48 protein-coding genes, 1 tRNA gene and 1 pseudogene (2 of these 50 only partly in view) are annotated in these 57671 nt (G+C 70.1%); 31 read left to right on the forward strand and 19 right to left on the reverse strand.

Annotated features, from left to right (window positions below; translation table 11 throughout):
• Positions 1–779, reverse strand: the 5' portion of a protein-coding gene (locus ASF21_RS08125; protein ID WP_055769542.1) for an amino acid ABC transporter substrate-binding protein. The gene continues 43 nt to the left of window position 1, outside the view; the window shows 779 of its 822 coding nt (coding positions 1–779); the start codon lies at positions 777–779; its stop codon lies beyond the left edge, outside the window.
• A 218-nt stretch (positions 780–997) separates the two neighbouring features.
• Here ASF21_RS08125 and ASF21_RS08130 point away from each other — a divergent pair, with 218 nt between their 5' ends.
• A complete protein-coding gene (locus tag ASF21_RS08130) occupies positions 998–2905 on the forward strand; it encodes an ABC transporter ATP-binding protein (RefSeq protein ID WP_055769544.1) in 1908 nt (635 codons plus the stop codon).
• A 3-nt stretch (positions 2906–2908) separates the two neighbouring features.
• Here the strand turns inward: ASF21_RS08130 and ASF21_RS08135 are convergent, their stop codons facing one another.
• The 3 genes from ASF21_RS08135 to ASF21_RS08145 form a co-directional block, all read right to left on the reverse strand.
• Positions 2909–3313, reverse strand: a complete 405-nt coding sequence (locus ASF21_RS08135; protein WP_055770663.1) for an NUDIX hydrolase — start codon at positions 3311–3313, stop codon at positions 2909–2911.
• Between the two features lie 66 nt (positions 3314–3379).
• A tRNA-Arg gene (locus ASF21_RS08140) sits at positions 3380–3456 on the reverse strand.
• Between the two features lie 36 nt (positions 3457–3492).
• Positions 3493–4116, reverse strand: coding sequence for a hypothetical protein (locus ASF21_RS08145; RefSeq protein ID WP_055769546.1), 624 nt, complete (start codon positions 4114–4116; stop codon positions 3493–3495).
• A gap of 139 nt (positions 4117–4255) precedes the next feature.
• Between ASF21_RS08145 and ASF21_RS08150 the strand changes: the two genes are divergently transcribed.
• The 7 genes from ASF21_RS08150 to ASF21_RS08180 all read left to right on the forward strand — a co-directional run bounded on the left by ASF21_RS08150 (position 4256) and on the right by ASF21_RS08180 (position 14157).
• On the forward strand, positions 4256–5821 hold the full coding sequence (locus ASF21_RS08150) for an alanine/glycine:cation symporter family protein (protein WP_055769547.1): 1566 nt from the start codon (positions 4256–4258) through the stop codon (positions 5819–5821).
• 117 nt (positions 5822–5938) lie between these two features.
• Positions 5939–8428, forward strand: a complete 2490-nt coding sequence (pcrA, locus tag ASF21_RS08155) for a DNA helicase PcrA (RefSeq protein ID WP_055769549.1) — start codon at positions 5939–5941, stop codon at positions 8426–8428.
• Positions 8429–8593: 165 nt separating this feature from the next.
• Positions 8594–9760 carry an ADP-forming succinate--CoA ligase subunit beta gene (sucC, locus tag ASF21_RS08160; protein ID WP_055769551.1) on the forward strand — a complete coding sequence of 389 codons (1167 nt, stop codon included), beginning with the start codon at positions 8594–8596 and terminating at the stop codon, positions 9758–9760.
• Positions 9761–9770: 10 nt separating this feature from the next.
• Positions 9771–10673, forward strand: a complete 903-nt coding sequence (gene sucD, locus ASF21_RS08165; protein WP_055769554.1) for a succinate--CoA ligase subunit alpha — start codon at positions 9771–9773, stop codon at positions 10671–10673.
• Between the two features lie 336 nt (positions 10674–11009).
• Complete coding sequence (locus ASF21_RS08170; RefSeq protein WP_055769556.1) at positions 11010–12437, forward strand: sugar porter family MFS transporter; 1428 nt, start codon at positions 11010–11012, stop codon at positions 12435–12437.
• Between the two features lie 75 nt (positions 12438–12512).
• On the forward strand, positions 12513–13568 hold the full coding sequence (locus tag ASF21_RS08175) for a zinc-dependent alcohol dehydrogenase family protein (RefSeq protein WP_055769558.1): 1056 nt from the start codon (positions 12513–12515) through the stop codon (positions 13566–13568).
• Between the two features lie 133 nt (positions 13569–13701).
• Entirely contained in the window at positions 13702–14157 is a 456-nt protein-coding gene (locus tag ASF21_RS08180) for an SRPBCC family protein (RefSeq protein WP_055770666.1), read from the forward strand.
• Positions 14158–14202: 45 nt separating this feature from the next.
• Here the strand turns inward: ASF21_RS08180 and ASF21_RS08185 are convergent, their stop codons facing one another.
• Positions 14203–15300: a VIT1/CCC1 transporter family protein gene (locus ASF21_RS08185; protein WP_055769559.1), complete on the reverse strand. Its 1098-nt coding sequence runs from the start codon at positions 15298–15300 to the stop codon at positions 14203–14205.
• Positions 15301–15716: 416 nt separating this feature from the next.
• Here ASF21_RS08185 and ASF21_RS08190 point away from each other — a divergent pair, with 416 nt between their 5' ends.
• On the forward strand, positions 15717–17444 hold the full coding sequence (locus ASF21_RS08190; RefSeq protein WP_055769561.1) for a long-chain-fatty-acid--CoA ligase: 1728 nt from the start codon (positions 15717–15719) through the stop codon (positions 17442–17444).
• Positions 17441–18970 (forward strand): AI-2E family transporter, encoded by a 1530-nt coding sequence (locus ASF21_RS08195; protein ID WP_414826618.1) that lies wholly within the window; start codon positions 17441–17443, stop codon positions 18968–18970. The genes ASF21_RS08190 and ASF21_RS08195 overlap by 4 nt, the downstream gene beginning before the upstream one ends.
• A 172-nt stretch (positions 18971–19142) precedes the next feature.
• Here ASF21_RS08195 and ASF21_RS08200 read toward each other — a convergent pair whose 3' ends face one another.
• Positions 19143–20654, reverse strand: a complete 1512-nt coding sequence (locus ASF21_RS08200; RefSeq protein ID WP_055769563.1) for a sodium:solute symporter — start codon at positions 20652–20654, stop codon at positions 19143–19145.
• 165 nt (positions 20655–20819) lie between these two features.
• On the opposite strand from ASF21_RS08200, the gene ASF21_RS08205 reads away from it, so the two are divergent.
• The gene (locus ASF21_RS08205) at positions 20820–21398 is read left to right on the forward strand and encodes a cupin domain-containing protein (protein WP_055770669.1); all 579 of its coding nucleotides are present in this window, start codon (positions 20820–20822) and stop codon (positions 21396–21398) included.
• A 5-nt stretch (positions 21399–21403) separates the two neighbouring features.
• Here the strand turns inward: ASF21_RS08205 and ASF21_RS08210 are convergent, their stop codons facing one another.
• A complete protein-coding gene (locus ASF21_RS08210) occupies positions 21404–23212 on the reverse strand; it encodes an APC family permease (protein WP_055770672.1) in 1809 nt (602 codons plus the stop codon).
• A gap of 397 nt (positions 23213–23609) precedes the next feature.
• Between ASF21_RS08210 and ASF21_RS16770 the strand changes: the two genes are divergently transcribed.
• The 4 genes from ASF21_RS16770 (at position 23610) to ASF21_RS08235 (ending at position 27562) form a co-directional block, all read left to right on the forward strand.
• A complete protein-coding gene (locus ASF21_RS16770; RefSeq protein ID WP_157365814.1) occupies positions 23610–24455 on the forward strand; it encodes a hypothetical protein in 846 nt (281 codons plus the stop codon).
• A 138-nt stretch (positions 24456–24593) separates the two neighbouring features.
• Positions 24594–25595 carry an agmatinase gene (gene speB, locus ASF21_RS08225; RefSeq protein WP_055769570.1) on the forward strand — a complete coding sequence of 334 codons (1002 nt, stop codon included), beginning with the start codon at positions 24594–24596 and terminating at the stop codon, positions 25593–25595.
• Complete coding sequence (locus tag ASF21_RS08230; RefSeq protein WP_235498723.1) at positions 25595–27286, forward strand: thiamine pyrophosphate-binding protein; 1692 nt, start codon at positions 25595–25597, stop codon at positions 27284–27286. The genes speB and ASF21_RS08230 overlap by 1 nt, the downstream gene beginning before the upstream one ends.
• 72 nt (positions 27287–27358) lie before the next feature.
• Positions 27359–27562 (forward strand): DUF2945 domain-containing protein, encoded by a 204-nt coding sequence (locus ASF21_RS08235; protein WP_055769574.1) that lies wholly within the window; start codon positions 27359–27361, stop codon positions 27560–27562.
• 52 nt (positions 27563–27614) lie between these two features.
• Here the strand turns inward: ASF21_RS08235 and ASF21_RS08240 are convergent, their stop codons facing one another.
• A complete protein-coding gene (locus tag ASF21_RS08240; protein WP_055769577.1) occupies positions 27615–27959 on the reverse strand; it encodes a DUF3140 domain-containing protein in 345 nt (114 codons plus the stop codon).
• 137 nt (positions 27960–28096) lie between these two features.
• Here ASF21_RS08240 and ASF21_RS08245 point away from each other — a divergent pair, with 137 nt between their 5' ends.
• The gene (locus tag ASF21_RS08245) at positions 28097–28636 is read left to right on the forward strand and encodes a hypothetical protein (RefSeq protein WP_055769579.1); all 540 of its coding nucleotides are present in this window, start codon (positions 28097–28099) and stop codon (positions 28634–28636) included.
• Between the two features lie 112 nt (positions 28637–28748).
• On the opposite strand, the gene ASF21_RS08250 is transcribed toward ASF21_RS08245, so the two are convergent.
• The 3 genes from ASF21_RS08250 to ASF21_RS08260 are packed head-to-tail and all read right to left on the reverse strand — an operon-like array spanning position 28749 to position 31880.
• Positions 28749–29885, reverse strand: coding sequence for an FAD-dependent oxidoreductase (locus ASF21_RS08250; RefSeq protein ID WP_055769581.1), 1137 nt, complete (start codon positions 29883–29885; stop codon positions 28749–28751).
• Positions 29878–30609 carry a class I SAM-dependent methyltransferase gene (locus ASF21_RS08255; RefSeq protein WP_055769584.1) on the reverse strand — a complete coding sequence of 244 codons (732 nt, stop codon included), beginning with the start codon at positions 30607–30609 and terminating at the stop codon, positions 29878–29880. Before ASF21_RS08255 ends, ASF21_RS08250 begins: the two co-directional genes overlap by 8 nt.
• The gene (locus ASF21_RS08260; protein WP_268753680.1) at positions 30606–31880 is read right to left on the reverse strand and encodes a type III polyketide synthase; all 1275 of its coding nucleotides are present in this window, start codon (positions 31878–31880) and stop codon (positions 30606–30608) included. The genes ASF21_RS08255 and ASF21_RS08260 overlap by 4 nt, the downstream gene beginning before the upstream one ends.
• A 5-nt stretch (positions 31881–31885) precedes the next feature.
• Between ASF21_RS08260 and ASF21_RS08265 the strand changes: the two genes are divergently transcribed.
• Together ASF21_RS08265 and ASF21_RS08270 are read left to right on the forward strand one after the other, a co-directional pair.
• Positions 31886–32833, forward strand: a complete 948-nt coding sequence (locus ASF21_RS08265; protein ID WP_235498724.1) for an SDR family oxidoreductase — start codon at positions 31886–31888, stop codon at positions 32831–32833.
• A gap of 122 nt (positions 32834–32955) precedes the next feature.
• Positions 32956–33630: a hypothetical protein gene (locus ASF21_RS08270; protein WP_055769588.1), complete on the forward strand. Its 675-nt coding sequence runs from the start codon at positions 32956–32958 to the stop codon at positions 33628–33630.
• Between the two features lie 107 nt (positions 33631–33737).
• Here ASF21_RS08270 and ASF21_RS08275 read toward each other — a convergent pair whose 3' ends face one another.
• Positions 33738–34445 (reverse strand): transglycosylase family protein, encoded by a 708-nt coding sequence (locus tag ASF21_RS08275; protein ID WP_055769590.1) that lies wholly within the window; start codon positions 34443–34445, stop codon positions 33738–33740.
• Between the two features lie 398 nt (positions 34446–34843).
• Entirely contained in the window at positions 34844–36061 is a 1218-nt protein-coding gene (gene fdhA / locus ASF21_RS08280; RefSeq protein ID WP_055769592.1) for a formaldehyde dehydrogenase, glutathione-independent, read from the reverse strand.
• A gap of 207 nt (positions 36062–36268) precedes the next feature.
• On the opposite strand from fdhA, the gene ASF21_RS08285 reads away from it, so the two are divergent.
• Positions 36269–37060, forward strand: coding sequence for an SDR family NAD(P)-dependent oxidoreductase (locus ASF21_RS08285; RefSeq protein WP_055769594.1), 792 nt, complete (start codon positions 36269–36271; stop codon positions 37058–37060).
• Between the two features lie 17 nt (positions 37061–37077).
• Here ASF21_RS08285 and ASF21_RS08290 read toward each other — a convergent pair whose 3' ends face one another.
• The gene (locus tag ASF21_RS08290) at positions 37078–37578 is read right to left on the reverse strand and encodes a hypothetical protein (protein WP_055769597.1); all 501 of its coding nucleotides are present in this window, start codon (positions 37576–37578) and stop codon (positions 37078–37080) included.
• A gap of 225 nt (positions 37579–37803) precedes the next feature.
• On the opposite strand from ASF21_RS08290, the gene ASF21_RS08295 reads away from it, so the two are divergent.
• The 8 genes from ASF21_RS08295 (at position 37804) to ASF21_RS08330 (ending at position 47118) form a co-directional block, all read left to right on the forward strand.
• Entirely contained in the window at positions 37804–38067 is a 264-nt protein-coding gene (locus ASF21_RS08295; protein WP_235498725.1) for a YegP family protein, read from the forward strand.
• A gap of 152 nt (positions 38068–38219) precedes the next feature.
• Positions 38220–41060 carry an aconitate hydratase gene (locus ASF21_RS08300; RefSeq protein WP_055769599.1) on the forward strand — a complete coding sequence of 947 codons (2841 nt, stop codon included), beginning with the start codon at positions 38220–38222 and terminating at the stop codon, positions 41058–41060.
• Between the two features lie 113 nt (positions 41061–41173).
• Positions 41174–41839, forward strand: coding sequence for a GntR family transcriptional regulator (locus ASF21_RS08305; protein WP_055769601.1), 666 nt, complete (start codon positions 41174–41176; stop codon positions 41837–41839).
• A gap of 2 nt (positions 41840–41841) precedes the next feature.
• On the forward strand, positions 41842–42885 hold the full coding sequence (locus tag ASF21_RS08310; RefSeq protein WP_082471372.1) for a nucleoside hydrolase: 1044 nt from the start codon (positions 41842–41844) through the stop codon (positions 42883–42885).
• 173 nt (positions 42886–43058) lie between these two features.
• Positions 43059–43898, forward strand: a complete 840-nt coding sequence (locus ASF21_RS08315; RefSeq protein WP_321166890.1) for an ECF transporter S component — start codon at positions 43059–43061, stop codon at positions 43896–43898.
• A 2-nt stretch (positions 43899–43900) separates the two neighbouring features.
• The gene (locus ASF21_RS17025) at positions 43901–44656 is read left to right on the forward strand and encodes an energy-coupling factor transporter transmembrane component T (protein ID WP_055769605.1); all 756 of its coding nucleotides are present in this window, start codon (positions 43901–43903) and stop codon (positions 44654–44656) included.
• On the forward strand, positions 44653–46203 hold the full coding sequence (locus tag ASF21_RS16775) for an ABC transporter ATP-binding protein (RefSeq protein WP_055769608.1): 1551 nt from the start codon (positions 44653–44655) through the stop codon (positions 46201–46203). Before ASF21_RS17025 ends, ASF21_RS16775 begins: the two co-directional genes overlap by 4 nt.
• Before the next feature lie 54 nt (positions 46204–46257).
• On the forward strand, positions 46258–47118 hold the full coding sequence (locus ASF21_RS08330) for an alpha/beta fold hydrolase (RefSeq protein WP_055769610.1): 861 nt from the start codon (positions 46258–46260) through the stop codon (positions 47116–47118).
• Positions 47119–47136: 18 nt separating this feature from the next.
• Here ASF21_RS08330 and ASF21_RS08335 read toward each other — a convergent pair whose 3' ends face one another.
• A complete protein-coding gene (locus tag ASF21_RS08335; RefSeq protein ID WP_082471373.1) occupies positions 47137–50436 on the reverse strand; it encodes an SNF2-related protein in 3300 nt (1099 codons plus the stop codon).
• A gap of 161 nt (positions 50437–50597) precedes the next feature.
• Here ASF21_RS08335 and ASF21_RS08340 point away from each other — a divergent pair, with 161 nt between their 5' ends.
• Entirely contained in the window at positions 50598–51899 is a 1302-nt protein-coding gene (locus ASF21_RS08340; protein ID WP_055769614.1) for a cation:proton antiporter, read from the forward strand.
• 1 nt (position 51900) lies between these two features.
• On the opposite strand, the gene ASF21_RS08345 is transcribed toward ASF21_RS08340, so the two are convergent.
• Complete coding sequence (locus tag ASF21_RS08345; protein WP_055769616.1) at positions 51901–53091, reverse strand: benzoate/H(+) symporter BenE family transporter; 1191 nt, start codon at positions 53089–53091, stop codon at positions 51901–51903.
• 85 nt (positions 53092–53176) lie between these two features.
• Between ASF21_RS08345 and ASF21_RS08350 the strand changes: the two genes are divergently transcribed.
• Complete coding sequence (locus ASF21_RS08350) at positions 53177–53728, forward strand: helix-turn-helix domain-containing protein (protein WP_055769618.1); 552 nt, start codon at positions 53177–53179, stop codon at positions 53726–53728.
• Positions 53729–53773: 45 nt separating this feature from the next.
• On the opposite strand, the gene ASF21_RS17305 is transcribed toward ASF21_RS08350, so the two are convergent.
• Together ASF21_RS17305 and ASF21_RS17310 are read right to left on the reverse strand one after the other, a co-directional pair.
• Entirely contained in the window at positions 53774–53950 is a 177-nt protein-coding gene (locus ASF21_RS17305; RefSeq protein ID WP_235498926.1) for a hypothetical protein, read from the reverse strand.
• A 57-nt stretch (positions 53951–54007) separates the two neighbouring features.
• Positions 54008–54330 (reverse strand): annotated as a pseudogene (locus tag ASF21_RS17310) (SDR family oxidoreductase); the annotation flags it as partial.
• Between the two features lie 270 nt (positions 54331–54600).
• Here ASF21_RS17310 and ASF21_RS08360 point away from each other — a divergent pair.
• Positions 54601–55590 (forward strand): LLM class flavin-dependent oxidoreductase, encoded by a 990-nt coding sequence (locus ASF21_RS08360; RefSeq protein ID WP_055769620.1) that lies wholly within the window; start codon positions 54601–54603, stop codon positions 55588–55590.
• 222 nt (positions 55591–55812) lie between these two features.
• A complete protein-coding gene (locus tag ASF21_RS08365; RefSeq protein WP_026533290.1) occupies positions 55813–56016 on the forward strand; it encodes a cold-shock protein in 204 nt (67 codons plus the stop codon).
• A 103-nt stretch (positions 56017–56119) separates the two neighbouring features.
• Here the strand turns inward: ASF21_RS08365 and ASF21_RS08370 are convergent, their stop codons facing one another.
• Positions 56120–57671: the 3' end of a TM0106 family RecB-like putative nuclease gene (locus tag ASF21_RS08370; protein ID WP_055769627.1), read on the reverse strand. 2078 nt of this gene lie beyond the right edge of the window; 1552 of the gene's 3630 nt are visible here — the last part of the coding sequence; its start codon lies off the right edge, out of view — the gene reads right to left on this strand; it ends in the stop codon at positions 56120–56122.

Below are 57671 nucleotides of genomic sequence, written 5' to 3' on the forward strand. Positions count from 1 at the left end.
GCGAGCGTGCCGTCGGCGCGCAGCTCCTCGAGCGCGGTATCGATCGCGTCCACGAGCTCGGTGCTGCCCTTGCGGACGGCTACGGCGCTCTCCGAGGTCTCCTCGGTGGTGGCCGCGATCTTGATGTTCTCGTTGCTGTCGGTCTTCTGGTAGTCCAGGTAGGTCAGCTCGTCGTTGATGGTCGCATCCACGCGGCCCTGCTCGAGGAGCGTGATGGACTGCGCCCAGCCTTCGACGGGCTCCACGTTCGCGCCGCTCTCCTTCGCCAGGTCGTTCCAGTTGCTCGTCAGGGACTGCGCGGTGGTCTTCCCGGCCAGGTCCTCGAAGGAGGAGATGTCGCCGTTGTCCGCGGTCGTGACGATCACGCCGGCGCTCACCGTGTAGGGCTCGGAGAAGTCGTAGGTCTCCTTGCGCTCGTCCGTGATGGAGACCTGGTTGGCGATGACGTCGAAGCGACCCGCCTCGAGGCCCGCGAAGATCGCGTCCCACTGGGTCTCCTGGAATTCGGCCTCCACACCCATCTTCTCCGCGACGGCGGTGATGACCTCGACGTCGTATCCCGTGAGGTCGCCGCTGCCGCCCTCATGGAAGCTGAAGGGCCGGTAGGTCCCCTCGGTCCCGACGGTGAGGACGCCGGAGTCCTGGATCTCCTGCAGCGAGGAGGGCGCGGCGGGCTCGCTCGCCCCGCCGTCGGATGCAGGGGTCGACGACGAGCCGCATCCTGCGAGGGCGAGGGTGAGCGCTGCAGTGGCGCCGAGGACGGACAGGCGGTTCTTCATGGGATTCCTTCGATCTGGTGAGGCGATCACGGCGGTAGGGAATGGTGGGGACCGACGAAGGCTTGAACCCTACGTACGTCCGCTCCACCCGGCCGGGACCGGAGTCGAACACTACTGGGGTCAACACCGGGGCACGCACTTATTGTTCCGAAGTATTGCGGCGGGGGTCCAGGAACCGTGGACCGGAGCCGGGACTGGCATCCTTGGAAGGAATGGCTATGAGCATGGAAGGCGCGGCCTGGAGCTCGCTCTACAAGATCTCCACGGCGAAGGACGGCCGGCACGGATTCTCGAAAGAGTCGGTCCGCCGCATCCTGACATTCGCCGTGCCCTACCGCTCGAAGCTGATCATCTTCATCGTCCTGTCGGTCGCCGGGGCGTTCCTCGCCGTCGCGACGCCGGTGCTCGCCGGGCAGGTGGTGGACGTCATCGTCGCGCAGGGTGAGGTAGGCACCGTGGTGTGGCTCGCCGTCGTCATCGCGATCGTCGCCGTGGCGGATGCCGCCGTCTCGCTCGTCACCCGCTGGTACTCGTCGCGGATCGGGGAGGGCGTCATCCTGGATCTCCGCACAGCCGTGTTCAACCATGTGCAGAAGATGCCGATCGCCTTCTTCACGCGCACCCGCACCGGTGCCCTCGTGAGCCGCCTGAACAACGACGTGATCGGCGCGCAGCAGGCGTTCAGCGGGACCCTGTCGGGTGTGGTGACGAACCTCGTGGCCCTGATCCTCACGCTCGCGGTGATGCTGAGCACGTCCTGGCTCGTCACGGTGCTCGCCGTCGTCATGCTGCCCATCTTCCTCGTCCCTGCCCGTCGCATGGGCAGCCGCCTCGCAGCCCTCCGGCGCGAGGCCGCGGACCACAACTCGGCCATGAGCACGCAGATGACGGAGCGCTTCTCCGCCCCCGGTGCCACGCTGGTGAAGCTGTTCGGCAGGCCGGACGAGGAGGCCGAGGAGTTCCGCGTCCGCGCGGCCCGCGTGCGGGACATCGGCGTGCGGACCGCGATGCTGCAGTTCGTGTTCTTCACGGCCCTCATGCTGGTGTCCGCCCTGGCGCTCGCGCTCGTCTACGGTCTGGGCGGCTTCCTGGCCCTCCAGGGGCAGCTCGACACCGGTGAAGTCGTCACGCTCGCGCTCCTGCTGACGCGCCTCTACGCGCCGCTCACCAGTCTGGCGAACGCCCGCGTGGAGATTATGAGCGCCATCGTCAGCTTCGAGCGCGTGTTCGAGGTCCTCGACCTCGAGCCGCTGATCCAGGAGAAGCCCGACGCCATCGGCGTGCCCGCCGGTCCGGTCGCCGTCGAGTTCGATGACGTCCGCTTCGCCTACCCGTCCGCGGACAAGGTGTCGCTGGCCTCGCTCGAGGAGGTCTCGACGCTCGATACCCGCGGCGGGGAGGAGGTGCTCCACGGGATCTCCTTCCGTATCGAGCCCGGCCAGACGGTCGCGCTCGTGGGCACCTCGGGAGCCGGGAAGTCGACCATCGCGCAGCTCCTGTCCCGCCTGTACGACGTTGACAGCGGTGCCGTGCGGCTCGGCGGCACGGACGTGCGCGACGTGACGTTCGCGTCCATGCGGCACACGCTCGGCATGGTGACGCAGGACGGGCACCTCTTCCACGAGACCATCCTGTCCAACCTCCGCCTGGCACGCCCCGAGGCCACGGAGGGCGAGGTGTGGGACGCCGTCCGCCGCGCCCGCCTCGAACCGCTCATCCGATCGCTGCCCGACCGGCTGGACACGATGGTGGGGGAGCGCGGCTACCGGCTGTCCGGCGGTGAGCGCCAGCGCATGACCATCGCCCGCCTGCTCCTCGCCCATCCGCGCGTCGTCATCCTCGACGAGGCGACGGCGGCTCTCGACTCGACGTCGGAGGCGGCAGTGCAGGCTGCCCTCAGCGAGGCCCTCGAGGGGCGCACCGCGATGGTGATCGCGCACCGGCTCTCGACGATCCGCAGTGCGGACCTGATCCTCGTGGTCGAGGACGGCACGATCGTGGAGCGGGGCTCGCACGACGAACTGCTGGCGCAGGGAGGCCGGTACGAGGAGCTGCACCGGACGCAGTTCGCCGTGCAGAAGAACGTGGCGGCAGAGGAGGAGCCCGAGGCTCTCACCGGCGTCTGACGGTCATCCCCGCAGTGACAGCAGGGCGGGGACCACGTAGTCGGTGAGCAGCGGGGCGAGGTCGCCCCGGAGTCCCGCTGCACCGAGGTCGAGCCAGTTCAGCTCCTCGATCTCGGCCGCAGGCCGCGGCTCGCCGGCCAGAGGGCACAGGAAGACCGTGGCGACCAGGCGGGTGTCCGCCTCGTTGGCGGCGGGCCCCGACCAGGTCCCGAGGAGTGTCAGCTCCTCCGGGCGCACGGTCAGTCCCAGTTCCTCCTGCAGTTCACGGGAGCCCGTCCGGGCGGGCGTCTCGTCCGGCTCGGGCTTCCCGCCCGGCTGCATGAACACGGACGTCCCACGCTTGCGGACCAGCAGCAGGCGCCCGTGGGCGTCCAGGAGGCAGAGGGCCGTGACCGTGATGACGGGCATGACGTGCACCGCGGGTCCCTTCGACGCAGAGCGAGGACGGGCAGGGAAGCCCGTCCTCGGTCGTGGTGGTGCCCCTGGCCGGAATCGAACCGACGACCTTCCCTTTAGGAGAGGGACGCTCTATCCTACTGAGCTACAGAGGCGCGGGATCGGTGGAGCACCGATCCGGCGGTCCCAGCTTACCCGGTCCGCGCGGTCGTGTCCGCGCCGGGGACACCCCGCAGCCGCCGCGGCAGGAACACCGCAGCCGCCCCCGCCATGAGGCTGAGGGCCAGCAGGATCCACCGGGACACCGTCAGCACCGAGGCCAGCGCGACGGCGCCGGGTTCGGGGACGGCCTGGGCCAGCACCGTGTCGATCGCGACGTTCTCCCAGAGGTCGGCCACGGTGAACAGGATCACGGGCGACCACAGCAGCCACCGGAGCCACCGCCGCCCGACATTGAGCTGGACGAGCAGGAGCCAGGCGAACGCGAAGATCAGGGGGAAGAGCGTGCCGGCCGTCCTGTGCAGGTAGCTCAGCTGGCCTCGGGCGTCGTCGTCCATCGCCCCGCGCAGGCGCTCCACGTAGCCCGCGTCGTACCCACCCACGAGCATGTCCGGCATGGTGAGGCCGTCGGAGAGCTGCGTCATCTGGCCCAGCGTGAGCAGGTGGAGGTACCAGAAGAGGAACAGGGAGGCCACGGCGGCTGCGACGAGGACGAGCGAGCCGTTGTTCTTCCGGCGGCCGTCGGTCGGGGGAGCCACCGGCACAGGAGTGCCGGTCGCATGCTTGCGTGCTATCTGCGCCCTGGTCTTCGCCACCGTCCCAGTATGGGCGACGCCGGAGGAGTTCCACGCCGGGCTGTGAACACCATGTGAACTGCGTTGCGATCGGATGACGTCCCCCCGCCGGCAGCCCGTTGTGATTGCCTTCACACCGGAAAAGCGGTTCATTGGTGGGATGCATATTCACACCGCACTCCCCATGGCGACGGTCACCGAGGACGTCGGCTGGCTCGCCGCCATCGACGAGGCGATCAACAACGCCTTCGCGAGACCCACCGAGATCTTCTCCAGCATCGTGTTCTTCCCGATCACGATCGGCGACGTCAGCTTCCCCGCCGTCGTCGCCTGGCTCATCCTTGCCGGGATCATCTTCACGATCTACTTCGGGGTGCCCCAGCTCCGCGGCCTCAAGGTCGGCTACGAAGTCGTGCGTGGGCGTTACTCCGCCAAGGACGATCCGGGCGAGGTGCCGCACTTCCAGGCGCTCACCTCGGCCCTCTCCGGAACCGTCGGGCTCGGCAACATCGCCGGTGTCGGTGCTGCCATGGCCCTCGGTGGCCCGGGCGCCACGTTCTGGATGATCTGCGCCGGGCTGATCGGCATGGCGACCAAGTTCGCCGAGTGCACGCTCGGCGTGAAGTACCGCGAGGTCCACGAGGACGGCACCGTGAGCGGCGGTCCGTTCAAGTACCTGCCGATCGCCTTCCAGAAGCTCGGCCGCATCCCGGCCAAGATCCTCACAGGGATCTTCGCCGTCGCGATCCTCATCTTCGGCATCGCCGGCGGCAACATGTTCCAGGCCAACCAGACCTTCGCCCAGGTGCAGAACGTCACGGGCGGTGCGGACGGCTTCCTCGGCAGCGCCGGCGCGGCCCTCATCTTCGGACTGGTCCTCGCCTTCTTCGTCGCGATCGTCATCCTCGGCGGCATCAAGTCCATCGGCGCCACGACGTCGCGCCTGGTGCCCGCGATGGGCGGCATCTACGTCCTCGCCTGCCTCTTCGTGATCATCGCGAACATCGACCAGGTGCCCGGCGCCTTCGGGGCGATCATCACCGGTGCCTTCAATCCCCAGGGAATCGCTGGAGGCATCCTCGGTGTCCTGATCGTCGGGTTCCAGCGGGCCTCGTTCTCCAACGAGGCAGGCGTCGGTTCCGCCGCCATCGCCCACTCCGCCGTCAAGACCCGCCGTCCCGTGAGCGAGGGCTTCGTGGCCCTGTTCGAGCCGCTCGTCGACACCGTGCTCATCTGCACCATGACGGCCCTCGCGATCGTCATCGCCGGTGCGCCGAGCCTGCAGGCGGGCATCGATCAGGTGCAGAGCGGTGGAGACACGCCCGACGGCGTCATCCTGACCTCGGACGCCTTCGCCACCGTGCTGCCGTGGTTCCCCATCGTCCTCGCCATCGCCGTCGTCCTCTTCGCCTACTCGACCCTGATCACGTGGTCCTACTACGGACTGAAGGCCTGGGAGTTCCTCTTCGGCCGGGGCAAGACGGCGGAGATCACCTACAAGATCGTGTTCCTGTTCTTCACGGTCGCCGGTTGCGTGCTCACGTTCAGCCAGGTCATCAGCTTCGCCGATGCCGCACTGTTCGTCTGCGCCTTCGTGAACCTGCTCGGCGTCTACTTCCTGCTCCCCGTGATCAAGCGGGAGATGCGGGAGTACCTCGCGGACCGCAAGAGCGGCAAGCTCCTCATCCTCGGGATCGAGAAGGACGAGCTCCGGGCGGAGAAATAGCTCCTCCGCCCGCTGTACGCACCGCCCCCGCAGGGTCTCCCGGCGGGGGCGGTGCCGCGTGCGGGGCCTGCCGGGCCGGGCGGACTGTCGGGGTCACGGCCTAGACTTGGAGGCACCATGGACATGCTCTTCGATCCCTACGTCTCCCCTCCCACCCCTGCCGAGAAGAAGCGGGCGCGCGAGGCCGCGATGGCCACCGCGGTGCCGCGTGCGGGGACGGGTCCGGCATCGGGAGACCCTGCCGCGGACCACGTGCCGGCGCGCGCGGGAGTGGACGAGCAGCGCGCGCACGAGCTCCTGCTGGGCATGAATCCGCAGCAGGAGGAAGCCGTCAAGCACGGCGGCTCACCCCTGCTCATCGTCGCGGGTGCCGGGTCCGGCAAGACCCGCGTGCTGAGCCACCGGATCGCCTACCTCCTGGCCACGGGCCGTTCGCATCCCGGCCAGATCCTCGCCATCACCTTCACCAACAAGGCCGCGGCGGAGATGCGGGAGCGCATCGAGGGGCTCATCGGGGACGTGGCGAAGCGGATGTGGATCTCCACCTTCCACTCCTCCTGCGTCCGCATCCTGCGCCGCGAGGCGGCTTCCGTGGGACTGAACTCCAACTTCTCCATCTACGACTCCGCGGACACTCTGCGCCTCATCACGCTCGTGGCCAAGGGGCTGGACCTGGACCCGAAGAAGGTTCCGCCCAAAGCCATCCAGCACAAGATCTCCGCCCTGAAGAACGAACTGGTGGACGAGGAGTCGTTCGCCTCGACGGTGAACCTCGCGGATCCGTTCGAGCAGGCCGTCGCCGAGGTGTACACGGGATACGCGCAGCGCATGCGCCAGGCCAACGCCATGGACTTCGACGACCTCATCGCCCAGACCGTCTACATGTTCAGGGCCTTCCCCGGCGTTGCGGACTACTACCGGCGCCGCTTCCGCCACGTCCTCGTGGACGAGTACCAGGACACCAACCACGCGCAGTATGCGCTGGTGCGGGAGATCGTGGGGGTACCCGGCGAGTCCACCGACGATCCCGCGGAGCTCACCGTGGTGGGCGACTCCGACCAGTCCATCTACGCGTTCCGCGGGGCCGACGTGCGCAACATCGTCGAGTTCGAGAACGACTACCCGAGCGCCCGCACGATCCTGCTCGAGCAGAACTACCGCTCCACGCAGAACATCCTCAGTGCGGCGAACGCCGTCATCTCGCGCAACCCGAACCGGCCCGAGAAGCGCCTGTGGACCGCCGAGGGCAGCGGCGAGAAGATCGTCGGCTACGTCGGCGAGAACGAGCACGAGGAAGCACGCTTCATCGCCGAGGAGATCGACCGCCTCCAGGACGAGGACGACCTGCGCCCCGGTGACGTGGCGGTCTTCTACCGCACCAATGCGCAGTCGCGGTCCATCGAGGAGATCCTGCTGCGGGTCGGGCTGCCCTACAAGGTGGTGGGCGGCACCCGCTTCTACGAGCGCAAGGAGATCAAGGACGCGCTCGCGTACCTCCGCGTCCTCGTCAACCAGGACGACGTCGTCAACCTGCGCCGCGTGCTCAACGAGCCGAAGCGCGGCATCGGCGATCGCGCCGAGTACGCCATCGCCGCCCTCAGCGAACGGGAGCGGATCAGTTTCATGGAGGCGCTGCGGCGCGCCGACCAGGCCCCCGGCATGGCGACGCGATCGGTCAACGCCGTGACCGGGTTCGTCAAGCTCATCGACGACCTCGCGGAGGTGGCCGCCGGCTCGGGCGCGTCGGCGGCCCTCGAGGCCGTTCTCGAGCAGACCGGCTACCTCGAGCAGCTGAGGACCAGCAACGACCCCCAGGACGAGTCGCGCGTCGAGAACCTCGCGGAGCTCGTCGCGGTGGTGCGGGAGTTCGAACGCGACAACCCGGAGGGCACCCTGGGGGACTTCCTCGAGCAGGTGTCACTCGTCGCTGACGCGGACCAGATCCCCGACGCCCCCGACGGGTCCGCCGCCGACGTCCAGCGTGCCGTCGAGGAGGCCCGCCGGCAGGGAGTGGTCACCCTCATGACCCTGCACACCGCGAAGGGGCTCGAGTTCCCCGTGGTCTTCCTGACCGGTATGGAGCAGGGGATCTTCCCGCACCAGCGCTCGGCCACCGATCCGAAGGAGCTGGCCGAGGAACGCCGGCTCGCCTACGTGGGCCTCACTCGTGCACGCCAGCGTCTCTACATCACCCGCTCCGAGGTCCGCAGCATGTGGGGCCAGAGCCAGTACAACCCGGCCAGCCAGTTCGTCGGCGAGATCCCCGAGGAGCTGATCCACTGGAAGCGGGAGGGCGCCGCGAAGCAGTCGTGGAGTTCGTCCGGCGGGAGCACGAGCGGTCCGCGGTTCAGCGGCTCCTACTGGGGAGCCAGCGGAGGGGGCTTCGCCGGCGGGAGCGTCGCCCCTGCGAAGGCGATCGGTCGCGTCCAGCCCCAGAAGGAGGTCGTCTCGGTCGCCGTGGGGGACCACGTCAACCACGCGAGCTTCGGCAACGGGACGGTGCTCGCGGTCGAGGGCGCGGGTGACAAGACGGTCGCGAAGGTGCGCTTCGACGCCGGCGAGAAGAGGCTGCTGCTGCGCTACGCGCCCCTGACGAAGGTGGCCTGATCGCCGGAATCCCGCACTTTTCGGGGATACCAGAACAGGCCCGAATTCTACAAAAGATAGAAGTGTGGGCTTACTCACTAAACCGATAGTCTGGAAAAGGCCCTCGGGTCGAGGGGGCTAAAGTTCCCTCTGTAAACCTACTTCGACGTAGAAGGACTCTAGCCCGTGGACCTGTTCGAATATCAGGCGCGCGATCTCTTCGAGGCACACGGAGTTCCCGTGCTCGCCGGAATCGTTGCGCACACCCCAGAAGAAGCAAAGGCGGCAGCCGAGAAGATCGGCGGCGTCGTCGTCGTCAAGGCCCAGGTCAAGGTCGGTGGCCGCGGCAAGGCCGGCGGCGTCAAGGTCGCGAAGACCCCCGACGAGGCCTTCTCCTACGCTTCTGACATCCTCGGGATGGACATCAAGGGGCACACGGTCCACAAGGTGATGATCGCGCAGGGCGCGGACATCGCCGAGGAGTACTACTTCTCCGTCCTGCTCGACCGGTCCAACCGCAACTACCTGGCCATGTGCTCGGTGGAGGGCGGCATGGAGATCGAGCAGCTCGCCGTCGAGCGGCCCGAAGCGCTCGCGCGCATCGCCGTCGACCCCGCGACCGGCATCGACCAGGCCAAGGCCGAGGAGATCGTCGACGCCGCCGGGTTCGCGCCCGAACTGCGTGAGGGCGTCATCCACACCATCCTCAAGCTCTGGGACGTCTTCGTGAAGGAGGACGCCACGCTGGTCGAGGTCAACCCGCTCGTCAAGACGGGCGCAGGGGACATCCTCGCCCTCGACGGCAAGGTCACCATCGACGAGAACGCCGAGTTCCGCCACGCGGACCACGCCGCACTCGAGGACAAGGACGCCGCCGATCCCCTGGAGGCTAAGGCCAAGGAGAACGACCTCAACTACGTCAAGCTCGACGGCGAGGTCGGCATCATCGGGAACGGTGCCGGGCTGGTCATGTCCACGCTCGACGTCGTCGCCTACGCCGGCGAGGCTCACGGCAACGTGCGGCCCGCGAACTTCCTCGACATCGGAGGTGGAGCGTCCGCCGAGGTCATGGCCGCCGGCCTGGACGTCATCCTCAACGACTCGCAGGTGAAGAGCGTCTTCGTCAACGTCTTCGGCGGGATCACCGCCTGCGACGCCGTGGCGAACGGGATCGTCAAGGCCCTCGAGATGCTGGGTGACGAGGCCAACAAGCCTCTCGTCGTGCGCCTCGACGGCAACAACGTCGACGAGGGACGCCGCATCCTCGCCGAGGCGAACCACCCGCTGGTGACCCTCGCCGACACCATGGACGAAGGCGCCGACAAGGCCGCCGCGCTGGCCTACGGAAAGTAAGGGAACACCCGTGTCTATCTACCTCAACAAGGACTCCAGGGTCATCGTGCAGGGCATCACGGGCGGTGAGGGCACCAAGCACACCGCCCTCATGCTGAAGGCCGGTACGCAGGTCGTCGGCGGCGTCAACGCCCGCAAGGCCGGCACCAGTGTCACGCACGGCGACGTCACCCTGCCGGTGTACGGCACCGTCGAGGAAGCGATGAAGGAGACCGGCGCCGACGTGTCGATCGTCTTCGTCCCGCCCGCGTTCACGAAGGACGCGGTCGTCGAGGCGATCGAGGCCGGCATCGGCCTCGTCGTCGTCATCACCGAGGGTGTCCCGGTGCAGGACTCGGCCTCCTTCTGGGCGCTCGCCCAGTCGAAGGTCGACGCCGACGGCAACCAGGTGACGCGCATCATCGGCCCGAACTGCCCCGGCATCATCACACCCGGGGAGTCCCTCGTGGGTATCACCCCGGCGAACATCACCGGCAAGGGCGGCGTGGGCCTCGTCTCGAAGTCCGGCACCCTGACCTACCAGATGATGTTCGAGCTGCGCGATCTCGGCTTCTCCACGGCGATCGGCATCGGCGGTGACCCCGTCGTCGGGACCACCCACATCGACGCCCTCGCCGCGTTCGAGGCCGATCCCGAGACCAAGGCCATCGTCATGATCGGCGAGATCGGCGGGGACGCCGAGGAGCGCGCCGCCGAGTTCATCAAGGCCAACGTCACCAAGCCGGTCGTCGGCTACGTGGCCGGCTTCACGGCACCCGAGGGCAAGACGATGGGCCACGCCGGCGCGATCGTCTCCGGCTCCGCGGGAACTGCGCAGGCCAAGAAGGAAGCGCTCGAAGCAGCAGGGGTGAAGGTCGGCAAGACGCCGTCCGAGACCGCCAAGCTCCTCCGCGAGGTCTACGCGACCCTCTGATCCATGCTCGTCCGGCAGCCTCCCCCGCACACCCGCGGGGGAGGCTGCTTCGCGTTCAGGGCAGGTTCGGTGCAGGTTCGGGGCAGGGGCACGTGCAGGAGCACGCGCGTGGGCAGGGGCAGGTTCGGGGCAGGTTCGGGGCAGGGACACGTGCAGGAGCACGCGCAGGGGCCGGGGCGGTGGCTCAGGCGTCCGCCGGTGTCAACGTGGATCCAGGGCTCCTCGCGGCTGCAGACCGGGCGTGCAGGAACTAGCGTGGGCACGCAGGGCGCGCAGCCCTCACGGCTTCAGGCGGCAGCACACACCACCACGACACACGCAGGAGATGCACGGACGATGAGCGGCGCGACGAGGAGCAGGGCCGTCGACACGGCGGAGGCCGACGGCGACCAGCAACGGAGGTACCTGCGCCGTGTCACCTGGGTGGCCACCCTCGGCGGCCTGCTGTTCGGCTTCGACACGGGCGTGATCAACGGCGCGCTGCCCTTCATGGTGGACGACCTCCGCCTGACCCCGGTGACCGAGGGATTGGTGGCCAGCTCGCTCGTTTTCGGCGCCGCGTTCGGCGCGCTCGCCGGCGGCCGCCTCGCGGATGCCTACGGGCGCAGGAGGATGATCATCGTGCTCGCCGTGGTGTTCCTCGTCGGGACGCTCGGCACCGCCCTCGCGCCCGACGTCACGGTCATGGTCACCGCGCGGCTGGTGCTCGGACTGGCGGTGGGTGGCGCGTCCGTGATGGTGCCGATCTTCCTCGCGGAGCTCTCGCCGGCCGCGCGCCGTGGGCAGACCGTCACCCGGAACGAGCTCATGATCGTCACGGGCCAGCTGATCGCCTTCAGCACGAGCGCCTTCCTCGGCACCGTGTTCGGGGACAGCCACGGGATCTGGCGGTGGATGCTGGTCCTGGCGACCCTCCCCGCGATCGGCCTGTGGATCGGCATGTACTTCGTCCCGGAGAGCCCGCGCTGGCTCGCGGCGCACGGGGCCTTCGGGTTCGCCCTGAGGGCGCTGCAGCGACTCCGCCCGCCGGCTGCCGCCCGCATCGAGTACGAGGAGGTGAAGGCCCTCGCCCTGGAGGACCGCGAGAAGGACAAGGCCGGGATCCGTGATCTGCGCGAGCCGTGGCTGCGACGCATCGTCGTGGTCGGGCTCGGCCTCGCCGTCATCCAGCAGATCACCGGCGTCAACTCGATCATGTACTACGGCACGCAGATCCTGGTGGTCGCGGGCTTCGGTACCCAGGCGGCGCTGACCGCCAACATCGCGAACGGCGTCATCTCCGTCGCCGCGACCTTCGTCGGCATCTGGCTGCTCGGCAGGGTGGGGCGCCGACCCATGCTGCTGGTCGGCCAGATCGGGACGACGGCGGCACTCCTGGCCATCGGGCTCGTCTCGCTGCTGGTGCCGGAGGGAACCGCACGGGGGTTCCTCGTCCTTGCGCTCACCGTGACCTTCCTGGCCTTCCAGCAGGGCGCCATCTCGCCGGTCACGTGGCTCATGCTGTCGGAGATCTTCCCGATGCGGCTGCGCGGGCTCGGGATGGGAGTCGCGGTGTTCGTGCTGTGGATGGTCAACTTCGCCGTCAGCCTCAGCTTCCCGATCCTCATGGATGCCATCACCATCTCGAACACGTTCTTCGTGTTCGTGGTCCTGGGTGTCGCGGCGATCGTCTTCGCCCGGCGCTACATCCCCGAGACGCGGGGACGCACCCTGGAGGAGATCGAGCGCCGGTTCAAGGAGGACGCGGGCAGCTCCGTGCGATAGGGCGAGCCGCCCGTGGCTTGTAGTGTGGCGACGGGGGACCACCGATTGCGTCAGGCAAGATTCCAGGAGGACATCATGCGCGCCACCATCATCCACGGGCCCGGCGACATCCGCGTCGAGGACCGCGACTACCCGACGATCATCCGGTCGACGGACGCCGTCGTCAGGGTCACCGCGTCCTGTGTCTGCGGGTCGGACCTGTGGCCCTACCGCGGCGTCCGCCCCACGAAGGAGCCGAAGGCCATCGGCCACGAGTTCGTCGGCGTCGTCGAGTCGGTGGGCGACGACGTCCGCGACCTCGCCGTCGGCGACTTCGTGATCGCGCCCTTCGTCGACAGCTGCGGGACGTGCCCCCAGTGCCTCAACGGGGTCACCGTCGCCTGCGACCACCTCGCCGGCTGGGGCAGCACCGACGAACACGGTGACTTCCTCCAGGGTGGCCAGGGGGAGGCCGTGCGTGTCCCGCAGGCGGACGGGACGCTGCGCAGGGTCGACGGCGTCACCGAGCCCGACGCGGCCCTGACCGCGAGCCTCCTCACCCTCTCCGACGTCATGTCCACGGGCCACCACGCCGCCGTCTCGGCGAACGTGGGACCGGGCAGCACCGTCGTCGTCGTCGGTGACGGCGCCGTGGGACTGTGCGGGGTCCTCGCGGCCAAGCGCCTCGGCGCGGAGCGCATCATCGCCATGTCGCGGCACGAGGACCGGCAGGCCCTTGCGCGCGAGTTCGGCGCGACGGACATCGTGGCCGAGCGGGGCGACGAGGGCGTGGCGAAGGTCCGCGAACTGCTCGGCGGAGTGCTCGCCGATTCGGTGCTGGAGTGCGTCGGGACCAAGGAATCGATGGACCAGGCGCTGCGCAGCACGCGGCCGGGCGGCCACCTCGGGTTCGTCGGCGTCCCCGCCGGTGGTCCGGAGCTCCCCATCGGTGTGCTCTTCGCGAAGAACATCACGGTAGGTGGCGGCATGGCCCCCGCGCACACCTACATCCCCGAACTGCTGAAGGACGTCCTGGCCGGGACCATCGATCCCGGCCGCGTGTTCGACGTCGAGATGCCGCTCGAGGACGCCGCGGAGGCGTACCGGGCCATGGACGAGCGGCGCGCCATCAAGGTGCTGCTCAAGCCCTGACCCGCACGATCCACCGGAGGGCCCGTCCGTGGACGGGCCCTCCGTCGTCGTCGGACGGCGCGCGGGCCCACTGTCCGCCGGTCCCCTCCGTCCGACGGCGTGCCCCGACCCGGCGACCGGGCAGAATGGGGGCATGACACCCACGCCCTACCTGATCTCGCGCGAGCGGCTCATCGACGCCCCTGCGGACCGCATCTTCGAGGTGCTGGCGACGCCGGCCCTGCACAGCGTGATCGACGGTTCGGGAACGGTGCGCGGGGAGCAGCCCGACGGTCCGGCCCGGCTGTCCCTGGGCGCGAGATTCGGGATGGACATGCGCATGGGGGCCTCCTACAAGATCCTCAACCGGGTGGTGGAGTTCGAGGAGGGGCGCCGCATCGCGTGGCGGCATTTCTCCGCACACGTGTGGCGCTACACGCTGGAGCCGCGCGGTACGTCCACGCTCGTGCGGGAGGAGTGGGACGGCAGGGCCGTGAGGTGGCGTTTCGTCTTCCGCCTCACGGGCTTCACCCGGCGCCACCCGGCCAGTATCGAGGCCACGCTCGGACTCCTCGAGGACCATGTTCTGCAAGAGCGGGACGCGGCCTGATGCCCACGCGGGCCGCGTTCCCGGCAGGGCTACGGGGCCGGCCCTCTAGGCGATCGACGTGCCGAAGAGCAGCCCGAGGAGATAGGTGACGCCCGCCGCGCCCAGTCCGATCGCCAGTTGCCGCAGCGCCAGCCGCAGCGGCGAGGCTCCGGACAGCAGGGCGACCACGGCGCCGGTGGCCAGCAGCGCGAGTCCCACCAGCACGCAGGCGACGACGACGGCGGTCGGCCCGGCCAGGCCCACGAGGTAGGGCAGCACCGGGATGATGGCGCCCGAGGCGAAGAAGCAGAAGCTCGACGCCGCCGCCCCCAGCCCGGTGCCCACCGCCTCGTGCTCGTCGACGTCGTCCTCGGCCTCGGGCCGGAGCGAGAAGCTGGGGTCGCAGTCGCAGCTGTAGAGGCCGAGGCGCTCCGCCGCGCGGTGCTCCGCCGCGGCGGGCGTCATCCCGCGGGCCCGGTACACCAGTGCCAGCTCGTTGGCCGCGATATCGAGTTCCTTCGCGGCGGTCAGCGTGATCTGCGTGGGACGGGTGGCGGAGAGCAGCTCCCGCTGGGACCGCACGGAGACGTACTCCCCGGCGCCCATCGAGAGCGCGCCGGCCAGGAGCCCTGCCAGTCCGCTGACCAGGATGAACGCGGTGGACGCGCCGGTGGCACCGATACCCATGATGAGGGCGAGATTGCTGACGAGGCCGTCGTTGGCGCCGAAGACCGCAGCCCGGAAGTTGCCGGAGAGCCTGTTGCGGCCGCGGGTCGCCAGCCCGCGGACCACCTCCTCGTGGATCTGCTCGTCCGCCACCATCGCGCTGGTGGCCGAGGGGTCCGTGGCGTAGGGGGAGCGGCCCTCGGCGCGCTGGGCCAGCGCGAGGACGAACACGGAGCCGAAGCGCCGAGCGAGCACCCCGAGGATCCGGTTGCGCAGGGACGGTCGGAGGGGCCGGCCCACCTCGTGGCCCAGCAGTGCGAGCCAGTGCGCCTCGTGCCGGCCCTCGGCGTCGGCGAGCCCGAGGAGGATCTCGCGCTCCTCGCCGGTCCTGCGGCGGGCGAGGTCCCGGTAGGTCGCGGCCTCGCCACGTTCGTCGGCGAGGTACTGCCGCCAGCGTCGGACGTCGTCGCGGGAGGGGGAGTGGTCAGGGGATGTCACGCGGTGCTCCGGATTCTCGGGTGCGTGCGCACGTCGGCCGGAGCGGGAGGCTTCGGCCGGGTACGCAGGGGCGTCGGTTCGGCCGAAGGTCTCGCTCGCCGGATGAACCGGTGGATAGCCGGGCGCCGTTGGCGCCAGTATGTCGACAGGCCGCACATCCTCGCGGACGCGGAGCTACTCCCCTTCGACCGACCATCCTACCCGAGCGTCACCTGCTGCGTCCGCGCCCGGCCTGTCCGGGGGCCGTCGGCCGCGAGTGGCGCGAGTGGCGCGAGTGCCACGGGCGCCACGGACGGCACGGACGGCACGGACGCCAGCGACACCGCGACCGCGGTGGGCCCGGTAGGGTCGGGAGGTTCGGGTACCGTGGCTCGACGAGCCGCGATACAGTCGGAGCAAGAACAGGAAGCAGGCTTATGGATCTGGCAGCCCGGCCCTGGGTGGCGAGCTACGCACCCGGCGTGCCCCCGACGTTCGATGTTCCCGAGGGCACGCTCACCGACCTGCTCGAGACGTCGGTGCGCACCTACCGCACGGGGACGGCCCTCGAGTTCTTCGGTGCGGCGACGAGCTACCGCGAGCTGGGCGACGCCGTCGACCGCGCCGCGGCAGGCCTGCGGGCCCTCGGCATCCGCGCGGGTGACCGGGTGGCCCTGGTACTGCCCAACTGCCCGCAGCACATCATCGCCTTCTACGCCGTCCTGCGCCTCGGGGCGATCGTCGTCGAACACAACCCGCTCTACACCGACCGCGAGCTGCGCCACCAGTTCGAGGACCACGGTGCCACCGTGGCGATCGTCTGGGACCGGGTGGCACGGCAGATCCAGCAGCTGCCGGCCGACATCCCGGTGACCGCGCTGGTGACGGTGGACCTCGTCAGCGCCATGCCCGTGTCGCGACGGCTGGCCCTGCGCCTGCCCATCCGCCGGGCCCGTGAGGCGCGGAGGGCGCTGACGACGACGGACAGGCCCACCGGTCCCCGGAAGGTCCTCGGCTGGGGCGAACTGCTCCGCCACCGACCCCTCCCGCGCAAGCATCCGCGTCCGTCCGCGACGGACACCGCCGTCCTGCAGTACACCAGCGGGACGACCGGGGTGCCCAAGGGGGCCGTCCTGACGCACCGGAACCTCCTCGCCAACGCGGCCCAGGGCCGGGCCTGGGTCCCCGGTCTCGAGGCAGGGCGCGAGACGGTCTACGCCGTGCTCCCCATGTTCCATGCGTACGGGCTCACGCTCTGCCTGACCTTCGCGATGAGCATCGGTGCGAAGCTCGTCCTGTTCCCCCGGTTCGACGTCGACCTCGTCCTGGCCGCAGCGAGAAAGAGCCCGCCCACCTTCCTGCCCGCCGTCCCGCCCATCTACGAGCGGCTGGCAGCAGGAGCGGCCGCCCGTGGCGCCGACCTGCGCAGCATCCGCTTCGCGATCTCCGGTGCCATGAACCTCTCCGAGTCCACCGTGGAGACCTGGGAGGCGGCAACCGGCGGCTACCTCATCGAGGGCTACGGACTCACCGAGACCTCCCCCGTGGCCGCCGGCAACCCGATCGGCCCGACCCGCCGTCCGGGTACCGTCGGCGTACCCTTCCCCGGCACCGACGTGCGCATCGTCGACCCCGACGATCCCGGCGCCGACCGCGGGCCCGGTGAGGCGGGCGAGCTCCTCCTCCGTGGACCGCAGGTGTTCCAGGGCTACTGGCGCAAACCCGACGAGACGCACGCCGCGCTCCTCGACGGCGGCTGGTTCCGGACGGGGGACATCGTCCGGATGGACGAGGATTGCTTCATCACGATCGTCGACCGCATCAAGGAGCTCATCATCACGGGCGGCTTCAATGTCGCCCCCTCCGAGGTGGAGGACGCCCTCCGGGCGCATCCGGACGTCACCGACGCCGCCGTCGTCGGACTGCCCCGCGAGGGCGGCGGCGAGGACGTGGCCGCCGTCGTCGTGCTCGCCGACGGTGCCGCACTCGACGTCGAGAGCCTTCGCTCCCACTGCCGTGGCGCGCTCGCGGCCTACAAGGTCCCCCGCACCATCGTGCAGGCCGAGGACCTGCCCCGATCCCTGATCGGCAAGGTCCTCCGGCGCGAGGTGCGCACCCAATTGCTCAACGATGGCCCCCGTGCCGAAGGAAGTGACAGTCGATGACCCAGCACACGCAAGCCCGGGCGGGGACGCCCGCCCCGAGAGGTCCGTGGCGCGACAGCCTCGGCAACGCCAGCATCCGTGCGGGCCAGGTGCTCATCCTCCTGGTGCTCGCCGTCGTGGCGATCTACGCCCTGATCCAGGTGCGGCTCGTGGTCATCCCGATGCTGCTGGCGCTCATCCTGGCCGCCGCGATCGGGCCCTTCGTCAACTGGCTCCGGCGCAAGGGCTGGGGCGCCTCCCTGGCGACGGCCGTCTCCTTCCTGCTGCTCCTGCTGCTCTTCGGCGGGCTCATCACGGGCATCGTCTTCGCCGTGATGGGTCAGGCCGGTGAGCTCGTCTCCAGTGCCACCGAAGGCTTCGACCAGCTCTACGCCTTCGCGCAGAACGGCCCCATCCCCATCGACGACGCGCAGATCCAGCAGGCCCGTGACTGGGTGGTGGACTTCGCGACCTCGAGCACCGTCGGCGCGGGTGCCATCTCCGGGCTGAGCGCAGCCGGCAACTTCTTCGCCGGGGCGCTGCTCATGGTGGTCATCCTCTTCTTCTTCCTCAAGGACGGCGAGAAGATCTGGGCCTTCATGCTCCGGGCCTTCAAGGGCCGCCGCCTGGTCAAGGCCCGGCGGGTGGGCTACAGCAGCATGTTGGTCCTCGGCGGCTACGTCCGCGGGACGGCGATCGTCGCGCTCGTGGACTCGGTCTTCATCGGGCTGGCCCTGCTGCTCCTCGGGGTACCGCTCGCGCTGCCACTGGCGGCGATCGTCTTCATCGGGGCGTTCATCCCGCTGGTCGGGGCAACCCTCGCCGGCGTGCTCGCCGCGCTGATCGCCCTCGTGGCCAATGGGCCGTTCGTGGCCCTCATGGTGATCATCGCGGTGATCGTGGTCAACCAGCTCGAGGGCAACTTCCTGCAGCCCGTGGTCATGGGGCGCACCTTGCAGGTGCACGCCCTCGTGATCCTGGTTGCCCTGACGGCCGGGACCATCCTCGCCGGGATCATCGGCGCGATCCTGTCTGTCCCGGTGGCCGCTGTCGGCTGGGCCGCCATCAAGGCGTGGAACCAGGAGAAGGACGAGAACATCACCGACGAGGAGGTCGAGGAGGCCGAGAAGCTGACCGCCCTCGACGAGACCGGTCATGGCCTGAGTTCCACGCCGAAGGAGGAGCACGCCCGCAAGAAGGAGGAGGCGGGGATCGCCGTGCACGAGGCGGACGAGAGGCCCGCGACGCATGAGCGCAGGGTCGAGGGTCAGGGCGGCGACGACGAGCCGGAGAGCGGCATGGCCGGTGATCCGCATGCACCCGCGTCGGGCAGCAGCGCGACCGCGGGTTCGGCCGGGACGCCCGCCGCGACGGCCGCGCGCACGTCGGCCGGCGCACCCTCCGCGACCCCGGCCGGTGCCCCTGACGGACGTCCGTCCGGCGCCCCCGACGCGAGCACCCCGACCGGGGAGACCGCGGGCGAAGGCGTCGACGGGCGGCGCGGGCGGCGCGGTCGCAGGGGAGGCTCGTCGACCCCGACGGGCTGACAGGCCGCTCCGGCCACGTACCGGATCGTGGTGGATCCACGAACGAGGAAGGGCTTCCGACCACTGTCGGGAGCCCTTCCTCGTCGTCGGGTGCGTGGTGCCCGGCAGGCGACACCGGCACCCGACGGCGTCCGGACGCCACGCTCCCGGTGCGGGAGCACAGGCGGCGGGGTCAACGGACTGGCACGGGGGCGTCCTCCGGCACCTCGCCGGCCACGCGCCGGTCCCAGGCCCCCATCACCCGGGGGTCCGTCGGCCGGGTCGCGAGGGACACCACTGCGTACACGAGGAGCGAGGCGCCGAGCCCGTAGTAGATCGGGTAGTTCGAGTAGATGCCGTCGTACCGGACCTCCGCCGTGATCTCCAGATAGGTCATCACCCCGAGGGTGACGAGGGTTCCCGCCGCCATCGACGCTCCCGCGCCGATACCGTTGCCGCGGCGCCACACGAGTCCGCCGAGGATCGCGACGAGCAGCCCGCCCACGAGGATGTCGTAGGCGATGGTCAGTGCGGCGACGACGTCCTGCACCACCACGGCGAGGGCGATCGTGACGATCCCCAGCCCGAGGACCCACCAGCGGCTCGAGGCGACGTGGTGCTCCGCCGTCGTACCCTCCCCGGTGGCCCCGCCGTCCGTCGCGCCCCTGCCGAACCACCCGGCGACGAACGGCACGACGTCGGTGCGCGCGACGGTCGCCGCGGCGATCAGGGCTCCCGACGCCGTCGACATCATCGCGGCGACCGCCGCGGCGAGCACCAGCCCGCCCACGCCGATCGGCAGGACGTTGAGGGCGACGTCCGCGTAGACGTCGTCGCGCGACTCGATCGCAGGGAGGATGACGCTCGCACTCATGCCGATGACGGCGCCCGCGACGCCGTAGAGGATGCAGTACACGCCCGCGGCCGAGCCGCCCCAGCGGGCGACCACCGGTGTCCTCGACGTGAACACGCGCTGCCAGATGTCCTGGCCGATCAGCAGCCCGAGCGTGTAGACCACGAAGTAGGTGATGATGCTCTGCGCGCCGATCCCGGTGATGCTGAAGAACGCCGCCCCCGCCCGGTCGCGGATGCCGTCGAATCCACCGGCGGCGGCGAGGGAGAAGGGCAGCATGAGGGCGAAGACGCCGATGGTCTTGATGACGAACTGCGCCATGTCCGCGAGCGTGATGGACCACATCCCGCCGATCGTGGAGTAGATCAGCACGATGGCTCCGCCGACGGCGATGGACAGCGCGCGGTCCCAGCCGAAGAGGACCACGAAGATGGTGGCGTAGGCGCCGGTGGACGTGGCGCAGAGCATCAGGGTGTAGGCGAGCATGACGATCCCCGAGACGCGCGTGGCACGGTGGCCGTAGCGCAGGGTGAGCATCTGCGAGACCGTGTAGATCTTCAGCTTCTGGATGGTGGGGGCGAAGAGGAGGCTGAGCAGCAGCACGCCGGTGCCGATCGCCACGACCAGCCACATGCCGGAGATGCCGTACTGGTAGCCGAGGCCTACGCCCCCGACCGTCGAGGCTCCACCCAGGACGACGGCGGCCATGGTACCGGTGTAGAGCAGGGGACCGAGGCGGCGGCCCGCCACGAGGTAGTCGCTGGCATCACGCGTCCGGGACTTCCCCCACCAGCCGAATCCGAGCATGGCGACGAGGTAGGCGACCACGATGGCGATGTTGAGTGCTTGCATGGGAGTCCTTCGACGATCGACCGGGCGGGATGCCTGCTGGGCAACCGATGATGCCCAGTAAGCTACTCGTGACGCGAGTCACGCGTCAATCGTCGCAGGACCGTGTGACATCACGATGAGCACCGTGTAACGGCTATGCTCGATCGCCCCGAGGAGAGGACCCGCATGAAGGCGCTGCCCGTCGAGCCCACCAACGCTCCCGTCGCCATCGGATCCCGTATCAGGGCCGCGCGGCAGGGGCAGCGGATGACGATCGAGCAGGTCGCGGACGCCACCGGCCTCACCAAGGGATTCCTCAGCCGCGTGGAGCGGGATCTGACCTCGCCCTCGGTCGCCTCCCTCGTGACCCTCTGCCAGGTGCTGTCCATCTCGATCGGGGACCTGTTCCTGGTGCCGGAGACGCACCTGACCAGGCTCGACGACGCCCCGCGTATCAGCCTCGGCGGCCAGGGCATCAACGAGCGCCTCATGACTGCGCGGTCGGAGCGGCGGTTGCAGATGATCCGGGCCGTCGTCGAACCCCGTGGTCGGGGCGAGGACGAGCTCTACTCGGTGGACTGCGAGGTGGAGACCCTGCACGTGGTCTCGGGGCGGTTCGTCCTCATCTTCCCCAATGAGCGATATGAGCTCGAGGAGGGCGACACCGTGACGTTCCCCGGCCGCGAACCGCACTCCTGGCTCAATCCCGGTGACACCGAGGCCGTGGTGCTCTGGACCCTCGTGCCGGCGGCGTCCGGCTCGTAGCGGCCTCAGCCGACATGCACCCAGGGCCGCTTGGTGACATCCGGCTCGGCGCCGCGCAGTACCTCCCGGGTCACCGGGGCGATCTCGCCCTCGCCCGTGAAGAGGAACTTGAAGAGGTTCGCCACGGGATCGCCCTCCGTCCAGCGGAAGTAGACGTGCGGCATGAGGCCGGTGACGTCGCGGATGTGCAGCATGACGGCGGCGATCGTGTTGGGCACGTTCGAGCTGTGCACCTCCAGGATGCGGTAGCCATGGCGGACGACGCCGCGCACCCGCAGCTCGGTCTCGAAGTCGGAGGAGTCGTCGACGGTCACCTCGATGAACAGGGGCCTGGACGCCACCGGGAAGTGCGATACGGCGCAGGCGTGCTGGAGCTTGTGCCGGTATGCCGCGCTGCTCAGCCGCTTCGGCTCGTGGGCGATCAGGAGGATGTCGCCGTCGTCCTGTGCACTCACGAACGAGAGCGCGGCCTCGTCCATCCTGATGCTCGTGGCCCGCAGCTCGAAGGCGCGGCGTGACCGGGAGACGAACGAGATCACGATGATCCCGAGGATGAAGAACAGGGCGATCTTCAGGCCGTCGGGCCGCTCGATCATGTTCACCGCCGTCGTCAGGACGAAGACCACGGTGGCGATGCCGAACCCGAGGGTCAGGCCGCGCTGGTGCTTGCGGTGGGCGGACAGCGTCACGGCCACGGAGGCCGAGGTGATGAGGGCCAGGACGCCGGTGGCGTACGCGCCGCCCTGCGCCTCGACGTCGGCCCGGAAGAAGAACGTGACGATGATCGCGATGAGCGTGATGACCAGGACGAGGGGGCGGACGGCCTTGGCCCAGGCCGGTGCCATCCCGTAGCGCGGCAGGTAGCGCGGGACGAGGTTCAGCAGCCCGGTCATGGCGGAGGCGCCCGCGAACCAGAGGATGCTGATCGTCGAGATGTCGTAGACGGTGCCGAAGCCGTCGCCGAGGTACAGGTGCGCGAGATAGGCCAGGGCCCTGCCGTTCGCCGGACCGCCCTCCTCGAACGCCGCGGCCGGGATGAGCAGGGTCGTGACGAAGCTCGACGCGATGAGGAAGCCGCTCATGATGAGCGCCGCGGATGTGAGGAGCTTGTGTGCGCCGGCGATCCGACCGGCCGGGTCCTCCTCCGTGTCGCCGGGCCTGCCGTCGATCTGGGGCATGACGACCACTCCCGTCTCGAAGCCCGAGAGGCCGAGGGCGAGCCGCGGGAAGATGAGGACGGCCAGGCCGACCATCACCAGCGGGTTGCCGTGCTGGGTGGTGAGCGCCGTCCACCAGTCGGTCACGAGGCCGTCCTGCGCCATGATCTGCCCGACCGAGACGACCACGACCACCAGGTTGAGGACGAGGAACACCGCGACGATCGCCACGGCGATACCGATAGCCTCGCGGAAGCCGCGGAGGAAGACCGCCGAGAGCAGCACGAGGAAGATCACGGTGATGAGGATCTCCTGGCCGTGCAGCCATGAGGGGGCGAACGGGTTCTCGACCAGGTGGGCGCTGGCATCGGCCGCCGAGAGCGTCATGGTGATGAGGAAGCTCGTCGCCGCGAAGCCGAGCAGCACGAGCACGAAGATCTTGCCGCGCCACTTCGGCAGCAGCTTCTCGAGCATCGCGATCGACCCCTCCCCGCGGGGGCTCTCCGAGGCGACGCGCTTGTACACGGGCAGGGCGCCGAACAGGGTCACGGCCACGAGGATCAGGGTGGCCAGGGGGGAGAGGACGCCGGCGGCAGCTGCCGCGATGGCCGGCTGGTACCCGAGGGTCGAGAAGTAGTCGACGCCGGTCAGGCACATCACCTTCCACCAGGGCTGCGTGCGCTCCGTCTCGGGTTGGTGCGCGGTGGGCTGGCTCGACTCGTTGAGGAGCCAGCGCTCGAGGTTCTTCCGGCCCTGATCGCGGGTGCGGGCGGGAGTCTGGAGGTGTACGGATGAGCTCACTGCATCACGGTAGGCCCGCGCGGGCGCTCATCGGGGCGTCTTGATGGATCCTTAACGGGTGGGTCCGGGAGCGGTCGTGCGGTGCGCCGCCCCATCCCCCCGGTGGCAGTCGGGGCCGCACCAGGATCGTCGCCGAACTGGTGCCGTGCGAGGCCCGGGAGGAGCATCGAGCGGCCGGAGCGGGCCCTAGGGTGGAGTCGACGGACTGCCGCTCGGTGGGGCCGCAGAGCACGACTCACGGGGGACGACAACCATGAAGAACACCAGCCTGCTCACGCTTGCGATGACCGCAGCGCTCGGACTCGCGGGGTGCGCGGCGCCCGCCACCGAAGCAGGTCCGGGGACGACGGCGACGGCGACCACCTCCTCGGCGACGGCGACCACCTCCTCGGCGACCTCGTCCACCCCCTCCGCGGCCTCGTCCGCCCCCTCCGCGGCCTCGTCCGCGTCGCCGGGGCCGTCCGTGTCGTCCTCGCCGACCCTCCCTGCGGACGGCGGGACCGGGGCTGCCTCCGCCACGGCGGCGCCCGAGGTCGGGCCCTCCCTGGCCGACCCGTCGTCATCGCTGTTCACGACGTCGGACGGACTGTATTCCTTCATGCTGCCGGCGGGCTGGACCACCACGCCCCTCGAGCCGAGCACCGCCCCCGACTACGGCGTCCCGCTCGGCAGGACCGCCTACAACATCCTGGATGGCGAGGGCCGGGAGATGGCCGTCTTCGCGGGCGGAGTCCCGGGTGATGGTGCTGCCCTTCCCAGTCCCGGACACGTGCCGCTCGACGACGAGGAGCTCCCCGCGCTGTCGGCGCAGGTCGACAAGGTCGAGCTTCCGGTGAGCTACGTGTTCGACCACTACCAGGATCCCGTCACCGGGGAACGGGTGTACCTCGCGCGGTACCATCTCGGCCCCGTCCCCGAGGACGGGCTCTACGGCGTGCCGCTCGGTCTGCTCCCGTTGGGGGAGAACGGGCTCGTCGTCTTCACCGCCACGTTCGGTACCGATCGCTTCCCCACCCCCGCGGACGCCGAGGCCTGGCTGGGTACGCAGGAGTACGCCGGGCTCCGCGGGATGTTCACCAGCCTGACCTACAACGGCTGACCGCACCGGGAGCGGATGCGTGCCCCGATCCGGACCGCACGCCTTGACCGCCTGTGCCGCCCAGCAATAGCCTTATGCAAAACCTTTGATGCATATTGGGCAACTCCGCCGAGTGCGGGCCCGGATGGGACGGACACTGTGGAAGAACTGCGCGTCACGGGAGGCGGTCGGCTCGGGCCCATCGACTCCTCCCGCATCCCTCGGTACGCGGGAGCGGCGACCTTCGCCCGCCTGCCCCGGCTCGACCAGGTGGACCGGGCGGACATCGCCGTCGTCGGCGTCCCCTTCGACTCCGGTGTCTCGTACCGGCCCGGCGCCCGCTTCGGCGGCAACCACATCCGCGAGGCCTCGCGCCTCCTGCGGCCCTACAACCCCGCCCTCGACATCTCGCCCTTCGAGCGCGTGCAGGTCGCCGATGCCGGTGACATGGCCGTGAACCCGTTCAACATCGGCGAGGCCATCGAGACCGTGCAGCAGAACGCGCTGGACCTCACCGCCGACGGCGCCCGCCTGGTCACGCTGGGCGGCGACCACACCATCGCCCTGCCGCTCCTCAGGGCTGCCGCGGAGCGCGCGGGTTCGCCCGTGGCCATGCTGCACTTCGACGCCCACCTGGACACCTGGGACACCTACTTCGGGGCGGAGTACACGCACGGTACACCGTTCCGCCGGGCGGTCGAGGAGGGCATCCTCGACACCGAGGCCATCTCGCACGTCGGCACCCGCGGGCCGCTCTACGGGGTCCGCGACCTCGAGGACGACCGGCGCTTCGGCTTCGGGATCGTGACCTCCTCGGACGTCTACCGGAAGGGCGTCGACGAGATCGTCGACCAGCTGCGCCAGCGCATCGGGAACCGCCCGCTCTACGTGTCCGTGGACATCGACGTCCTCGATCCCGCGCACGCGCCGGGTACGGGCACCCCCGAGGCCGGCGGCATCACGTCGCGGGAACTCCTCGAGATCCTGCGCGGGCTCCGCGGGTTGAACCTCGTGGGCGCCGACGTCGTCGAGGTGGCCCCTGCCTACGACCACGCCGAACTCACCGGTGTCGCCGCATCCCACGTCGCCTACGATCTCGTCACCCTCATGGCCGACACCCTGACCCCCGCCACGCCCGCCCCGATTGCCGAGGACCACTGATGGAGATCACCGACGGCGCCGCCTCCGCGCCTCCCACCCGCCTCACCGGCCAGCGGAACGGCGGTGACCTCGTCGTCGAGACCCTGTCCGCCCTCGGCGCCACGACGGTCTTCGGCATTCCAGGACAGCACGCGCTGGGGCTCTTCGACGCCCTCTCGCGCTCCGACCTCCGGTTCGTCTCCTCGCGCGTCGAGAACAACTCGGCGTTCGCGGCCGACGGCTTCTCCCGGGCCACGGGCGACGTCGGTGTCCTCTTCCTCTCGACCGGACCCGGCGCCCTCACCTCGCTGGCGGGCCTGCAGGAGGCCTACGCGACCGGCGTGCCGATGGTCGTCGTCGCCAGCCAGATCCCCCTCGAGGGTCTCGGGGCCCGACGGAAGGGCATGCTGCACCAGCTCGACGACCAGAAGGCGTCCGCCGCGAACGTCACCAAGAGCCAGCGGCTGATCCAGCACGCCTCCGGTATCCCCTCGGCGATCCAGGACGCCTGGACCGAGGCCGTGTCCTCCCCCCAGGGGCCCGTCTGGATCGAGGTCCCCCAGAACGTGCTGCTGGACCCCGTGATGGTGCCACGGGTGGAGGACGCGCTCGCGGAACCGTTCGACAACCCGCCGCGCATCGAGCTCACCCGCGAGGCCCTGACGTGGCTCAGGGAATCCAGGCGCCCGGCCATCGTCGCGGGCGGCGGCGCACGCCGTGGCAGGGCGGAGTCCTGGCTGCTGTCCATCGCCGAGAAGCTCGGCGCCCCCGTGGTGTGCTCGCCCGGCGGCAACGGCGCGTTCCCCTGGACGCACGAGCTGTCCCTGCAGTCGTGGGTCGAGGACCGCCACGTGACCGAGGTGCTCGAGGACGCGGACGTCCTCCTGGTGGTCGGATCGTCCCTGGGCGAGGTGACGTCGAACTACTTCACCCTGGAGCCGCGCGGGCGCATCATCCAGATCGATGCCGAGCCCCGCGTGCTGGAGTCCAACCGGCCGGCACTCGGGATCAGGGCGGACGCCGGGCAGGCGCTCGCGGCCCTCGACGAGGCGCTCGAGCCGCTGCCCAGGGACCGGGAGCCCGGGTACGACGCCGTCGCGCTGGTGGCCGATACCCTCACCCGGGTCGCCGCACGGCTCGAGGGCCAGGACCTCGGCAAGGAGCTCGCCTTCATGCGGGATCTCCGCGAGGCCGTCCCTGCAGGGATGCAGACCTTCTGGGACATGACCATCTCCGCGTACTGGGCCTGGAGCTGCTGGGACGCGCGTGAGGGTCAGTTCCACTCGGCCCAGGGTGCCGGCGGTCTCGGCTTCGGCTTCCCCGGCGCGATCGGCGGTGCCGTGGGGCTGGAGTCCCGTGGCCTGCCCGCCCGCGTCCTCGCGGTCTCCGGTGACGGGTCCGCCATGTACTCCATCGCGGAACTCGCCACCGCGCGGCAGCACGACATCCCGGTCACCTGGCTGATCGTCGACGACGGCGGCTACGGGATCCTCCGCGAGTACATGGAGGGGGCCTTCGGCAAGGCGACGGCCACCGAACTCGCGCGGCCGGACTTCGTGGCGCTCGCCGAGTCCTTCGGGGTGCCTGCGCGACGAGTGGGTCCGGAGGGGATCGGCGAGGCGCTGCGCGCGAGTCTCGCAGGCGAGGGGCCGAACGTCGTGGTCGTGGAGACGCTCATGCGGCTGTTCGCACCCACGCATCTTGATCAGTAGGCTTCCCTTTTCCGCCGGGTGGTGGCAGTGTCGGAGGCACTGCTCGAACCACGGCTCCGAGGAAGGAACGCTATGACATTCAGCAAGGGCGACAAGGTCACCTGGAACACGTCGCAGGGCGAGACCGAGGGCAAGGTCGTGGAGAAGCACGACAAGGAATTCACCTTCGACGACCAGAAGTTCAAGGCGTCGAAGGACGAGCCCTACTACACGGTGGAGAGCTCGAAGTCCGGCAAGCAGGCCGCGCACAAGGAAAGCGCGCTGTCGAAGAAGTAGCCGGCCGCCACACGCGAGGGGGCTCCGCTTCGGCGGAGCCCCCTCGCGTGTCTCACGTCAGGGGATCGTGGCCCCAGTTCATCAGCGAGTAGCGCCACTTGGAGGACTCGATGTCCTCCTTGGACGGCTCCTGCGCGAGATGCCGGTGCACGTAGCCGACCACCTTGTGCATGTGTTCGACATCGTCCGTCGTTAGGTCGTCGCGCTTCGTGTTCAGGATGTCGATGATGCGCTTGCCGGACTTGTGCCCCACCGATTCGACGGCGCCCGATTCCTTGTAGCCGACCGCCTGGGACTCCTCGGTGTCCAGCCAGGTCGTCAGCTGCGAGGCGCTCATGTTCACCGCGTCCTTCCACTGCGGCCAGATCTCGTCCAGGTCATTCGCGTCGTCAGCCATCAGCAGTCCGCCTTCCGTAGCAGTTCCGGGAGAATGATCACACCCCGCCGTTATTCGGGAGCTTCCGATAGCTTATTCCTAAGCATGCTGATAAATGTAGAGGGTAGGTCGAACCAACACCGAAGGAGCTTCACATCATGGCAGGAAACCTTTTGGCACGATCCGCCCACGATCTCGGTGCCGCAGCCTGGTTCGGCGGGACCCTGATGGGCGCCGTCGGACTCAACGGTGCAACGGGTAAGGCGAAGGACCCCAAGGAGCGCACGCGCCTCTCCGCCCTCGGCTGGGCCAAGTGGACCCCGGTGCAGGTCGCCGCGTTCGCCGTGCACGCCGTCGGCGGCATCGGCCTGATCCTCGGCAACAAGGGCCGCGTCGCGTCGCAGGACTCGGTCGGATCCAACACGGTCTGGAAGTCGATCGTCACGCTCGCCGGCATGGCACTCTCGCTCTACTCCGGCATGCTCGGCAAGAAGGTCGGTGAACTGTCCGAGCAGGGCGGTGAGGGCGCGACCGAGCCCCGTCCCGGTGCCAGTGACGAACTGGCCAAGGCCCAGTCGCAGCTCAAGACCACCCAGTGGCTGCTGCCCCTGATCAGCGGCATCGTCGTGGTGATGGGTGCGAAGCAGGGCGAGATGCAGCGCCCCACGAACGTCAAGAAGGGCCTGCTGAAGAAGTAGTCCCGGACACCGGAAACCCCCGCACCTGGACGTCCACCCCGTGGTGGGCTCGTCGCTGGTGGCGGGGGTTTCGCCGTCTGGCAGCCGGTGATGCCTCCGGCCGCACGGGCGCCTACTGCATGGTGAAGGCGCGCGCCACGCCCGTGTGCACGGCGTCGTTCCGGATGAGGGCGGCGAGGACCGCATTCCGGGGGCGCAGGAGAGGCCTGGGCAGCGGACGCCCGAGGGCCATGTTGAGGTGTGCCTTCCGTCGGGCGAGCGCGGCCTGGGCGCGGCGCTCCTTCTCGTACTCCGCGAGCCGCGCGCCGACGTCGTCCCCGTCCCTCAGCGACGCCGCGATGATCGGGACGAGCCGCACCGCGTCGAGCCAGCCGAGATTCATGCCCTGCCCGCCGATGGGGGAGACCTCGTGTGCGGCATCTCCGACCAGGACCGTGCGGCCCGCGACGAAGCGCTCGGCCAGCCGGGACTGCACCTCGAAGGCGCTCAGCATCGAATTGGTCGTCGCGTCGACGGCCACACCCGTCCGGTCGCGGATCAGGGCCGTCAGATGCTCCGCCGTGGGACGCTCCACCGGCGACCCGACGCGCACCACCCAGCGCCGGATGCCTCCGGGCAGGGGGAAGGACTCGACGATCCCTCCCGTCTCGAGGTACAGCACGGCGTCGTGGCCGTCGTCCGTCCCATCGAGGAAGTCCCCCATCACATAGCAGTCGGGGTAGCGGCGGGAGGGCGCGCGGATGCCGGCGCCGTCCCGGACGGAGCTGCGCGCCCCGTCCGCAGCGACGATGATTCTCGCCTCGAGCACGATGTCCTCGCCCTGGCTGCGGACGACCGTGCGCACGTGGTCGCCGTGGTCCCGCGAGGAGAGCACGGCGACGCCGCGTCGCACGGTACCGGGGAACTCCTCCTGGAGCCTGCGCTCGAGGATCTCCTCCGTGACGGCCTGCGGGACGGCCAGCACGTACTTCTCCTCGCCGGGCAGGGTCGAGAAGGAGACGGTCCCGACATGGCGACCGGCACTCCTGGCGACCCCGTCCCGGATGAGCACGCCCCGTGTCCGCAACTCCTCGGCGATCCCGCCGGCAGCGAGGGCGCGGAGGGCGGGAGGATGGATGCCGATGGCGCGGGAGTGGCTGCTGCGGTCCGCGCGCCGTTCGAGGACGACGGCGTCGAGCCCTGCCTGCCGGAGGAGCAGCCCCGTGTAGAGACCGACCGGTCCGCCTCCGACGACGATCACGTCATGCATGCCGCACCCCGGGGGTCGTGGCACGACGGTCGAGGACGAGCCGGTTGATGAAGGGGGCGGCGGTCCGCACGGTCCAGGCCGGCCGGTCCGCGACGGCCGCGCGCAGCTCCTCCGGCGTGTAGCTCCGGCGGATGGAGGTGAGCCCGTCCTGCCGGATGTAGGAGCCGGGCAGCGGGAGCGTGCCCACCGAGAAGAGGGCGTAGCCCACGGGATGCCGGGCGATGTCGCTGTGGATGGCCACGCGCCGCGTCAGCTGCTCGGTGTCGTCGATCAGGCCCCGGAACTGCGCCGGATCGAGGTGGTGCAGCACGTGGTTGGAGACGACGGCGTCGAAGACAGCGCCCTCGGCGACGAGTTCGTCGCTGAGGGCCTGGCGGAAGGACAGTCCGCGGATCGGCGGCCTCGACGTCGCATAGGCGTGCGCACGCGCGTCGGGATCGATGGCTGTCACCTCGAGGGAGATGCCGTCGAGCGCAGCCCAGCGCGCCAGCGCCTGGGGGACGTCACCTCCGCCGGAGCCGATGTCGAGCAGGGTGTTCGGCCGCTCCGTCGCGAAGGCGGGTCGCAGCACCTGCGTGTACGTGCGGCGCCAGCCGGAGACGGCCGCGTTGACGACACCGAACTGCGCGTAGGTCCGATCGAGGATGGCCGGATCGCAGTCGGGCCGGTCCATCTCCTCGATGGCGTGCGGGTCCCGCTCCGCGAGGAAGCCGCGACGGTTCATGCGCCCGCTTGGGTGAGGATCGGTTCCAGGTCGGCGGGGACGTCCGCGTCGTCGGGTGTGAGGCCCACCGAAGCGCCGTCGGCCACGGCGCCCGTCCCTGCGTCGGAGCGGGTTGCGCCGATCCTCGTGAGGAGGGCCGTCTCGACGGTGAGTCCCGGACCGAAGGCCATGGAGCAGATGCGGTTGTTGCCGTCCGAGGCAGGCTTCTCGAGGATGTTCTTCAGGACGAACATCACCGTGGCGCTGCTCATGTTGCCGTAGTCACGCAGGGTCTCGCGCGCGGGGACGAGCTGCTGCTTCGACAGGCCGAGCTTCGCCTCCACCTTGTCGAGGATGCTGCGGCCGCCGGGGTGGATGGCCCAGTGCTCGATCTCCGCGTAGTCGAGCCCCTGCAGCGAGGCATCGCGCGCCAGCAGTGGCTTGAGGGCTCCGACGATGTGCTCGTCGATGATGTGCGGCACATAGGTGCCGAGCACCATCTCGAAGCCCTCGTCGCCGATGTTCCAGGCCATCGATTCCTCTCCGACGGGCGTGAGGACCGTCTCGAAGTGGTCGAGGGTGAGCGCCGGACCGTCGAGCGGGAGGTCCCGTGCGGAGATGATGGCGGCCGCCGCGCCGTCCGCGAAGAGGGAGGAGCCCACGATGGTGTCGGGGTTGTTGGAGGACCGCACATGCAGTGAGCACAGTTCCGCGGAGATCACCAGCACCACGGCCTCGGGATCGGCCTGGCAGAAGGCCTTGGCGGATCGGAGGGCAGGAAAGGCCGCGTAGCACCCCATGAAGCCGAGGTGGTAGCGCTGGACGGACGGCTTCAGGTCGAGGGCGCGGACCACCTTGTAGTCCGGCCCCGGTGCGAAGAACCCGGTGCAGGAGACGGTCACCACGTGGGTGACGTCCGACGCCTCGATCCCGGTGGCGGCGTCGAGCGCCTTCCGTGCGGCCTCGACGAAGAGTCTGGTCCCCTCGGTCGCGTAGACCTCGTTGCGGGTCTTGGTGCTGGGGCTGAGGATGCGGAGCTCCTCCCGGTCGAAGAACACCGGGTCCTCGAACGTCTCCTCCAGCGTGAGCTCCCTGACCGCGGTGTACCGGGTCTCGATCCCCGAGGAGTCGAAGGCGGCCCCGACGAGGCGCTGTCCCAGCCGGGTGAGGCCGGGCTGGGCTGCGAAGACGTCGCGGACCTCGGGCTGCACCATGATCGTGTCGGGTACAGCGGTTTCAAGGGATCTCAGGATCACTGTCATAGGTCCATTACTAGAGGACTGACGCGACAAATTCAATGACAGTAGGCTTAGTGTTCACCTCGGCCACCATCGTCAGGAGCACCATGGGCAACGATCCGTCAGGCACCCTCGACCAGAAAGATCCGCGGGGCCCCGTCACGGACGCCTCCACGGAACTGCAGGAGTACCCCGGCTTCACGGAGCGCATGGATCCGCGCCCGGACCACGGGGAGGACAGCTACGCGGGGCACGGGCGCCTCGCCGGTCGCAGGGCCTTCATCACCGGCGGTGATTCCGGCATCGGGCGGGCCGTCGCGCTCGCCTTCGCCCGCGAGGGCGCCGACGTCGCGATCGGCTATCTGCCCGAGGAGGAGGAGGACGGCGCGAGTTGTCTCGACCTCATCCGCGCGGAGGGCCGGACCGCGCTCGCCGTTCCCGGTGACCTGCGCGACGAGGCCTACGCACCGTCCGCGATCGTTACGGTCCTGGCCGGCCTCGGGGGTCTCGACATCCTCGTGAACAATGCGGGCTTCCACATCGCGCAGCCGAACGGCCTGCCCGACATCGATGCCGACCAGCTGCGCCGGACGTTCGAGACCAACGTCTACGGCACCGTCTGGCTGACCCAGGCGGCGTTGCCGCACCTCACGGAGGGCGCCTCGATCATCAACACCACCTCGGTGCAGGGGTACCACCCGTCCACCAGCCTCATGGACTACGCGGCCACGAAGGCTGCGCTCAACAACCTGACCTTCAGCCTCGCCGGCCTGCTGGGGGAGCGCGGGATCCGGGTCAATGCGGTGGCGCCGGGTCCGATCTGGACACCGCTGCAGCCCGCGACCACCACGAGCGAGAAACTCGAATCGTTCGGCGAGGGCACGCCGCTCGGCCGCATGGGCCAGCCGGCCGAACTCGCCGGAGCGTACGTGTTCCTCGCGTCCAACGACGCCCGTTACGTCTCCGGCGAGATCCTCGGGGTGACCGGGGGCAAGCCGCTCGCCTGACGTGAGTACCTCTGCGGGGAAAGCCCGGCCGGGACCAAGCCGGAGCCGCGTGTGCGCCGAATCACAGCTACCAGCGCCGGAGGCATGACGTCCGGCCTTCGGCTGACATGGATGGGTTGAGCGTGAAACTCCTGACTACACCACCCCGCAGGCACCGCACGGCCCTGTTCGCCGTGGCCCTCACCGCGTCCCTGGCGCTCGCGGGCTGCGGGGGCGTCGAGGAGAATCCGCTGGGCGTCAATACGCCGACGGCGGGGCAGGCTGCCCCTGCGGACCAGGGCACGCCCGGCGACGGTGCGCAGGCCGCGCCCGTGCTGAACGACCTCGGGGACGACCCGCTCAACGTGGGGATCGACGGGGCGGAACTGTGCGGCGTGCAGCCCGACGACAGCCGCCTGAGGTACACGGTGATGCTCCACAACCCGACGCTCGAGACGTTCACGTTCGGGGAGATGAAGCTCGGTGATCCCCAGGGCCTGAACATCCTCTCGTCGATGGTGCAGACCGCGAACAGGGAGGGGCACCATCACCCGTCCCCGGACGGCGGGGCGCATGGGGAGCACACGGCGACCCCGGACCCGACGGCCACGCAGGAGCCGATCGGGCCGCCCGTCCCTGCGGCCGGATACCGGTTCGAGCCCGATGCCCACGTCAACATCATCGTCACGGTCGAGCTCGCCGAGGGAGTCACCCACGGCAGCGCGGACAACATCCTCGTGGCCTTCTCCACCCCCGACCGCGACTACTCGGTGGCCCACAACCTTAAGATCGACGTCGACGCCAGCTCCTGCAGCTGACCTACGCCCGGAACGCGGAAAAGCCCCCGACTCCAGAGGAGCGGGGGCTTTCTCGTCGACCTGGGCCGGGCGTCCATGGCATGGACGCCCGGCGGCGGTCGGCCGGACTAGGCCGGGAGCTGCAGGACGTGACCGGTGAAGATCAGGTCCGCGTGGATGACCGTGTCGGTGTTGGCGGCGAAGAGTGCCTGCCAGCCGCCCTCGACGCCGAGCTTGTCGGCGATGGTGCTGAGGGTGTCACCGGACTGGATGGTGTAGGTCTCGCCGCTCAGGGCGACGGGAGCCGCGACCGGTGCCTGGGCAACGGGTGCCGCGACCGGTGCCTGGGCAACGGGTGCCGCGACCGGTGCCTGGGCAACGGGTGCCGCGACCGGTGCCTGGACGACGGGCGCCTGGGCGACGGGCGCCTGCTGGAGCTGGACGGGGGCGGGGGCCGGAGCGGCCTGCGCCGGGATGCCGCCCGGGTTGGCTCCACTGTTCAGACCGAGCTGGGCCGAGCAGGAGGGCCATGCGCCCCAGCCCTGGCCTGCGAGGACATTCTCGGCGACGGCGATCTGCTGCTCGCGTGAGGCGTTCTGGGGTGCACCCTGGCCGCCGAAGGCCGCCCAGGTGGAGGGGGTGAACTGCAGTCCACCGGAGAAACCGTTGCCGGTGTTGATGCCCCAGTTGCCGCCGCTCTCGCACTGCGCGAGCGCATCCCAGTCGCTGGCGGGGGCGGCGTTGGCTGCGCCGGCTGCTGCACCGAGGCCGAGGCCGGTGAGTGCTACTGCTGCGAGCCCACGACGGGCGCTGGTGCTGAAGGTGTGTGTATTCATGGGGTGACGATGCTCCGAAAGGCCACCCGCACTAGGTCCGTCCCCGGACTTCTTCGCGCCGCTGCTCACCTTGACTGTATAGAGGTCAGGTTCGGCAGCCGCCTGTTGAGCAACGAGCGGTGGAGGGGCGGCGCCGGGCATAGATCGCTGCTCGATTTTCGGCAGCTTTTTCGCTTCCCCGGACGGGGAACTCCCTCCACCGTAAAGTAATTTTCATTCGTTGCCAAACCGGTACGGCGTGGCGCTTGACATCGGTTCAAAATAAGGGAAAGAAACTGGCCCTCGTGAGGATCCTGTGCAACACTATGGCCCCTCCATCGCCGCGGGGCAGGGGAGAGGCCCCAGATCCGTGATCCGGGGCCCCTCCGGAACCAGTGGGGACGGGACGTCCCGGCTGGTCAGGCCGCTACATAGCCGTGCGGATCGAGGACGTACTTCGTGGCGGCCCCGGCGTCGAACTCCTCGTAGCCGCGGGGTGCCTCCTCGAGGCCGATCGGCTTGGCGTTGACGGCCTTCGCGATCGAGACGCGGTCATGCAGGATGGCCATCATGAGGCCCCGGTTGTACTTCATCACCGGGCACTGCCCCGTGGTGAAGGACAGGGACTTCGCCCAGCCCGTGCCGAGACTGATCGACAGCGAGCCCACCTTCGCGGCGTCGTCGACCGCACCCGGATCGCCGGTGACATAGAGGCCGGGGATGCCGAGGGCGCCGCCCGCCGCGGTGACGTCCATGAGGGAGTTCAGGACCGTCGCGGGAGCCTCGGTGGACGACCCCGAGCCGTGTCCCCGTGCCTCGAAGCCCACGGCGTCCACGCCGCAGTCCACCTCCGGCACGCCGAGCAGCTGCTCGATCTGGTCCCGCGGGTCGCCCTTGGAGACGTCGACCGTCTCGCAGCCGAAGCTGCGGGCCTGTGCCAGCCGGTCCTCGTTGAGGTCACCGACGATCACGACGGCGGCGCCGAGGAGCTGCGCCGATGCCGCGGCAGCCAGCCCCACGGGCCCCGCCCCGGCGACGTAGACGGTGGAGCCGACGCCGACGCCCGCGGTGACGGCGCCGTGGAAGCCGGTGGGGAAGATGTCGGAGAGCATCGTCAGGTCGAGGATCTTCTCGAGTGCCTGGTCCCGGTCCGGGAACTTCAGCAGGTTCCAGTCCGCATACGGCACGAGGACGTACTCCGCCTGGCCGCCGACCCATCCGCCCATGTCCACGTAGCCGTAGGCGCTGCCCGGCCGGTCCGGGTTGACGTTGAGGCAGATACCGGTCTTCCGCTCCTTACAGTTGCGGCACCGGCCGCAGGCGATGTTGAAGGGGACCGAACAGATGTCGCCCTTCTTGATGAATTCGACATCACGGCCCACCTCGACCACCTCGCCCGTGATCTCGTGGCCCAGGACGAGGTCGGCGGGCGCCGTGGTGCGGCCGCGCACCATGTGCTGGTCCGATCCGCAGATATTGGTGGTGACGGTCTTGAGGATCACGCCGTGGTGCACCGAGCGTCCGACATTGGCCGGATTCACCCCCGGTCCGTCCTTCAGCTCGAATGTGGGGTAGTCGATGTCGATGACCTCGACCTTCCCTGGTCCCTTGTACGCAACAGCTCTGTTACCGCTCATGGAACATCCTTCTTCCGTGGTGTGCTCAGTGCACCCGGAACCCCGGGTGCCGGAACCGTTCGCCTCGCTGGGCCGCGCGGCACCCGGTAGTGCCGAACCTACACGTCGGGGGGTCGCACGGACGTTGCATGGGCCGGTGCGCTCCCCGGCCGGTGCGGCGGGCCGGCCCCCTTGTCCGCGCGGATCCTCCGGGAGAGGGTGGGAGGCATGACCGACACCGTGCTCATCACCGGCGCCACCTCGGGGATCGGGGCCGAGTTCGCCCGTCAGTACGCGGCGCGCGGCTGCGCCCTCGTGCTCGTCGCGCGCGCCTCCGGCCCCCTCGAGGACAGCGCGCGTGAGCTCCGCACGCGATGGGGGGCCGACGTCGAGACGATCGCCGCCGACCTGCTCGACGACGACGGCCTGGCCCGGGTGCTGGCGCGGCTGGGGGCCGGGCGGCGGGATCCCGGCTCAGCCGAGGACGAGGGCCCTGCTCCCGTGTCCGTGCTGGTCAACAACGCCGGCTACGGACTGGTGCGCCCGTTCGCCGACAATCCGCTCGACGACGAGGTGCGCCACCTCCGCATCCACGTGGAAGTGCCGCTCGCCCTCGCCCATGCAGCGCTGCAGTCCATGCGCCCGCGGGGCGCGGGAACCATCATCACCGTCGCCAGCGTCGCCGGGTTCACGCCGAGGGGCACCTACGGCGCAGCGAAGGCCGCGATGATCAGCTTCAGCAGGTGGGCGAACCTGACCTACGGGCCCGAGGGGATCCGCGTCACGGCCGTCTGTCCAGGGTTCGTGCACACCCGGTTCCACCAGCGCATGGGCGCCGACAAGAGCAGCGTCCCCGGGCCCCTGTGGCTCGACGCCGGACTCGTGGTCCGCGAGGGGATCCGGGACGCGGAAGCCGGCAGGGCGGTCTCCGTCCCCAGCGCGCGCTACAAGGTCATCACCACCCTGGCGAAGGTGGCGCCGTCGTCCCTCGTCGCGCGGCTGGCGCAGCGAGGGCGGTAGCGCAGCCGACAGGCCGCTCAGCCCGCGGAGCCCCCGCTGTCCCACCGATCGGGCTCGGCCGCCGCGTCCTCCGGGTGGCCGTCCTCGGCGGGGTCGTCCGGCGTGCCGTCGCCGTTGAACGCTGCCGGTACCGTCCCGGCGCTGTGCGTTCCCTGCTCGTCGCGGATACTCGCCGACCGATGCGCCGACCCACCCGCGGACGGGTCCAGCACCGCCTCGCGCCGGTCCGCGTCGGGTCGGCCGTCGTTGCCGCCGCCGTCGTAGCCGCTGCCGGCTGATCCTTCACCAGGTCCTTCACCAGGTCCTTCACCAGGTCCTTCACCAGGTCCTTCACCGGATCCGGCGTCGTCGGCCTGCGTCGGTGCGCCGGTGCCGTTCCCCGGCTCGGTGATGCCCGTGTGGGACGGCGCCGCCGACTCCTTCTCGCGCGGCGGGACAGGGGCGGCAGGGCCGAGGGGATGCTCTGCGGGAAGGATTGCGCCGTCGGGGTGTCCGGCGGAACTGCTCGGCTCGGTCATGATGCTCCTTCTGCGGACCGCCCTTCGCCGGGGCGTCCGCCCGGGTCGTCGGAAGTGTGGGTGGCATCGGGAACACTACGTGAGGGAAGCCACCCTGTGCAGGAGTGTGTCGCCGATGTCCAGCCCCTGAGGTGCCGGGGATCCGGGCTCGAACCCGAACGGTCGGTAAGTATGCTGAGGAGTGGGGTTCGCAGAGTGGCGAGCCCCGTACAGGGAGGTAGAACGATGGCTGGGTACTTCAAGCTGGTTGATGCGCATGACGACGGGTACAGGGTGAAGCTGACGGCCCCTGACGGTACGCTCGTCGCGGTCTCCACCTTCTACGCCTCCAAGGAGGAGGCGATCGCGGGGATCGAACTCATCCGCGAGATCGCCGGCACGGGACCGATCGTGGATCACAGCAGGGACGAGTCACCCGATCAGGACGAACTCTTCCTCGGCCTCCAAGCGGCATCGCGGCGGAGCGACGCCGTCCCGCACGACGCCTGACGTCTTCCCCGGGACGCCTGCTGCCGTCCCGCACGGCGCCTGACGTGATGGGCGGGTGGGGCCGGGCGACACGGTGTACGACTGTATACATTGACGCCGGTCGTGGAATAGGATGGAGGTATTCCACCATCTCTCTGAAGGGAGCCGACGTCATGACGACTGCGGACTCATTCGGCGCGAAGGGCGTACTCGATGTCGCCGGCGCTGACTACGAAATTTTCAGGCTCAGTGCCGTCGAGGGCGCCGAGAACCTCCCGTTCAGCCTCAAGGTGCTTCTCGAGAACCTGCTCCGCACCGAGGACGGTGCGAACATCACCGCGGATCACGTCCGCGCCCTCGCGCAGTGGGATGCGGCAGCGGAGCCGAGCACCGAGATCCAGTTCACGCCCGCCCGCGTCATCATGCAGGACTTCACCGGCGTCCCCTGTGTCGTCGACCTGGCGACCATGCGCGAGGCCGTCGCCGATCTCGGGGGAGACCCCAAGCGGGTCAACCCGCTGGCTCCCGCCGAGATGGTCATCGACCACTCCGTGCAGATCGACGCCTTCGGCAACGCCGGCGCCCTCGAGCGCAACATGGAGATCGAGTACCAGCGCAACGGCGAGCGGTACCAGTTCCTCCGCTGGGGCCAGACGGCGTTCGACGACTTCAAGGTCGTCCCGCCGGGCATGGGGATCGTCCACCAGGTCAACCTGGAGTACCTGGCCCGCACGGTCATGACCCGCGAGATCGACGGCGTCCTCCGGGCGTACCCCGACACCTGCGTCGGCACCGACTCGCACACCACCATGGTCAACGGCCTCGGGGTACTCGGCTGGGGCGTCGGCGGGATCGAGGCCGAGGCAGCGATGCTCGGCCAGCCCGTCTCCATGCTCATCCCGCGCGTCGTCGGCTTCAGGCTCACCGGTGAGATCCCTGCCGGCGCCACCGCCACGGACGTGGTCCTCACCATCACCCAGATGCTGCGCAAGCACGGCGTGGTCGGCAAGTTCGTCGAGTTCTACGGCGAGGGCGTCGCGTCCGTGCCGCTCGCGAACCGCGCCACCATCGGCAACATGAGCCCGGAGTTCGGCTCCACCGCCGCCATGTTCCCCATCGACGACGTCACCCTCGACTACCTGCGCCTCACCGGCCGTCCGGCGGAGAACGTCGCGCTGGTGGAGGCCTACGCCAAGGAGCAGGGTCTCTGGCACGATCCCTCGCGCGAGATCCGTTTCTCCGAGTACCTCGAGCTGGACCTCTCCACGGTCGTGCCCTCGATCGCCGGACCGAAGCGCCCGCAGGACCGCGTGGAACTCTCGAAGTCGAAGGACCAGTTCCGTGAGGACCTGCGGAACTACTCCAACGATCCCGACCTGGCGTTCGCCCCAGGCGGTACGGTCGACGAGTCCTCGCAGGAGAGCTTCCCCGCGTCGGACTCGCCGAGCTTCACCCCGGGAACGACGTCGTCCGTCACCGACGAGAACGAGGAACCCCGCGAGACCGTCGGAGCGGGTGCCCCGTCGACCCGGCCGTCGAAGAAGGTCGCGGTCACCATGAAGGACGGCCGCGACTTCGAGCTGGACCACGGCGCCGTCAGCATCGCGTCGATCACCTCCTGCACCAATACGTCCAACCCGTCGGTCATGCTCGCCGCCGCGGTGCTGGCGCGCAACGCCGTCGAGAAGGGCCTCGTGTCCAAGCCATGGGTGAAGACGTCCGTGGCCCCCGGGTCCAAGGTCGTCACCGACTACTACGAGAAGTCGGGCCTGATCCCGTACCTCGAGAAGCTCGGTTTCTTCACGGTGGGTTACGGCTGCGCCACGTGCATCGGCAACTCGGGTCCGCTCGAGGACGAGATCTCGCAGGCCATCCAGGACAACGACCTCGCCGTCACCGCCGTCCTGTCCGGTAACCGCAACTTCGAGGGCCGCATCAACCCGGACGTCAAGATGAACTACCTGGCGTCGCCGCCGCTGGTGGTCGCCTACGCCCTGGCCGGCACCATGGACTTCGACTTCGGCAACGAGCCCCTCGGCCAGGACGAGTCCGGCACCGACGTGTTCCTGAAGGACATCTGGCCGAACCCGGTCGAGGTCCAGAAGGTGATCGACGAGTCGATCGACGAGGACATGTTCACCTCGAGCTACGCCACGATCTTCGAGGGCGACGAGCGCTGGCAGTCCCTGCCGACGCCGGCCGGCGACACCTTCGCCTGGGACCCCGAGTCCACGTACGTGCGGAAGCCCCCGTACTTCGAGGGCATGCAGCGCGAGGCGAGCCCGGTCGAGGACATCGCCGGCGCCCGCGTGCTCCTGAAGCTCGGTGACTCGGTCACCACCGACCACATCTCGCCGGCGGGTTCGTTCAAGTCGGACACCCCGGCCGGGCGCTACCTCACCGAAAAGGGCGTGCAGCGCAAGGACTTCAACTCCTACGGCTCCCGCCGAGGCAACCACGAGGTCATGATCCGCGGCACGTTCGCGAACATCCGCATCAAGAACCAGCTCCTCGACGGCGTCGAGGGCGGGTTCACGCGGGACTTCTCGCAGGCCGATGCGCCGCAGGCCGCCGTGTACGACGCCGCGGAGAACTACCGCGCCGCGGGTACGCCGCTCGTGGTCCTCGCCGGCAAGGAGTACGGCTCCGGTTCGTCGCGTGACTGGGCGGCCAAGGGCACCGCACTGCTCGGCGTCAAGGCCGTCATCGCCGAGAGCTACGAGCGCATCCACCGCTCCAACCTCATCGGCATGGGCGTGCTGCCCCTGCAGTACCCCGAGGGGCAGAACGCCGCATCGCTGGGGCTCACCGGCACGGAGACCTTCGCCGTCTCCGGTGTCACCGAGCTCAACGAGGGCCGCACGCCGGGCACGCTCCACGTGACCGCCACCCCGGCCGAGGGCGGCAGCGCCGTCGAGTTCGACGCCGTCCTGCGCATCGACACCCCGGGCGAGGCGGACTACTACCGCAACGGCGGCATCCTGCAGTACGTGCTGCGCCAGCTCGCGAGCTAGCGTCCGCGCGGCCCGGGCCGGGAGTCGTCCTCCCGGCCCGGGCCGTCCGCAGGGCAGCCGGTGTCCTCGGCCCCACTCCTATCCGAACCTTCCAGCCGACCCGAGGGGGCGCCATGGCCGAGTCCGTCGAACTGTCGGCGCGCGTGGACGGCGATGCCATCTTCCGGGTCCTCCGCAGCGAGATCCTCGCCGGCGTCCACCCACCGGGGACCGCCCTGCGAGAGGTGGTCATCTCGGAGCGCTTCGGCGTCTCCCGCACGCCCGTCCGTGAGGCCCTCAGCCGGCTGCAGCACGAACGCCTGCTGGAGCGTGCCGCGCGGGGGCTGCAGGTTCCCCAGATCGATGCGCAGGAGGTCATCCAGATCTACGACCTGCGCGTCATGCTGGAGGAGGAGGCCGCCGGCCAGGCCGCCCTCAACCGCGGAGCGGCCGACCTCATGCGCCTGGAGGCGCTGCTGGAACGTGACCGCGCCGTCGTCGACCCGGACGACACCACCAAGGTGACCAACAACCTCGAATTCCACACCTCCCTCTGGTCCGCCGCACGCAACCCCATCCTCATGGACCTCCTGCAGCGGCTGTCCACGCACCTGATCCACACCCCCCGGTCCACGCTGTCGGTCGGCCACCGGTGGCAGGAGGTGCTGCTGGAGCACGAGGCGCTGATCAGTGCCATCGCGGAGCGCCGCAGCGACGACGCGCGGTCGATCGCCCGATCGCACATGGAGACCGCGCGGACCCTCCGGCTGCAGCTGCTGCGCACCACCGCGGCGGACTGACCGTGCCCGACCAGCGCCCTGCCCGACAGCGCCTCCTGCTCGACGTCGACACCGGGATCGACGACGCCGTGGCGCTGATGTATCTCCTGGCCACTCCCGGTGTCTCGGTGGAGGCGATCACCTGCACCGCCGGCAACGTCGGCGCCCGCCAGGTGGCCCTCAACAACCTCGCGCTCCTCGAGCTTTGCGGGCACGCCGGTGTGGAGGTGGCCATCGGGAGCGAGGTGCCGCTGGAGATCCCCCTCGTCACCACCGAGGAGACGCACGGCGACCAGGGCATCGGGTACGCCGAACTGCCGCCGCCGCGCGGGCACATCTCCGGGCGGCACGCCGTCGACGTCTGGCTCGAGGCGGTGCGATGCCACCCCGGGCAGATCACGGGCGTGGTCACGGGGCCCCTGACCAACCTCGCCCTCGCCATCCGGGCGGAACCGCAGCTCCCGATGCTCCTGAAGGGGCTCGTGATCATGGGCGGCGCCTTCAACTACCCCGGCAACACGACGCCCGTGGCCGAATGGAACACCCACGTGGACCCGCATGCCGCGAAGGAGGTGTACGCCGCCTACGAGGGCCTTCCCGAGGCGAAGCTGCCGATCGTCTGCGCGCTCGAGACCACGGAGCGGATCGAGTGCACGCCCGCCCACGTCGACGCCGTCGCCCGGGCGGCCGGGGCCGGGCCGGAGGTGCTCGAAGCGGACGGACCCCCGGGCACACGCAGCCGCAGCGGCAACGCCGTCGTCGCCTGCCTGTCCGACGCCCTCAGGTTCTACATGGAGTTCCACCGGCTCTACGACCAGGGGTACGTGGCGCACCTGCACGATCTCTTCGCCGTCATGGTCGCGGCGGGTGAGGCCTCCTTCGAGGAGCGGCTCGTCACCGTCGACGTCGAGACGGAATCATCCCTGACCATCGGCCAGACGGTCGCGGACCTCGCGGGGATGTGGCGGCGTGCGCCGAATGCGCGGATCGTGACCGGCAACGATCCCGAGGCGGTGTTCGACCTGATGGTCCGGCGGCTCGCGGACCTGGCGAGGATGCACGGCTGACCCCCCTCGCAGGGCAACCGGCTCAGAGGCCCGCAGGAGCGCCCCGAGGACCCGGCAGCCCGGCGGGGAGCGCACACCGGCCGGTACACTGGGACCTGCCCGGCGCTGCTGCGCCGGCTGCGCCGAGGTGACATGAGGTGCTTCCCCCTCCTCCGTAGCGCCCAAGGATTATCGTGAGCTCATCCCTGACCCTCCCCGCCGATCGCACGACCGAGCGGCCCCGACGCCTGCTCCTCGCGCTCGGCGGCGCCCTCATCGTCGCGACGTACCTCTTCCTCGTGATCGTCCAGCCGACGGAGATCGCCGGCGGGATGGGCAGCGCGGCGTCCCTCGTCTCGCTCTTCGGCTTCCTCGGCGGCGGCGCCCTCCTGGTCGGCGGGATCCTGCCGATGCTGACCACCAGCTCCCTCGTCATCATGCCGCTCGGCATCGCCCTGAACATCGCGATCGGCCAGGTGGCAGGGTCGCTCGGGCTGCAGATCTACCTGGACGCGATCGGCACGGTGCTCGTCGCCGTCCTCGCCGGTCCCGCAGCGGGTGCCGCGACCGGTGCGCTGAGCAACGCCGTCTGGGGGCTCTTCAATCCCTTCGCGCTGCCCTTCGCAGCGGGAGCCGCACTCATCGGCCTGCTCGCGGGACTGGCGGCCAAGCACGGCGCGTTCCGGCGTGTGTACCTGGCCCCCGTCGCCGGCCTGGTGGTCGGCGCGATCGGAGGCCTCGTGGCCGCTCCCGTCGCGGTCTTCATGTTCGGCGCGGCGGGCACCTTCGGCACCAATGCCATCATCGCCGTCTTCCGGTCCATGGGGGACAAGCTGCTGGTCGCCGCCACCAAGCAGGGACTGCTCTCCGACTCGCTCGACAAGATCGTGGTGTTCGTCGTCGTCGCCCTGATCGTCTACGCCCTGCCGCAGCGCGCCGTCCGGCAGTTCCCGTTCGCACGGACCCACCGCGTCCTGGGCGCCAGGAGCGGACAGCGCGCCATGACGACGGCCGGAGCCGGCTCGGTCCGCTGACCATGCCGCGCCGCCGGATCCTCAATCCCCTGACCGAGCTGCTCGCAGCGGTCCTGCTGGTGGTGCTCGTCCTCGTGGTGAACCGGTGGGAGTTCTCCCTGGCGGTGCTGCTGCTCGTCGTCGTGCCCGCCGTCCTGACCTCCGGCAGGGTGCGGCAGATCGGCCTCGCCGTCCTCCTGATCGCCGGTCCGCTGCTCCTCTCCTCGCTGCTCCTCCACGGCCTGTTCTTCCCCGAGGGCAGGACGGTCCTGCTCGACCTCGGCCCCGCCCGCGTCACCCGGGAGGGACTGGCCTTCGCCGCCGTCATGGGACTACGCATGAGCGTGTTTACCGGGGTGCTGCTGACGGCCGCCATGACACTCGACGTGCCCGAGCTCCTCGCCACCATGACGCACCGTCGCTGGAACCGGAAGCTCGTGTTCGTGGTGGGTTCCGCCGTCGGGCTCATCCCGCACGTCGCCCTCCGTGCCCAGCAGATCACGCGGGCACAGCAGGCTCGCGGCCTCGTCCTGGGGCGCGGCCCCGTGGCGCGGGTGCGGGCCCTGCTCACGGTGACCACGCCGCTCGTCATCGGCCTCCTCGTCGACGCCTCGGAGCGGAACCGCATGCTCGGGGCGCGCGGCTTCTCCTCGCCGGGCCCACGCACGAGCTACCTGCCCGACACGGACACGCCCCGCCAGCGCGCCGCACGCCGTGCGATGGTCGTCGGCGTCGGCCTCTTCTCGGTGCTCTGGCTCGGATCCGGGGTGCTCGCGTGATCCGGGTGCAAAGCAGGTCCTTCGCCTACGACGACGGCGTGCCACTGCTCTCGGGCGTGACCGTCACGGTGGAGCCCGGGGAGTACCTCGTCGTCGCGGGCAGCTCCGGCTCCGGCAAGACGACGCTCGCGCGCCTGCTCGCGGGCGCGGTGGGGTCCGATGCCGGCGCAGTCTTCCGCGGCTCCCTCACCCTCGACGGCGAGACCGTCCACTTCGAGGGTGGTCCCGCCGATCCGCGGATCGACCCGGCGGTGTGGAGTGCCTCGGTCGCGTTCGTCGCCCAGGGCGCGTGGGGCCAGCTGTCCATGATGTCGGCGACCGTGGGCGAGGAGATCGCCTTCGGGCCCTCCAACCGCGGCGTCCCGCACGAGCGGCTGCGTCGGGAGGTCGACGACGTGGCGGCGGCCCTGAAGCTGACCGAGCTCCTCGACCGCGACCCGCGACGGCTCTCGGGTGGACAGCTCCAGCGGACCATCATCGCGGCAGCGGTGGTCCAGCGACCCCGCGTACTGGTGCTCGACGAGCCGTTCCAGGGCCTCGACGCCGGGGCGGCCGCGGATGTGGCCGCGGCGATCGACGTCCTGCGCGCCGGCGGGACCGGGGTGGTGGTCTGCGCCCCGATGCTGCCACGGACCGCCCCCGAGGGCGCCCGGATCATCGCGCTCGACGGCGGACACGCCGTGTTCGACGGGCTGCTCGCCGAGGCGCGGTGGGCGGGCCTGCGGCGTTACGGCATCGGGACGGACGGGGACGCGCCGCGGATCGGCGCCGCCAGAATGCGCGGGGCACCGACCACCGCGGGACGCACCCTCGTCACGGTGGACGACGTCGTGGTCCGCTATCCGTCACCCGGCGAGCCAGGCGGACCTGGGCGCGGGGAGCGCCGCGGCCGCCGGCGCCCGCCGGGTCCCGGGCGCACCCCCGCCGTCCTCGACGGCGTCAGCCTCCAGGTCCGTGCGGGTGAGATCCTCGCCGTCCGCGGGTCGAACGGATCCGGCAAGACGACGCTCCTGCAGGTGCTCAACGGGCTCCGCCGCCCGGAGAGCGGGCGGGTCACCGTGGACGGGATGCCGATCCTGCGCCGGCCCACCGGCACCCTGGCCGGCGCGGTCGGCTATCTCTTCCAGGACACGGACCAGCAGCTGTTCGAGCGGACGGTCCTCCGCGAGGTGTCCTACGGGCCCAGGGCGGCGGGCCTGCGACGGGTCGATGCGCTCCGTCGTGCCGCCGACGCGCTGGAGGCCGTGGGGCTCTCCGCGGTCGCGGACATCCACCCGTACGAGCTGGCGTTCGTGCAGCGCCGGCTCGTGGCTCTCGCGTCCCTCATCGCCGCGGGCCCGTCCGTCTGGGTCCTGGACGAGCCGACGGCAGGCCTCGACGAACCCGCGCGGACGGGGCTCGCGGCCCTCCTGGTCCAGCACGCGCAGGGCGGCGGTGCGGTGGTGATGGCGACGCACGACGCCGCGTTCTCCGCCGCCGTCGCGCACCGCACCCTCCGGCTCGAGGCCGGCCTGATCCAGGAGGACAGCCCGGACCCGGGCTCCTGATCCGTCCGAGAACCGGCCGCCCCACGGGAGCCGGACTGTGCCTAGGGTGGACGGATGGACGTTCTGCAGGAGAGACACCGGACCATCAGGACGGCCGGGGCGGAGCTCGCGGTCTTCGAGTACGGGCTGGACCCGCAGGAGGGCGTGCCCTCCGTCCTCCTGGTCCACGGGTATCCCGACGACCACCGCGTGTTCCTCCCGGTCCTCCGGGAACTGGCCCGCACACACCACCTCATCGCCTTCGACACGCGGAACGCCGGCCGGTCCCGCCCCGTCGCGGACGGTGGCTTCACCCTGGCGGAGCTCGTCGACGACGTCTTCGCCGTCCTCGATGCGCTCGGGACGCCGTCGGGCATCCGGCTGGTCGGCCATGACTGGGGGTCCATCCAGGGCTGGGCCGTCGTGCAGGACGAACGCGCCGACGGTGTGGTCCTCGACTACACCAGCATCTCCGGGCCCGACCTCCGCCACTTCTCCCGCTGGCTCCGGAGCCGGTTCGCGCAGGCCGGGACGGTCCCGCAGGGTCTCGCCCAGGTGCTGCGCAGCTGGTACGTCGGCGCGTTCCAGCTCCCCGTCCTGCCCGAGCTGTTCTGGAAGCACGTGATGACGCGCCGCTACGAGCTCGCCGCGCGACGCACCGTGGGCGCGGACCCGGTGCGCGGACTCGCCCTCTACCGGACGAACATGGGCGGTGGGGCGCGGCCGCCCCGGCGCCGCCGCGTGACGCTTCCCGTGCACGTGGTCGTGCCGCTCGGCGACCCCTTCCTCTCCCCGCACCTGGTGGGCGGTCTGGAGGACTGGGTGGAGGACCTCACGGTGACCACCGTGCCCGGTGGCCACTGGTGGATCGCCGCGCGGCCGCGCGCCTTCGCGGAACTTCTCGACCCCCGGCTGCGGAGGCAGGGCGAACCCTGACGGGTCCGGGCGGGAGGACTACGCCTCCAGCAGCCCCCGGATGTCCTCCGCGGTGAGCGCTGAACTGAACACGGCGTCGTCGTCCATCACCGAGGTGAAGAGCTTCGCCTTCTGCTCCTTGAGCTTCATGACCTTCTCCTCGATGGTGCCCTTGGACACCATGCGGTAGACCATGACGTTCTTGGTCTGGCCGATCCGGTGCGTGCGGTCCACGGCCTGCGCCTCGGACGCCGGGTTCCACCAGGGATCCAGTAGGAAGCAGTAGTCCGCCTCGGTGAGGTTCAGCCCGAACCCGCCGGCCTTGAGACTGATCAGGAAGACGGGCGCGTCCCCCTCCTTGAAGGAGTCGATGACCTCGCCTCGGCTGCGGGTGGAACCGTCGAGGTAGGCGTACGGGATGCCGCGGGCGTCCAGCTGCTCGGCGGCCTTCTTCAGGTAGGACGTGAACTGGCTGAAGACGAGGGCGCGGTGCCCCTCGGCGATGATGTCGTCCAGGTTCTCGAAGAGGACCTCGAGCTTCGCGGACGGGACGCCCTCGTGCTCGGGATCCACCAGGGAAGCGTCGAGGCTAAGCATGCGGAGCAGCGTCAGCGACCGGAACACGATCATCCGGTTGCGGTTCATATCCTCGATCAGGCCCAGGAGTTTCTGCCGCTCGCGCTGGAGGTACGTCTCGTAGATGTGCCGGTGCTCCGGGTGCAGCTCCACCTCCAGGACCTGCTCCTGCTTGGGCGGGAGGTCCGAGGCCACGGCCTCCTTGGTGCGCCGCATCATGAGGGGCCGGATGCGCTTGCGGAGCCGGACGAGCGGGCGGTTGTCGCCGATCTTCTCGATCGGCGTCCGGTAGTCCTCGGTGAACTTCCGCGGGGAGGGGAACAGCCCCGGTGCCACGATGTTGAACAGGGACCACAGCTCCATGAGGTTGTTCTCCATGGGCGTGCCGGTGATCGCGAGCTTGAAGGGGGCGTCGAAGTCCTTCGCCGCCTGGTGCACCTTGGACGCGCGGTTCTTGACGAACTGCGCCTCGTCCAGGACCAGGCCGGACCACGTGAGCTCCTGGTATGCGGGGAAGTCGAGCCGGAAGAGCGTATAGGACGTGATGACGACGTCGGCGTCGCCGACCTGGTCGCGGATGGTCGAGCCGGAGGCGCCCTGCGTGTCGGTGATCGACACGACCTTCAGCCCCGGCGCGAACCGGTGCGTCTCGTTGGACCAGTTCGGGACCACGGAGGTGGGCGCGACGACGAGGAACGGCTCCGCCGGCGCGGTGCTCTCCTTCGCATGGACCATCAGGGCCAGTGCCTGGAGCGTCTTGCCGAGACCCATGTCGTCGGCGAGGACGCCACCGAGCTGGTGCCGCCACAGGAAGGCGAGCCAGCTGAACCCCTCGGCCTGGTACGGGCGCATCTCGGCGACCAGGCCGGCGGGCGGCGGGGTCGCGGCGACGTCCTCGAGGGTGAGCAGGCCGCTCACGGCGTCGCGCCAGGACTGCGCCTGCTCCGTCTCCTCCGCGAGGTCCTCGAAGTCCGCCCAGAGCCCGGCCTGGTAGCGGCTGATCTGCAGGCCCGAGTCCGGGTCCCACTCGGCGAGGGACCGCGCCTCCTCGATCAGGTCACGCAGCTGGTCGAAGACGGGCTGCTCGAGGGAGAGGTAGGTGTTGTCGACGAGCTTCAGTTTCTTCCGGCCCTGCGCGAGGGCGCGGAACACCGAGTCGAAGGGGATGGTGCGGCCGCTCACCGTGACCATGACGCCGAGGTCGAACCAGTCGCGGTTGTCGGTCTCGACCGTGCTGATGCGCAGCGTCGGGGTCTCGGTCAGTTCGCGGTAGTCGGGCTTCTCGCCGACCACGTCCACGCGCATCCCCTCCACCTGCAGCAGCCGCGGCAGGGCCTCCTCCGCGAACTCGACGGCCTGCATGTCCTCGAGCCTCAGGTCCTTGAGGGGGAGGGCGCCCAGGGCGGCGCGTGCGGCGCCCGCGAGGGCGTCCTCGGCGTCGGCGTCGCGGTAGCCGTCGTCACTGCCGGGGCCGCCCCGGCGGAAGGGCCGGCGCTGCACGGCGTCGCCCAGCGGGTAGTCGAAGTGCCACCCGAGACTCACCGCCCCGTTGTCGCCGTAGGCGGTGGTCAGGACGAGCACGGGGGGCTGGATCTCAGGAAGGTCCACGGTGCCGTCGCTGCTGGCCACCTGGATGGACTGCCGGAGCTTCGGGTAGTACTCCTGCAGGAAGAGGGAGGTCTCCTCCTCCGGTACCACGACGGGCCGGCCGCGCTGCAGCAGCTCGATGTCCTTCGTCGTCAGGCGACGTGAGGTCGGGGCCAGCGTGATCGTGTCACCGGGGGAGACGGTGTAGATGCCGTGCGTGCTGATGACATGGGCCGTGTCGGAGGGGTGGGGCAGTCCGTCGATGTCGAGGGCCGGGCACAGCTGCAGGCCGCCCTCCTTCGTTCTCGTGGCGTCCAGCTTGAGGGTGGCCCGTCCGGCGAGCTCGATCGAGACCGACTTCTTCGAGCCGACGAAGGCGATGCCGAGACGCTGCGCCTCGTCCAGCAGCTGCCAGAGGAGCGGGTTGCTGAAGTCGTCGAGGTACAGCCAGGAGTCGTTGTTGCCGAAGTAGTTGACACCCGTGCCGCGGTGCAGCGCGGGGAACTGCGAGAACCAGCGGTGCTGGTCGGCGTCGAGCTTCAGTCCGTAGGTCTGGTAGCTGATGCTGCCCCAGGACAGGTTGTTCTTGATCCACTTGCCCTTGCCGTTCTGGCTGACCGGCCGGACACCGAGGCGCGTGTTGAGCATGCGCTGGCCCTGGCGCTCCGCGGCGGACCCCCAGCGCTGCACGGCCACCTCCGGTGTCCGGAGCTCGAACTGCAGGCCGAGCTGCGTCAGGGGGGCTGCGCCGCCCGGCGCGGCCTCGGTCTCGGCGTCGAGCAGGTCCGTGAGCGAGGCCTGCCAGCCCTCCGGTGGTCCGGGGCGGGACGCCGGGCGGGCGCCGAGCTCACGCTCGTGCTGCGCCAGGAGGTTCTCCGTGTTGCTCTGCAGCGCGGTGGCCGCCACGTGCTTGCAGTCGGCGCCGACGGGGCAGCTGCAGAAGTTCTCGAGCGGACGGAAGCGGCCGTCGCCCTTGACCCCCAGCCGCAGCTTCGTCCGGTAGTCGTTGGGCGCCGAGCCGCGCACCTTGCCGGTGAGCAGCTTCGCGTCGGCGTCCCAGGCGAGGGAACTGACGGCGCCGTCCTTCGCGTAGGTCTGCCCGCGCTGGAAGGCCGCGCCTCCCACGATCCGGATGATGTCGGTGACATCGACCATGGGGTGGGTGGAATTGGGCATAATTCCATGCTCTCACGTGGCGGTGACGCTCCCGGGCCACGAGCCATCCTGTTCACCCGGGGCAGGACCGGCGGTGCGTCGGGCGGCTCGACCTGAGCGGGCTCTGCCCTACTGTTGGCGAGGGGACTGATCATCAACGGGGTGGGCGGAAGAGGGCGTACGTGTTCGAGGCAGCGAGCATCATCTATGCAGCGGCAGGACTGGCGGTCCTCGCGGCAGCTCTCCTGCCACGGCTGCTCATGCGGGCCCCCGTCTCGATGCCGATGGTGTTCCTCGCCGCGGGGATCCTGGTCTTCAGTATCGGCAAGGACCTCCCGAGCCCCGACCCCGTGGCCTACAGCGACGTCACGATCCACCTGAGCGAGGTCTGCGTCATCATCTCGCTGATGGGCGCCGGCCTGGCCCTCGACCGGAAGGTGGGATGGCGTCGCTGGTCCACGACCTGGCGACTCCTCGGCATCGCGATGCCCCTGTGCATCCTCGTCCTGACGCTCATGGGCCTGTGGCTGCTGGGCCTCGGACTGGCCTCCGCGCTGCTGATCGCGGCGGCGCTCGCCCCGACCGATCCCGTCCTCGCCTCCGAGGTGCAGGTGGGGGAGCCCTCGGAATCCGAGGAGGACCTGGAGGCGGAGGACGAGGTGCGGTTCGGACTGACCTCCGAGGCCGGCCTCAACGACGGCCTCGCCTTCCCGTTCGTGTACCTCGCCATCCTGATGAGCACGGTGGGCATGTCGCCGGCCGCGTGGGGCGTGGAGTGGATCCTGCTCGACGTCCTCTGGCGCATGATCATCGGCTGTGCCTTCGGCTTCGGGATGGGCAAGCTGCTCGGCCGCATCTTCTTCCGCGCGCCGATCAAGAGCGTCCGCCTGGCCAACTACTCCGAGGGGTTCGTCGCCCTCGCGGCGACCTTCCTCACCTACGGACTCACGGAGTCGGTGGAGGGCTACGGCTTCATCGCGGTCTTCGTGTGCGCCGTCACCCTCCGCGCCGGAGAGCAGACCCACGGCTACCACGGTGTGCTGCACAGCTACATCGAGCAGCTCGAACGCCTGCTCACCGTCGTGGTGCTGGTCCTGCTGGGCGGGGCCGTGGCGCGAGGCCTGTTCGAGGGCCTGCGACCGCTGGAAGTGGTGGTCGCCGTCGCGTTCATCCTGCTGGTGCGGCCCGTCACGGCGTGGATCAGCCTGGCCCGGGGCAAGACCGGCCCCTGGGAGCGCCGCACGCTCGCCTTCTTCGGGGTGCGCGGCATCGGGTCCGTCTACTACCTCAGCTACGCCCTCTCGAAGGGCGAGTTCGGCGCCGACGAGAGCACGCTGTGGCGCGTCGGGGGGCTCGTGATCGTCATCTCGATCGTCATCCACGGCATCACGGCCGCGCCCGTCATCAACGCCCTCGACCGCGCGCGGCAGCGCAAGGCACGGGAGCAGGGCGACGAGGCGCAGGCGCCGAACACCCCCGTCTGAGTCATCGCCGGGAGGCGGTGCGCTCCAGTGCGGCCCGGACCACGAGGCCCGCGAGGAGGGCCCAGAACGCGCCGCCGATGCCGAGGATCGAGAGGCCCGATGCGGCCAGCAGGAAGGTCACCGCGCCGCTCATCCGGCCGGTCGGGTCGCTGAACGAGGAGGTCACCGCCGTCGCCATGGTGCCGATCAGGGCGAGCCCCGCGACGGCCTCCACGAGTCCGGCCGGTGCGGCGCCCACGATCACGACGAGTGCCCCCGACACAGCCGCAAGGACCAGGTAGGTGATGCCGGCGGTGAGGGCCGCCACCCACCGGCGCCCGCGATCGGCCCCGGCCCCGTCCCCGGCCGAGAGCGCGGCGGACAGCGCGGCGAGATTCACGGCGTGCCCACCGAAGGGTGCGACGACGGCGGTCCCGACGCCGGTGACGGCGAGTGCGGGACGCCACGGCGCGCGGTAGCCGAAGGACGAGAGCACGGCGACGCCGGGCAGGTTCTGCGAGGCCATGGTCACGACGTACAGCGGCAGGGCGATGCCGATGATCGCGGCAGGGTCCAGCACCGGCACGGTGAACGCGAGGGACGGCACCAGGGACTCGGGCGCGATGACCACGCCGTCCCGCACGATCTGCACCCCGATCACCGCGAGGGCCGCGACGAGGGCCAGCGGTACCGCCCACTTCGGCGCGAGCGCCGAGGCGGCGAGCCACACGAGGATGACCGGCAGGACCAGCACCGGGATGGTGCCGATCGACCGGAACGGAGCCAGGCACAGGGGCAGCAGGACCCCGGCGAGCATCGCCTGCGCGAGATGCTGCGGGATCCGCGCCACCAGCCTCCCGAGCCAGGGGACGGCGCCGGTCAGGGCGATCAGCGCGCCCGTCACGAGGAAGGCGCCGACGGCCGCCGGCCACCCGCCCGCCGGGACGGCCGCGCCCGCGAGCAGCGCCGCCCCGGGGGTGGACCAGGAGAGGGTGACCGGGATGCGGTAGCGGAGGCTGAGCAGCACGATGCCGAGGCCGACGACGGCGGTCAGTGCGAGGAGCCCGGACGCCGCCTGGGCGGGGCTCGCGCCCGTGGCCCTGAGCCCGGCGAGGACGACGGCGAACGACGAGGTGAAGCCGACGAGGGCCGTCACGATCCCGGCCAGCACGGGTTCGCCGAGTCCGGACCTCACTGACGTCGCGGTGTGCACCCGGGCCTCCTGTCGCCGCACCGGGGCCTGGAAGGCCTGTCCGGCGGGTGTTCTGTATATGGAACAGCCAGCGTAGGATGCTGGCATGCCCGAGGACAACCCCCGCGCGGATGTGTCGCCCAGAGCGGCCGTGGCCCGCCGCATCACCGCCCTCCGCCAGGAGCGGGGCCTCTCCCTGACGGCGCTCGCGGCCCGGGCGGGGATCGGCAAGGGCACGCTCTCGGAACTCGAGGCCGGGACGCGCAACCCGACCCTGGAGACGCTCTACGCGCTGGCCGGACCGCTCGGGGTCCCCCTGACCGGCCTCGTGGGGGAGGAAGCCGGGCACAGCGTCTCGGACGGCGTCGTCGACGCACGCCTGCTCTCGGTCCGCACGCACGACGACGGCGGCACCACGGAGGTCTTCTGGCTCACCCTCTCGTCCGGCCGGACGAGGATCAGCCCACCGCACCGCAGCGGCACGGTGGAGCACCTCCGCCTCGTCCGCGGCTCCGCGTCGGCGGGGGAGAAGGGCTCGGAGCGGGAGATCGGGCCAGGAGTGTCGATCTCGTGGGCCGGGGACGTGGCGCACACCTACACGTCCCCGCACGGCGCGGAGGGCGTCCTGGTGATCGAGACGCCCGGCAGGACGGGATAGGAGCAGCACCGGTGGCTAGGCGGTGCGCCTGCTCCGGACGCCGGGTCAGGCGATGCGCGCCTGCTCCAGGCGCCGCTGGATGACCTCGAGCTCGTCGCTGAGGGCCTGCAGGCGGGCGGTGTTCTGTTCGACGGCCAGCTCGCGGACCAGGAGGTCCTGGCGCGCGCGCAGTGCGGTCTCGTCCATCGGCTGGTCTGTGGTCGGCTGGTCGCTTGTCGGCATGGTTCCAGTCAAGCAGACGGCCCGCCCCTGGCGCCGAGATGGCCGGCGGTGCGGCTGGAGCGGTGTGACGTGCGCTCCCGTGATCCCGCCGTCCACCCTGAACCGGCCTGCCGTGACGAAGGATGCATCCTCCGCGGCGAGGAGCGCCCTCGCCGCGGCCGCTCGTCGGGCCAGTCGGGCTCGGCGAACCGGCCCAGCGGCACGTGCACGAGCCGGCGCTACGCCTTCTCGGCGTCACCCGCGAACAGCTCGCTCAGCAGCGGGGTGTTGGCCGGCCCGGGGCACAGCGCGTCGACGCGGATGCCCTGCCGGGCGAATCCGACGCCCGGTTCCCGGCTCACGGACAGCACGCCGCCCTTCGATGCCGAGTAGGAGACCGAGTCCTTCCCCTGAGCCTGGACGGGGGGATGGCGTCGTTGCAGCAGCGTCGTTGCATCAGTGTCGTTGCAGCGGGAGTAAACGCTCGTGAGGTCGACCTCCTGCACACGGCGCGGACGAGAGTGCGGTCGGCGGCACGGACGGCACGCTCCTCCAGGCCCTCACGCGCCCCGTGTGCGCTGCATCGTGGAAATAGATGTGCCCGGGCAACCGTTCCCTCCACAGGCCCATGGCTTCCATCGTCCTGGGCGGCACGCATCGAGAGGCACTCCATGACCATTCCCCTGTCCATCCTGGACCTCGCCCAGGTCGCCGAAGGCTCGACGCCGGCGGAGACGTTCGCGTCGAGCGTCCTCCTCGCGCAGCACGCCGAGGCGTGGGGCTATCGCCGCGTCTGGTACGCCGAGCACCACAACATGGGGAGCATCGCCTCCTCGGCGACGAGCGTCCTGATCGCCCACGTGGCGGCGCACACCTCGACCATCCGGCTCGGGTCGGGCGGCGTCATGCTGCCCAACCACTCGCCGCTGACCATCGCGGAGCAGTTCGGGACCCTCGAGAGCCTCCACCCGGGGCGGATCGACCTGGGGCTCGGGCGTGCACCCGGGAGCGACCAGAACACGGCGCGGGCCCTCCGCCGGGACCCCCTGTCCGCGGACAGCTTTCCCCAGGACGTCCTGGAGTTGCAGGGCTACCTCACGGGTGACACGCGCGTTCCCGGAGTGCAGGCGACACCCGGCCGGGGGACCGACGTGCCGCTGTACATCCTCGGGTCCTCGCTCTTCGGGGCGCGGCTCGCGGCCGCCCTCGGCCTGCCGTTCGCTTTCGCATCGCACTTCGCCCCGCAGGCGCTGCTGGATGCTGCCGCCATCTACCGCAGGGAGTTCAAGCCCTCCGCACAGGCGGAGAAGCCTCACTTCATCGCGGGGGTCAACGTCATCGCCGCGGACAACCAGGGGGATGCCCACCATGAGTTCCACGAGGCGATGCTGCGTCGGGTCACGCTCCTGCTCGGCCGCGGCCAGACCTTCACGCGCGAGGAGTCGGAGGCGATCCTCGCGTCCCCGGGTGGACAGCAGATGAGCGAGATGGCCCGCTACAGCGCCGTCGGGACACCCGGGGTGGTCCGGGACTACCTGGAGCAGTTCTCCGCGCGGGTGGAGGCCGACGAACTCATCGTCGCCACGCAGGCGGGCACCACCGAGACGTGGTTGCGGTCCTTCGAACTGCTCGCCGGAGCCATGCATCCGGTGGCGGTCTAGGCCTACCAGAAGGTCCCGAAAACAGAAACCTTCAGCTCCCTGCTTGCCAGAACCGTACAAGGTTTGGTTAAGTGGGTCTCGGTTGTAGTGTTGCGCATTTGTATTTCGCGCGGTTTAGCCCTCGCGGGACAAGCCGCGTCTCTGAAAAAGCGGACAAGCACGCCGCGACTGGGGCGTTCCGAAAGTCGGAGCGCGTCTGAATTTCAGAAGGATAAAACAAAAATGGCAACAGGTACCGTGAAGTGGTTCAACGCTGAAAAGGGCTTTGGATTCATTGCTCCCGACGACGGAAGCGCAGATGTGTTCGCACACTTCTCCGCCATCAACGCAAGCGGCTACCGCTCGCTTGATGAGAACCAGAAGGTCAGCTTCGACACCGAGCAGGGCCCCAAGGGTCCTCAGGCGTCGAACATCCAGCCCCTCTAAGGCTCGGATCTTCCACTAGATCTTTTCGCGAGAAGCAGGTCGGACCCCGGTCCGGCCTGCTTCTTCGTTAACGCCCTCTCCGTCGACCGCCGGTCGTGGCGACCTACCGTCGATCCGCGGGTCCGGCCGCTCCGTCGCACAGGCCGATGAACGCACCGAGCTCCTCCAGGGCGGCGGGGGTCGAGGGCATATGGTGGGTCAGCCGGGGTGAGCGCACGATCACGGCTCGCCACTGTCCGCGCGAGACCGCCACGTTGATCCTGTTCCGGTTCAGCAGGAAACCGATGCCCCGCGGTGCCTCGGCGGCGGAGGACGCGGCCATGCTGACGATCACCACCACGGCCTGCTGACCCTGGAACCGATCCACCGTCCCCACCCTCACCCGCGGGTACCCGGCAGCGGCCAGCGCCCCGTGGACGAGCTGCACCTGTGCGTTGTAGGCGGCGACCACCAGGAGGTCTGCCTGGCCCACCGGCCGGGCCGGTGCCCCGGCGTCAGCGACCCACGGCAGGCCGAGGTGCAGCTCGACCTGACGGACGACCTCCGCCGCCTCCTCGGGGGAGGACGTCGCATGATCCGTGTGCTCGACCAGTACACACCCGACTCCCGGCGCCACACCGCCGAGCAGCCGCGACCGCGCCGCCGGCGCCGTGGAGAGCCGGCCCTCGTAGGCGAAGGTGGAGACCGCACGGCACAGAGCCGGGTGCATCCGCCAGGTGTCCGCGAGGAAGTAGCCGAGATCGGCGGGCAGGGTGGCGTGTCCGTCGGAGAGCCAGCCGAGTGCCGATTCGTCGACCGGCTCGGGGTGGGTTCCCTGGGTGACCTGCGGAAGCTGCTGCGGATCCCCGAGGAGCAGCAGCCGCCGGGCTGCCTGCGCGACCGCCATCGTGTTCGCCAGCGAGAACTGCCCGGCCTCGTCGATGACGAGGAGATCGAGCGATCCGGGCGGCACATTCTTCCCGGTCATGGTCCAGGCCGTCCCCCCGATGAGGCACCCGCCGTCACCGGACACCAGGCGTGCCACGTCCGTGTCCGAGCGCTGCCCCCACGGGAGGTCGGCATCCATGTCCTTCGGCTTCTTCGCCACACGCCCGGGCGGGACGCCGGCGTCGACGGCGCGGCAGAGCAGGTTCTCGACGACCGCATGGGACTGCGCGACGACGCCGATCTTCCAGCCGTCCGCCACCAGCCGGGAGAGCACGTCCGCACCGACATGCGTCTTGCCCGTCCCGGGCGGCCCCTGGACGGCGAGGTAGGACTCCGACAGGCGCAGCAGGGCAGCCGTGATCGCCTCGGCGTACCCGCCGTCCCCGGGGCGGACGGCGGGCAGAGCGCCGCCGTCGAGGAGCCGGGGCGGCACGCGACGCAGAAGGTCCAGGGCGGGTCCGGCGGGGATGTCGGGCAGGGCGCGGCCCACGTGGGCGGCCAGGTCGAGCAGAGCTGCCTGGATGGACCCGGTCATGATCGGCTGGTCCGGTGCCAGTGCCACCGGCAGCTCACTGCGCTCCGGTGCACCGCGCCTCAGTTTCTCCCGGACGGTAGCCGTGGTCAGGCCGGTTCCGTCCTCGGCGAGGTCCACCACCTCGACCCCGAACCACCCGCCACGGCCGGGACCAGTGCTGTCCGTGCTGTCGGCGTCCTCGGGGACTGGGGCG

The sequence above is a fragment of the Arthrobacter sp. Leaf234 genome (assembly GCF_001422665.1).
In the GTDB taxonomy this organism is placed as follows: Bacteria; Actinomycetota; Actinomycetes; order Actinomycetales; family Micrococcaceae; genus Arthrobacter_D.

Bases quoted from the DNA above. Each gene is read 5' to 3' on its own strand.
- ASF21_RS08130 (WP_055769544.1), top strand. From the start codon at position 998: ATGAGCATGGAAGGCGCGGCCTGGAGCTCGCTCTACAAGATCTCCACG.
- ASF21_RS08135 (WP_055770663.1), bottom strand. From the start codon at position 3,313: ATGCCCGTCATCACGGTCACGGCCCTCTGCCTCCTGGACGCCCACGGG.
- ASF21_RS08150 (WP_055769547.1), top strand. From the start codon at position 4,256: ATGCATATTCACACCGCACTCCCCATGGCGACGGTCACCGAGGACGTC.
- pcrA (WP_055769549.1), top strand. From the start codon at position 5,939: ATGGACATGCTCTTCGATCCCTACGTCTCCCCTCCCACCCCTGCCGAG.
- ASF21_RS08170 (WP_055769556.1), top strand. From the start codon at position 11,010: ATGAGCGGCGCGACGAGGAGCAGGGCCGTCGACACGGCGGAGGCCGAC.
- ASF21_RS08175 (WP_055769558.1), top strand. From the start codon at position 12,513: ATGCGCGCCACCATCATCCACGGGCCCGGCGACATCCGCGTCGAGGAC.
- ASF21_RS08180 (WP_055770666.1), top strand. From the start codon at position 13,702: ATGACACCCACGCCCTACCTGATCTCGCGCGAGCGGCTCATCGACGCC.
- ASF21_RS08190 (WP_055769561.1), top strand. From the start codon at position 15,717: ATGGATCTGGCAGCCCGGCCCTGGGTGGCGAGCTACGCACCCGGCGTG.
- ASF21_RS08195 (WP_414826618.1), top strand. From the start codon at position 17,441: ATGACCCAGCACACGCAAGCCCGGGCGGGGACGCCCGCCCCGAGAGGT.
- ASF21_RS08200 (WP_055769563.1), bottom strand. From the start codon at position 20,654: ATGCAAGCACTCAACATCGCCATCGTGGTCGCCTACCTCGTCGCCATG.
- ASF21_RS08205 (WP_055770669.1), top strand. From the start codon at position 20,820: ATGAAGGCGCTGCCCGTCGAGCCCACCAACGCTCCCGTCGCCATCGGA.
- ASF21_RS08210 (WP_055770672.1), bottom strand. From the start codon at position 23,212: ATGTGCCTGACCGGCGTCGACTACTTCTCGACCCTCGGGTACCAGCCG.
- ASF21_RS16770 (WP_157365814.1), top strand. From the start codon at position 23,610: ATGAAGAACACCAGCCTGCTCACGCTTGCGATGACCGCAGCGCTCGGA.
- ASF21_RS08230 (WP_235498723.1), top strand. From the start codon at position 25,595: ATGGAGATCACCGACGGCGCCGCCTCCGCGCCTCCCACCCGCCTCACC.
- ASF21_RS08235 (WP_055769574.1), top strand. From the start codon at position 27,359: ATGACATTCAGCAAGGGCGACAAGGTCACCTGGAACACGTCGCAGGGC.
- ASF21_RS08240 (WP_055769577.1), bottom strand. From the start codon at position 27,959: ATGGCTGACGACGCGAATGACCTGGACGAGATCTGGCCGCAGTGGAAG.
- ASF21_RS08245 (WP_055769579.1), top strand. From the start codon at position 28,097: ATGGCAGGAAACCTTTTGGCACGATCCGCCCACGATCTCGGTGCCGCA.
- ASF21_RS08250 (WP_055769581.1), bottom strand. From the start codon at position 29,885: ATGCATGACGTGATCGTCGTCGGAGGCGGACCGGTCGGTCTCTACACG.
- ASF21_RS08255 (WP_055769584.1), bottom strand. From the start codon at position 30,609: ATGAACCGTCGCGGCTTCCTCGCGGAGCGGGACCCGCACGCCATCGAG.
- ASF21_RS08265 (WP_235498724.1), top strand. From the start codon at position 31,886: ATGACAGTAGGCTTAGTGTTCACCTCGGCCACCATCGTCAGGAGCACC.
- ASF21_RS08275 (WP_055769590.1), bottom strand. From the start codon at position 34,445: ATGAATACACACACCTTCAGCACCAGCGCCCGTCGTGGGCTCGCAGCA.
- fdhA (WP_055769592.1), bottom strand. From the start codon at position 36,061: ATGAGCGGTAACAGAGCTGTTGCGTACAAGGGACCAGGGAAGGTCGAG.
- ASF21_RS08285 (WP_055769594.1), top strand. From the start codon at position 36,269: ATGACCGACACCGTGCTCATCACCGGCGCCACCTCGGGGATCGGGGCC.
- ASF21_RS08290 (WP_055769597.1), bottom strand. From the start codon at position 37,578: ATGACCGAGCCGAGCAGTTCCGCCGGACACCCCGACGGCGCAATCCTT.
- ASF21_RS08295 (WP_235498725.1), top strand. From the start codon at position 37,804: ATGGCTGGGTACTTCAAGCTGGTTGATGCGCATGACGACGGGTACAGG.
- ASF21_RS08300 (WP_055769599.1), top strand. From the start codon at position 38,220: ATGACGACTGCGGACTCATTCGGCGCGAAGGGCGTACTCGATGTCGCC.
- ASF21_RS08305 (WP_055769601.1), top strand. From the start codon at position 41,174: ATGGCCGAGTCCGTCGAACTGTCGGCGCGCGTGGACGGCGATGCCATC.
- ASF21_RS17025 (WP_055769605.1), top strand. From the start codon at position 43,901: ATGCCGCGCCGCCGGATCCTCAATCCCCTGACCGAGCTGCTCGCAGCG.
- ASF21_RS08330 (WP_055769610.1), top strand. From the start codon at position 46,258: ATGGACGTTCTGCAGGAGAGACACCGGACCATCAGGACGGCCGGGGCG.
- ASF21_RS08335 (WP_082471373.1), bottom strand. From the start codon at position 50,436: ATGCCCAATTCCACCCACCCCATGGTCGATGTCACCGACATCATCCGG.
- ASF21_RS08350 (WP_055769618.1), top strand. From the start codon at position 53,177: ATGCCCGAGGACAACCCCCGCGCGGATGTGTCGCCCAGAGCGGCCGTG.
- ASF21_RS17305 (WP_235498926.1), bottom strand. From the start codon at position 53,950: ATGCCGACAAGCGACCAGCCGACCACAGACCAGCCGATGGACGAGACC.
- ASF21_RS08360 (WP_055769620.1), top strand. From the start codon at position 54,601: ATGACCATTCCCCTGTCCATCCTGGACCTCGCCCAGGTCGCCGAAGGC.
- ASF21_RS08365 (WP_026533290.1), top strand. From the start codon at position 55,813: ATGGCAACAGGTACCGTGAAGTGGTTCAACGCTGAAAAGGGCTTTGGA.